Source organism: Iamia sp. (assembly GCF_035575815.1).
Classification (GTDB): Bacteria; Actinomycetota; Acidimicrobiia; order Acidimicrobiales; family Iamiaceae; genus Iamia.
In genome coordinates this window covers 57,672-114,432 of the sequence record NZ_DATLXO010000063.1, presented here as the reverse complement: position 1 = coordinate 114,432, position 56,761 = coordinate 57,672, and the positions used below count along the sequence as shown (strand labels likewise).

Annotated in this window: 54 protein-coding genes and 1 pseudogene (2 of these 55 only partly in view); 22 read left to right on the top strand and 33 right to left on the bottom strand. The window is 72.5% G+C overall.

Going from position 1 to position 56,761, the window contains the following annotated elements:
* Both VNL12_RS06810 and VNL12_RS06805 read right to left on the bottom strand, forming a co-directional pair.
* Positions 1-846 carry the 5' portion of a TerC family protein gene (locus tag VNL12_RS06810; RefSeq protein WP_325592844.1) on the bottom strand. 315 nt of this gene lie to the left of the window's left edge, so only the first 846 of its 1,161 coding nucleotides appear in the window; its start codon is at positions 844-846; the stop codon falls past the left edge of the window.
* Between the two features lie 194 nt (positions 847-1,040).
* Entirely contained in the window at positions 1,041-2,375 is a 1,335-nt protein-coding gene (locus VNL12_RS06805) for a glycine--tRNA ligase (protein ID WP_325592842.1), read from the bottom strand.
* 101 nt (positions 2,376-2,476) lie between these two features.
* Here VNL12_RS06805 and VNL12_RS06800 point away from each other — a divergent pair, with 101 nt between their 5' ends.
* The 3 genes from VNL12_RS06800 to VNL12_RS06790 are packed head-to-tail and all read left to right on the top strand — an operon-like array spanning position 2,477 to position 5,262.
* Positions 2,477-3,244, top strand: coding sequence for an SDR family oxidoreductase (locus tag VNL12_RS06800; protein ID WP_325592840.1), 768 nt, complete (start codon positions 2,477-2,479; stop codon positions 3,242-3,244).
* 9 nt (positions 3,245-3,253) lie between these two features.
* Positions 3,254-4,048, top strand: coding sequence for a hypothetical protein (locus VNL12_RS06795; protein WP_325592838.1), 795 nt, complete (start codon positions 3,254-3,256; stop codon positions 4,046-4,048).
* A 23-nt stretch (positions 4,049-4,071) separates the two neighbouring features.
* Positions 4,072-5,262 (top strand): cytochrome P450, encoded by a 1,191-nt coding sequence (locus VNL12_RS06790; RefSeq protein WP_325592836.1) that lies wholly within the window; start codon positions 4,072-4,074, stop codon positions 5,260-5,262.
* A gap of 33 nt (positions 5,263-5,295) precedes the next feature.
* Here VNL12_RS06790 and VNL12_RS06785 read toward each other — a convergent pair whose 3' ends face one another.
* From VNL12_RS06785 to VNL12_RS06770, 5 genes are all read right to left on the bottom strand, one after another.
* Complete coding sequence (locus VNL12_RS06785) at positions 5,296-5,748, bottom strand: hypothetical protein (protein WP_325592834.1); 453 nt, start codon at positions 5,746-5,748, stop codon at positions 5,296-5,298.
* Positions 5,749-5,778: 30 nt separating this feature from the next.
* Positions 5,779-6,051 carry a hypothetical protein gene (locus VNL12_RS21195; RefSeq protein ID WP_414654855.1) on the bottom strand — a complete coding sequence of 91 codons (273 nt, stop codon included), beginning with the start codon at positions 6,049-6,051 and terminating at the stop codon, positions 5,779-5,781.
* An 82-nt stretch (positions 6,052-6,133) separates the two neighbouring features.
* Positions 6,134-6,580 carry a hypothetical protein gene (locus VNL12_RS06780; RefSeq protein ID WP_325592832.1) on the bottom strand — a complete coding sequence of 149 codons (447 nt, stop codon included), beginning with the start codon at positions 6,578-6,580 and terminating at the stop codon, positions 6,134-6,136.
* A gap of 92 nt (positions 6,581-6,672) precedes the next feature.
* Entirely contained in the window at positions 6,673-7,314 is a 642-nt protein-coding gene (locus VNL12_RS06775; protein WP_325592830.1) for an MBL fold metallo-hydrolase, read from the bottom strand.
* On the bottom strand, positions 7,314-8,408 hold the full coding sequence (locus VNL12_RS06770) for an S-(hydroxymethyl)mycothiol dehydrogenase (RefSeq protein ID WP_325592828.1): 1,095 nt from the start codon (positions 8,406-8,408) through the stop codon (positions 7,314-7,316). The genes VNL12_RS06775 and VNL12_RS06770 overlap by 1 nt, the downstream gene beginning before the upstream one ends.
* Before the next feature lie 219 nt (positions 8,409-8,627).
* On the opposite strand from VNL12_RS06770, the gene VNL12_RS06765 reads away from it, so the two are divergent.
* The 5 genes from VNL12_RS06765 to VNL12_RS06745 all read left to right on the top strand — a co-directional run bounded on the left by VNL12_RS06765 (position 8,628) and on the right by VNL12_RS06745 (position 12,540).
* The gene (locus VNL12_RS06765; RefSeq protein WP_325592826.1) at positions 8,628-9,290 is read left to right on the top strand and encodes a methyltransferase domain-containing protein; all 663 of its coding nucleotides are present in this window, start codon (positions 8,628-8,630) and stop codon (positions 9,288-9,290) included.
* Positions 9,291-9,358: 68 nt separating this feature from the next.
* Entirely contained in the window at positions 9,359-9,556 is a 198-nt protein-coding gene (locus VNL12_RS06760; protein ID WP_325592824.1) for a (2Fe-2S)-binding protein, read from the top strand.
* Between the two features lie 147 nt (positions 9,557-9,703).
* Positions 9,704-10,180, top strand: a complete 477-nt coding sequence (gene bfr, locus VNL12_RS06755) for a bacterioferritin (RefSeq protein WP_325592822.1) — start codon at positions 9,704-9,706, stop codon at positions 10,178-10,180.
* A 96-nt stretch (positions 10,181-10,276) separates the two neighbouring features.
* Positions 10,277-10,840: a DoxX family membrane protein gene (locus VNL12_RS06750; protein ID WP_325592820.1), complete on the top strand. Its 564-nt coding sequence runs from the start codon at positions 10,277-10,279 to the stop codon at positions 10,838-10,840.
* A 158-nt stretch (positions 10,841-10,998) separates the two neighbouring features.
* A complete protein-coding gene (locus VNL12_RS06745; protein ID WP_325592818.1) occupies positions 10,999-12,540 on the top strand; it encodes a serine/threonine-protein kinase in 1,542 nt (513 codons plus the stop codon).
* A gap of 117 nt (positions 12,541-12,657) precedes the next feature.
* Here VNL12_RS06745 and VNL12_RS06740 read toward each other — a convergent pair whose 3' ends face one another.
* Both VNL12_RS06740 and VNL12_RS06735 read right to left on the bottom strand, forming a co-directional pair.
* Entirely contained in the window at positions 12,658-13,470 is an 813-nt protein-coding gene (locus VNL12_RS06740; RefSeq protein WP_325592816.1) for an HAD hydrolase family protein, read from the bottom strand.
* 110 nt (positions 13,471-13,580) lie between these two features.
* Positions 13,581-14,393: a DUF1295 domain-containing protein gene (locus tag VNL12_RS06735; RefSeq protein ID WP_325592814.1), complete on the bottom strand. Its 813-nt coding sequence runs from the start codon at positions 14,391-14,393 to the stop codon at positions 13,581-13,583.
* Between the two features lie 194 nt (positions 14,394-14,587).
* On the opposite strand from VNL12_RS06735, the gene VNL12_RS06730 reads away from it, so the two are divergent.
* A complete protein-coding gene (locus VNL12_RS06730; RefSeq protein WP_325592812.1) occupies positions 14,588-16,300 on the top strand; it encodes an alkaline phosphatase D family protein in 1,713 nt (570 codons plus the stop codon).
* Between the two features lie 188 nt (positions 16,301-16,488).
* On the opposite strand, the gene VNL12_RS06725 is transcribed toward VNL12_RS06730, so the two are convergent.
* A complete protein-coding gene (locus tag VNL12_RS06725; RefSeq protein WP_325592810.1) occupies positions 16,489-17,586 on the bottom strand; it encodes a hypothetical protein in 1,098 nt (365 codons plus the stop codon).
* Positions 17,587-17,793: 207 nt separating this feature from the next.
* Here VNL12_RS06725 and VNL12_RS06720 point away from each other — a divergent pair, with 207 nt between their 5' ends.
* From VNL12_RS06720 to VNL12_RS06710, 3 genes are all read left to right on the top strand, one after another.
* Entirely contained in the window at positions 17,794-19,131 is a 1,338-nt protein-coding gene (locus tag VNL12_RS06720) for an acyl-CoA dehydrogenase family protein (protein ID WP_325592808.1), read from the top strand.
* Positions 19,132-19,259: 128 nt separating this feature from the next.
* Positions 19,260-19,517, top strand: coding sequence for a type II toxin-antitoxin system Phd/YefM family antitoxin (locus VNL12_RS06715; protein ID WP_325592806.1), 258 nt, complete (start codon positions 19,260-19,262; stop codon positions 19,515-19,517).
* Positions 19,514-19,897 carry a type II toxin-antitoxin system VapC family toxin gene (locus tag VNL12_RS06710; protein ID WP_325592804.1) on the top strand — a complete coding sequence of 128 codons (384 nt, stop codon included), beginning with the start codon at positions 19,514-19,516 and terminating at the stop codon, positions 19,895-19,897. The genes VNL12_RS06715 and VNL12_RS06710 overlap by 4 nt, the downstream gene beginning before the upstream one ends.
* Position 19,898: 1 nt before the next feature.
* Here VNL12_RS06710 and VNL12_RS06705 read toward each other — a convergent pair whose 3' ends face one another.
* The 3 genes from VNL12_RS06705 to VNL12_RS06695 form a co-directional block, all read right to left on the bottom strand.
* Positions 19,899-20,093 carry a hypothetical protein gene (locus VNL12_RS06705; RefSeq protein ID WP_325592802.1) on the bottom strand — a complete coding sequence of 65 codons (195 nt, stop codon included), beginning with the start codon at positions 20,091-20,093 and terminating at the stop codon, positions 19,899-19,901.
* A 252-nt stretch (positions 20,094-20,345) separates the two neighbouring features.
* Entirely contained in the window at positions 20,346-20,585 is a 240-nt protein-coding gene (locus VNL12_RS06700) for a DUF3072 domain-containing protein (RefSeq protein ID WP_325592800.1), read from the bottom strand.
* 135 nt (positions 20,586-20,720) lie between these two features.
* A complete protein-coding gene (locus VNL12_RS06695) occupies positions 20,721-21,569 on the bottom strand; it encodes an alpha/beta hydrolase (protein WP_325592798.1) in 849 nt (282 codons plus the stop codon).
* Between the two features lie 102 nt (positions 21,570-21,671).
* On the opposite strand from VNL12_RS06695, the gene VNL12_RS06690 reads away from it, so the two are divergent.
* Both VNL12_RS06690 and VNL12_RS06685 read left to right on the top strand, forming a co-directional pair.
* Positions 21,672-22,259, top strand: coding sequence for a TetR/AcrR family transcriptional regulator (locus VNL12_RS06690; protein ID WP_325592796.1), 588 nt, complete (start codon positions 21,672-21,674; stop codon positions 22,257-22,259).
* A gap of 131 nt (positions 22,260-22,390) precedes the next feature.
* On the top strand, positions 22,391-23,506 hold the full coding sequence (locus VNL12_RS06685; RefSeq protein WP_325592794.1) for a hypothetical protein: 1,116 nt from the start codon (positions 22,391-22,393) through the stop codon (positions 23,504-23,506).
* 98 nt (positions 23,507-23,604) lie between these two features.
* Here VNL12_RS06685 and VNL12_RS06680 read toward each other — a convergent pair whose 3' ends face one another.
* From VNL12_RS06680 to VNL12_RS06665, 4 genes are all read right to left on the bottom strand, one after another.
* Entirely contained in the window at positions 23,605-24,942 is a 1,338-nt protein-coding gene (locus VNL12_RS06680) for an alpha/beta hydrolase (RefSeq protein ID WP_325592792.1), read from the bottom strand.
* A gap of 187 nt (positions 24,943-25,129) precedes the next feature.
* Positions 25,130-25,426: a hypothetical protein gene (locus VNL12_RS06675; protein WP_325592790.1), complete on the bottom strand. Its 297-nt coding sequence runs from the start codon at positions 25,424-25,426 to the stop codon at positions 25,130-25,132.
* Positions 25,427-25,553: 127 nt separating this feature from the next.
* Positions 25,554-28,676: a DEAD/DEAH box helicase gene (locus VNL12_RS06670; protein WP_325592788.1), complete on the bottom strand. Its 3,123-nt coding sequence runs from the start codon at positions 28,674-28,676 to the stop codon at positions 25,554-25,556.
* Positions 28,677-28,897: 221 nt separating this feature from the next.
* Entirely contained in the window at positions 28,898-29,890 is a 993-nt protein-coding gene (locus VNL12_RS06665; protein WP_325592786.1) for a hypothetical protein, read from the bottom strand.
* 214 nt (positions 29,891-30,104) lie between these two features.
* Here VNL12_RS06665 and VNL12_RS06660 point away from each other — a divergent pair, with 214 nt between their 5' ends.
* Positions 30,105-30,329, top strand: coding sequence for a type II toxin-antitoxin system prevent-host-death family antitoxin (locus VNL12_RS06660; RefSeq protein WP_325592784.1), 225 nt, complete (start codon positions 30,105-30,107; stop codon positions 30,327-30,329).
* 395 nt (positions 30,330-30,724) lie between these two features.
* Here the strand turns inward: VNL12_RS06660 and VNL12_RS06655 are convergent, their stop codons facing one another.
* Both VNL12_RS06655 and VNL12_RS06650 read right to left on the bottom strand, forming a co-directional pair.
* On the bottom strand, positions 30,725-31,177 hold the full coding sequence (locus VNL12_RS06655) for an HIT family protein (RefSeq protein ID WP_325592782.1): 453 nt from the start codon (positions 31,175-31,177) through the stop codon (positions 30,725-30,727).
* 123 nt (positions 31,178-31,300) lie between these two features.
* Entirely contained in the window at positions 31,301-31,954 is a 654-nt protein-coding gene (locus VNL12_RS06650; RefSeq protein WP_325592780.1) for a phosphotransferase, read from the bottom strand.
* Positions 31,955-32,271: 317 nt separating this feature from the next.
* Between VNL12_RS06650 and VNL12_RS06645 the strand changes: the two genes are divergently transcribed.
* Both VNL12_RS06645 and VNL12_RS06640 read left to right on the top strand, forming a co-directional pair.
* On the top strand, positions 32,272-32,712 hold the full coding sequence (locus tag VNL12_RS06645; protein WP_325592778.1) for a hypothetical protein: 441 nt from the start codon (positions 32,272-32,274) through the stop codon (positions 32,710-32,712).
* Positions 32,712-33,140: a hypothetical protein gene (locus tag VNL12_RS06640; protein WP_325592775.1), complete on the top strand. Its 429-nt coding sequence runs from the start codon at positions 32,712-32,714 to the stop codon at positions 33,138-33,140. The genes VNL12_RS06645 and VNL12_RS06640 overlap by 1 nt, the downstream gene beginning before the upstream one ends.
* A gap of 57 nt (positions 33,141-33,197) precedes the next feature.
* Here the strand turns inward: VNL12_RS06640 and VNL12_RS06635 are convergent, their stop codons facing one another.
* Positions 33,198-38,576 carry an LAGLIDADG family homing endonuclease gene (locus tag VNL12_RS06635; RefSeq protein WP_325592773.1) on the bottom strand — a complete coding sequence of 1,793 codons (5,379 nt, stop codon included), beginning with the start codon at positions 38,574-38,576 and terminating at the stop codon, positions 33,198-33,200.
* A gap of 555 nt (positions 38,577-39,131) precedes the next feature.
* Entirely contained in the window at positions 39,132-39,713 is a 582-nt protein-coding gene (locus tag VNL12_RS06630) for a YceI family protein (RefSeq protein ID WP_325592771.1), read from the bottom strand.
* Between the two features lie 105 nt (positions 39,714-39,818).
* Here VNL12_RS06630 and VNL12_RS06625 point away from each other — a divergent pair, with 105 nt between their 5' ends.
* Positions 39,819-40,397 carry a MarR family winged helix-turn-helix transcriptional regulator gene (locus VNL12_RS06625; RefSeq protein WP_325592769.1) on the top strand — a complete coding sequence of 193 codons (579 nt, stop codon included), beginning with the start codon at positions 39,819-39,821 and terminating at the stop codon, positions 40,395-40,397.
* A gap of 34 nt (positions 40,398-40,431) precedes the next feature.
* Here the strand turns inward: VNL12_RS06625 and VNL12_RS20835 are convergent.
* Positions 40,432-42,739 (bottom strand): annotated as a pseudogene (locus tag VNL12_RS20835) (molybdopterin-dependent oxidoreductase).
* A 102-nt stretch (positions 42,740-42,841) separates the two neighbouring features.
* Here VNL12_RS20835 and VNL12_RS06610 point away from each other — a divergent pair.
* Positions 42,842-43,603, top strand: coding sequence for a dihydrofolate reductase family protein (locus VNL12_RS06610; RefSeq protein ID WP_325592763.1), 762 nt, complete (start codon positions 42,842-42,844; stop codon positions 43,601-43,603).
* 31 nt (positions 43,604-43,634) lie between these two features.
* Here the strand turns inward: VNL12_RS06610 and nrdR are convergent, their stop codons facing one another.
* Positions 43,635-44,114 (bottom strand): transcriptional regulator NrdR, encoded by a 480-nt coding sequence (gene nrdR, locus VNL12_RS06605; protein ID WP_325592761.1) that lies wholly within the window; start codon positions 44,112-44,114, stop codon positions 43,635-43,637.
* 99 nt (positions 44,115-44,213) lie between these two features.
* Positions 44,214-44,630, bottom strand: a complete 417-nt coding sequence (locus VNL12_RS06600) for a hypothetical protein (RefSeq protein ID WP_325592759.1) — start codon at positions 44,628-44,630, stop codon at positions 44,214-44,216.
* Between the two features lie 210 nt (positions 44,631-44,840).
* On the opposite strand from VNL12_RS06600, the gene lexA reads away from it, so the two are divergent.
* Both lexA and VNL12_RS06590 read left to right on the top strand, forming a co-directional pair.
* Positions 44,841-45,473, top strand: a complete 633-nt coding sequence (gene lexA / locus VNL12_RS06595) for a transcriptional repressor LexA (RefSeq protein WP_325592756.1) — start codon at positions 44,841-44,843, stop codon at positions 45,471-45,473.
* 37 nt (positions 45,474-45,510) lie between these two features.
* Positions 45,511-46,560 carry a S8 family serine peptidase gene (locus tag VNL12_RS06590; protein WP_325592755.1) on the top strand — a complete coding sequence of 350 codons (1,050 nt, stop codon included), beginning with the start codon at positions 45,511-45,513 and terminating at the stop codon, positions 46,558-46,560.
* A 194-nt stretch (positions 46,561-46,754) separates the two neighbouring features.
* On the opposite strand, the gene dapE is transcribed toward VNL12_RS06590, so the two are convergent.
* Complete coding sequence (dapE, locus tag VNL12_RS06585) at positions 46,755-47,813, bottom strand: succinyl-diaminopimelate desuccinylase (RefSeq protein ID WP_325592753.1); 1,059 nt, start codon at positions 47,811-47,813, stop codon at positions 46,755-46,757.
* Positions 47,814-47,990: 177 nt separating this feature from the next.
* Between dapE and VNL12_RS06580 the strand changes: the two genes are divergently transcribed.
* The gene (locus tag VNL12_RS06580; protein ID WP_325592751.1) at positions 47,991-49,061 is read left to right on the top strand and encodes a DapH/DapD/GlmU-related protein; all 1,071 of its coding nucleotides are present in this window, start codon (positions 47,991-47,993) and stop codon (positions 49,059-49,061) included.
* A 105-nt stretch (positions 49,062-49,166) separates the two neighbouring features.
* Here the strand turns inward: VNL12_RS06580 and VNL12_RS06575 are convergent, their stop codons facing one another.
* The 8 genes from VNL12_RS06575 to dapF all read right to left on the bottom strand — a co-directional run.
* Positions 49,167-49,973, bottom strand: a complete 807-nt coding sequence (locus VNL12_RS06575) for a hypothetical protein (RefSeq protein ID WP_325592749.1) — start codon at positions 49,971-49,973, stop codon at positions 49,167-49,169.
* Positions 49,974-50,061: 88 nt separating this feature from the next.
* Positions 50,062-50,934: a hypothetical protein gene (locus VNL12_RS06570; RefSeq protein ID WP_325592747.1), complete on the bottom strand. Its 873-nt coding sequence runs from the start codon at positions 50,932-50,934 to the stop codon at positions 50,062-50,064.
* A gap of 117 nt (positions 50,935-51,051) precedes the next feature.
* On the bottom strand, positions 51,052-52,167 hold the full coding sequence (locus VNL12_RS06565) for an aminotransferase class I/II-fold pyridoxal phosphate-dependent enzyme (protein WP_325592745.1): 1,116 nt from the start codon (positions 52,165-52,167) through the stop codon (positions 51,052-51,054).
* 94 nt (positions 52,168-52,261) lie between these two features.
* Positions 52,262-53,290: a prephenate dehydrogenase gene (locus VNL12_RS06560; RefSeq protein WP_325592743.1), complete on the bottom strand. Its 1,029-nt coding sequence runs from the start codon at positions 53,288-53,290 to the stop codon at positions 52,262-52,264.
* Positions 53,287-54,120 carry a prephenate dehydratase gene (pheA, locus tag VNL12_RS06555; protein WP_325592741.1) on the bottom strand — a complete coding sequence of 278 codons (834 nt, stop codon included), beginning with the start codon at positions 54,118-54,120 and terminating at the stop codon, positions 53,287-53,289. Before pheA ends, VNL12_RS06560 begins: the two co-directional genes overlap by 4 nt.
* Before the next feature lie 11 nt (positions 54,121-54,131).
* Complete coding sequence (locus tag VNL12_RS06550) at positions 54,132-55,064, bottom strand: prephenate dehydratase (protein ID WP_325592739.1); 933 nt, start codon at positions 55,062-55,064, stop codon at positions 54,132-54,134.
* Between the two features lie 17 nt (positions 55,065-55,081).
* Complete coding sequence (hflX, locus tag VNL12_RS06545; RefSeq protein ID WP_325592737.1) at positions 55,082-56,575, bottom strand: GTPase HflX; 1,494 nt, start codon at positions 56,573-56,575, stop codon at positions 55,082-55,084.
* Positions 56,572-56,761 carry the final stretch of a diaminopimelate epimerase gene (gene dapF, locus VNL12_RS06540; protein ID WP_325592735.1) on the bottom strand. The gene runs 650 nt beyond the window's last position, so only the last 190 of its 840 coding nucleotides appear in the window; the start codon falls outside the window, past its right edge; the stop codon is at positions 56,572-56,574. The genes hflX and dapF overlap by 4 nt, the downstream gene beginning before the upstream one ends.

Below are 56,761 nucleotides of genomic sequence, written 5' to 3'. Positions count from 1 at the left end.
CCGGTCCTGCATGCCGTTGAGGCAGAAGAACAGGGCCCGCAGGCCGAGGATGGCGAAGGCGTTCGAGGCGAACACGATGAAGGTCTCGTTGGCGACGCCGAAGATGGCCGGGACCGAGTCGATGGCGAAGACGACGTCGGTGCTCTCGATCATCACCAACACCGCGAACAGCGGGGTGGCCAGGCGTTTGCCGGTGCGCTTGGTGAACATCTTCTGGCCGTCGTACTCGTCGGTGGAGGGCACGACCTTGCGCACGGCCCGCAGCACCATGCTCTTCTCCGGGTCGACCTCTGTCTCACCGTGGAACGCGATCTTCTGGGCGGTGTAGAGCAGGATCAAGCCGAAGACCACCAGGGTGATGGCGAACGCGTCGATGAGCGCCGAGCCGGCGAAGATGAAGACCGCCCGCAGGACCAAGGCGCCGAAGATGCCCCAGAACAGGGTGCGGAACTGGTACTTCGGTGGCACCGCGAAGTAGTTGAAGATCACGGCCCAGACGAAGACGTTGTCGATCGACAGGCTCTTCTCGAGCAGGAAGCCCGAGATGTACTCCCCCGCCGCCTGGGTGCCGACGTCGATGGTCTGGCCGTCGGCCCCGATGCCCGACGTGCGCCCGAGGTAGTAGACGACGCCGGTGAAGGCCACGCCGATCGAGATCCAGATGGCGCTCTCGATCGCCGCTTCCTTGAACTGGATCACGTGCGGCTTGCGGTGCACCACCAGCAGGTCGAAGAAGAGGAGGAAGGTGACGAACGCGATGAGCGCGCCCCACTCCCACGGGTGGATGTCGAGGTTGACGAACCTGTCGGGGCTGGCCTCGCTGGCGGCGAGGAGGAGGGTGGTCATGGGCGGTGGGGTCTCCGGCTGATCAACGGGGGGACGGGTTGTTCAGCCGGGAGTCTCTCCACTCGACGGATCGAGTCAACCGCCCCGGGTGGTCGAGACCACCGTGCTGACGTTGCGGCTGTCGCGGATACTCCCTCCCGGGCCTCGTCAACCTACCGGGCGGGGCATCGGGTCCCGGCACCGCCCCGCGGCGGTCAGAGACCCAGGCGGTCGGTGACGTGGGTGACGAGCTCGTCGATGGGCACCCGGACCTGCTCCATGGTGTCGCGATCGCGCACGGTCACCGCACCGTCGTCGACCGACTCGAAGTCGTAGGTGACGCACAGCGGCGTGCCCAGCTCGTCCTGGCGCCGGTAGCGACGGCCGATGGCCTGGGTCTCGTCGTAGTCGACCATGAAGCGGTCCGACAGCGAGGCGAAAACCTGGCGGGCCGGGTCGGTGAGCTCGACCTTCTTCGACAGCGGCAGCACCGCGACCTTGTAGGGCGCCAGGCGGGGGTGGAGGCGCAGCACGACGCGGGTCTCGCCCCGCACCTCCTCGGTGTCGTAGGCAGCGAGCAGGAAGGCGAAGGCGGCCCTGGTGACCCCCGCCGCGGGCTCGACGACGTGCGGCGTGTAGCGCTCGCCGGTGGTCTGATCGAAGTAGTCGAGCTTCTCCCCCGACGCCTTCGAGTGGGCCGAGAGGTCGAAGTCGCCGCGGTTGGCGATGCCCTCGAGCTCGTCCCAGCCCCACGGGAACAGGAACTCCACGTCGCTGGTGGCCGACGAGTAGTGGCTGAGCTCGTCGGGCTCGTGGGGACGGAGGCGCAGCTTGTCGACCGGCATGCCGAGGTCGACGTACCACCGAAGCCGCTCGGCGCACCAGTACTCGTGCCACCGCTGGGCCTCGGCGGGCGGGACGAAGAACTCCATCTCCATCTGCTCGAACTCGCGGGTGCGGAACACGAAGTTGCCGGGCGTGATCTCGTTGCGGAACGTCTTGCCCACCTGGGCGATGCCGAACGGCGGCTTCTTGCGCGCCGTGGTCATGACCTGGGTGAAGTCGACGAACATGCCCTGCGCCGTCTCGGGCCGCAGGTAGGCGGTGGCGCCGGCGTCGGCCACGGGTCCGGCCTGGGTGGAGAACATCAGGTTGAACTGTCGGGCCTCGGTGAAGGTGTCCCGCGCCCCACACGCCGGGCACCGGTCCGGGTCCTCGAGCTTGTCCGCGCGATGACGGGTACCACAGGCCCGGCAGTCGACCAGCGGATCGGTGAAGCTCTCGAGGTGGCCGGAGGCCTCCCACACCGCCGGGGGCGAAAGGACCGCCGCGTCGAGGCCGACCACGTCGTGGCGGCGCTGCACCATGGCGCGCCACCAGGCCTCCTTCACGTTGCGCAGGAGGAGCACGCCGACCGGCCCGTAGTCGTAGGTGGACCGGAACCCGCCGTAGATCTCGGCCGAGGGGAAGGCGAAGCCCCGCCGCTTGGAGAGGTTGACGATGGTGTCGAACAGGGACGCATCCGCGTCCGGCGAGCGGTCGGTGGCCATGGGGCGAGCGTACCGCCGGGCCCCGATGCGCCCGGCCCGCGTTCGGTTGGCCGCCCCGGCCCGCATTCGGTTGACCGCGCGGTCGGGTACGGTCGACCGCTGTGTCCGACCTGTTCAGCATCGAAGGCAAGACCGCCCTCGTCACCGGGGGCAGCCGGGGCATCGGCCTCATGATCGCCACCGGCTTCGTCGAGGCCGGGGCCAGGGTGTTCATCTCCTCGCGCAAGGCCGACGTCTGCCAGGAGGTGGCGGCCGAGCTCTCGAAGGTGGGCGAGTGCACCGCCGTGCCCGCCGACCTCTCGACCGAGGACGAGTGCCGCCGTCTCGTCGAGGAGGTGGGCGCGGCCACCGACCGGCTCCACATCCTGGTCAACAACGCCGGCGCCACGTGGGGCGCCCCGCTCGCCGACTTCGACGACGCCGCGTGGGACCGCACCCTCGACCTCAACGTCAAGGGCGTGTTCCACACGACCAAGTTCGCGCTGCCGCTCCTCCAGGCGGCCTCGGCCGACGACGACCCGGCCCGGGTGATCAACATCGGCTCCATCGACGGCATCCAGGTGCCGATGCTCGAGACCTACTCGTACTCGGCCAGCAAGGCCGCCGTGCACCAGCTGACCCGCCACCTGGCCCGCCAGCTGGCCCCGAGGGTCACGGTGAACGCCCTCGCGCCCGGTCCGTTCGAGTCGAAGATGATGGCCGCCACGCTGCGGGCCGCCGGCGACGAGATCGCCGAGTCGGCTCCGATGAAGCGCATCGGCCGCCCCGACGACATGGCCGGGACGGCCATCTTCCTGGCCTCGCGGGCGGCGTCGTACCTGACCGGAACGGTGATCCCCGTCGACGGCGGCATCGCCACCTGCAAGTAAGAGGATCCCATGCCTGACGACGACGACGACGCCACCGCCGCCTGGCGACCCGACGACGCAGCCGCCGCCGGCCCCGACCCGACCGCCGAGGACGCCACCCGGGCGTGGGCCGTGGGCGAAGACGGCCCCGCCGGCGATGCCGGCGATGCCGAAGGCGTGGGCGCTGCGGATGCCACCCAGGCCTGGCGCCCCGACGACGCCGCTGCGAGCGCCGGCGATCCGGTGGGCGCTGCGGATGCCACCCAGGCGTGGCGCCCCGACGACGTCGCCGCTGCGGGGCCCTCCACGCCACCCATGGGCAACCCGCCGGCGGGCCCCGCGAACGACGCCACCCAGGTGCTGCCCGCCGGCAGCTACGAGGTGCCGGCGCCCACCGGCCAGCAGCTCCCCGCTCACGGCCCGGCCGTCGCCACCACCACCACCACCTACGACGAGCCGCCCCGGAAGGGCCGCGGGGCGCTGATCGCCGCCATCATCGTCCTGCTCATCGCCATCGTCGCCGTCGCCGCCGTCGTCCTGGTCTCCTCCGCCGATGACGACGACGATCCTGCCCCGTCCACCACCGAGGCTCCCACCACCGCGCCCGCCTCGGAGGCCCCGACGACAACTGCGGCCCCCACCACCACCGAGGCCCCCACGACCACCGAGGCACCGACCACCACCGCGGCCCCCACCACGACCGAGGCCCCCACCACCACCGAAGCCCCCACCACCACCGAGGCGCCGACGACGACTGCGCCGACGACCGAGCCGCCGATCAGCGAGGCCGTCCCGGTCGACCCTGAGGTCCCCGCCGGCGGGTAGCGCCACACCGAGGCCCCTCCCCCATGACCGCCACCGCCACGCCGACCATCGACCTGCTCGACCCCGCCTTCTACGGCGACCTCGACGCCCTGCACGCCGCGCTGCGGTGGATGCGGACCCACCAGCCCGTCTACCGCGACGAGGCCAACGGGCTCTGGGCCGTCACCCGCCACGCGGACGTGCTCGACGTCGAACGCCGCAGCGATGTGTTCTGCTCGGGCCGCGGCTACCGGTCGCACTGGGAGCCCGACGAGGACAACATGATCGCCCAGGACGATCCCGGGCACCTCGAGCAGCGCCGCCTCGTCAACCGGCGCTTCACCCCCCGCGCCGTGAGCGCCATGACGCCGTACCTCGTCGACCTCGTCGACGACCTCCTCGCCCCGGCGGTCGCGGGCGGCCGCATGGAGGTCGTCGGTGAGCTGGCCGCGCCCCTCCCGGCCCGCCTCACCGCCCGCCTCCTGGGCTTCTCCGAGGACCACTGGCCCGCCATAAAGACCTGGTCCGAGCGGCTCATGCGCTACGACCAGGTCGACACCGACCCGGGCGCGGCGGCGGGCTTCATGGCGGCCATCGTCGAGTACGCCCCGGTGCTGCAGGAGACCGTCGGCGCCCGCCGCCACGCGCCGGGCGACGACCTCGTGTCCGATTGGGTGCAGGGCCGGGTCGGGGGCTGCCCCATGAGCGAGCCCATGCTAATCAACGAGACCGGCCTGTTCATCTCGGGCGGGGCGGAGACCACCCGCACCGTCATCAGCCGGGGCCTCGCCGTCTTCGCTGAGCACCCGGAGCAGTGGGAGGCCATGGCGGCGGACCCCTCGCTGGTGCCTGGCGCGGTCGAGGAGCTCATCCGCTGGGTCACGCCGCTCAACAACTTCTTCCGCACCGCCACCCGCGACGACCACATCGGCGACCAGCCCGTGGCCGAGGGCGACCGGGTGATCATCCTCTACCCGTCGGCCAACCGCGACGAGGCGGTGTTCACCGACCCCGACACCTTCGACATCCGCCGCGACCCGAACCCCCACGTGGCCTTCGGCCGGGGCACCCACTTCTGCCTCGGGGCCAACCTGGCCCGCCTCGAGCTGCAGGTGCTCTTCGAGCGGCTGAGCGCGCGCATCACCGACCTGCGCGTCACCTCACCGCCCGACATCGAGCCCAACATCTTCGTGAGCGCCGTCCGCCACCTCGAGCTGGCCTTCACCCCCCGCTGAGCGAGCTTTGGGCGCTCCTGACGCTCTTGTGGGTCACATGGCCCCCGGGGCGTGTGGGTGTTCGTGGTCCAGCCTGAGGTCGATGGGACCGGCGCCGAGCATGACGCGGGTGAGGGTGGCGTCTGCGGAGTGGGACCCGTAGGCCCGGCGGACGATGAGACACGCTTCGAGCGTTGCCGCCGCGACGTCAACGCCTCGATGACGACGCGCGGGTCGGCCGGTCAGATCGTCGAGCGCCACGACGGGCAGGTCCGGATCGCTGCGGGTCACGACGTAGCCGTACCGGTCGAGGGCGGTGGCCACCGCCGGCTCGTCGAGGCCGCGGGTCTCGCCCCGCCATGCCGGATCGCCGTAAGGGAGGTGTTGGCCCTCGCGGTCGAAGAGGGTGACGGCCCGTGCGGCTCCGGTCGGGTCGTGCTGGACGCCGTGGTAGATCGCCCGCCACCCGGCACGGCGCAGCGCCACCGCCCAGCTCTGCGTGAGCACCCCGGTCCTGAGTCGCCCACAGTGCTGCGGTCACCCCGGTGGCGCGGGCCTTCGCCGCCGTGAGCGTCGCCGCCGCCGGGCGTCCGGCGGACAGGACGTCACGGCGAGCTGGCGGGTGGCGAGCTCGCTGGCCGGCAGGACGCCTCGGCTGTGGTCCAAGAACGCCTCGAGGACCGCAGCGCTGACGCTGGTGCCCAGGTAGCAGGAACCCTCAGGAGCGGGAAGATCGAAGCGGCCGCCACCGGCTTCATCCACCGGAACGCTCGCGAACCACCAGGGCAGGGCACGGCCTCTGTGGAACACCCGCCACAACCGACTGCCCGCCAGTCGATGCCGGGGCAGCCGGGCCAGCTGAACCGGTGCCGGGGGCAGATCGAGCGGCACCTCAGGCGACAGCGCGGTCGGCGAAGCGCTGAGCGGCAGCGACGACGGCGTCTATGTCCCCGGCTCGCAGCCCGTCCACTGGTCGCTGGTCGACGAGACCGGGGTGCGAACCGGTCAGCCACGCGGCGATCCCTACGGCCGTGGTGACCGGTCCGAGCAGATCGAGCACCCGGTCGAGGCCAGGCAGGATGCGCTTCCCGTCGAACTGCACATAGGGGTACACGGGCCGTCGATCGCGGTCGCGCAGGCGCAGCAGCTGTCGGCTCTGGGACACCGCCTGCTCGCTCACGCCGAGCAGGCGGGCCACGTCACCCTGAGACAGTGCCGGGCCGACCTGGTCAGCCCAGAGGCGATCAGTGACATCCTGTTCCAGAACGGCGCGAGCCAGCTCCACCGCTTCCGGCGACGCCTTGGTCGCCAGCTGCCCGACCGCATCCGCAGCATCCATGTGCGGCTCCCTCAACCTTGTCCAGCCCGCACACTACCAACATGTTGAGGCAGTTGAGCCCGGAAAGCTGGTCACTGACGGGGACGCGATGCTCAGTGGCCGCGGGCGACCCACTCGTCGAGGTGCGGGGCCTCGTCGCCGATGGTGGTGTCGTCGCCGTGGCCGGTGTGCACCACCGTCTCGTCGGACAACGGCAGGATCCGGTCGCGGATCGACTCGATGATCGTGGCGAAGCTCGAGAACGACCGCCCCGTCGCCCCGGGGCCGCCGTTGAACAGGGTGTCACCGCCGAAGACCATGGCGGCGTCGGCGTCGTGGAGGGTGATCCCGCCGGGGCTGTGGCCCGGGGTGTGGATCACCTTCAACCGGCGTCCGCCGACGGCGATAACCTGGCCGTCGGTCAGCGGGGCGTCGACGGGACGGTCGGGGTGGATCTCGTCCCACAGCATGGCGTCGGAGGGGTGGAGCCAGATCGGCGCGCTGACGGCGTCGGCGAGGTCGGGGGCGGCGTTGATGTGATCGTTGTGGCCGTGGGTGCACACCACGGCCACGACCTTCCGGCCGGCGACACCCTCGACGATGGGCTCGTGGTCGTGGGCGGCATCGACGACGATGCACTCCTCGTCGTTGCCCACGATCCAGATGTTGTTGTCGACGTCGAAGTCCTCGCCGTCGATCGAGAACGTGCCGGAGGTGACGACCTTGTCGACCCGGGGAGCGGGGCGGGCAGCCATCAGGAACGCTCCCCGATCAGGACGACCGAGCGCAGGACCTCGCCCTCCTCCATCTTGGCGAACGCCTCCTCGACCTCGTCGAGGGCGATCGTCTCGCTGACGAAGGAGTCGAGGTCGAGCCGGCCCTGCAGGTACAGGTCCGTGTAGAGCGGGAGGTCCCGGCTGGGCAGGCAGTCGCCGTACCACGACGGCTTGAGCTGCCCGCCCCGCCCGAAGAAGTCGATCATCGGGAGATCGAGGCGCATCTCGGGGTTGGGCACGCCCACCTGGACGAGGGTGCCGGCCAGATCACGGGCGTGGAACGCCTGGTAGAAGACCGCCGGGTGGCCCACCGCCTCGATGACCACATCCGCGCCGAAGCCGCCGGTGAGGTCGCGGATGGCCTCGACGGGGTCGACCTGCGACGCGTCCACCGTGTGGGTGGCGCCGAAGCCCTCGGCGAACTCGAGCTTGCGGGCGTCGAGGTCGACGGCGATCACCGTGGCCGCGCCCGCCAGGCGCGCCCCGGCGATGGCCGCATCGCCGACGCCACCGCAGCCGAAGACGGCGACCGAGTCGCCCAGGCCGACCTGACCGGTGTTGATCGACGCTCCCAGCCCCGCCATCACCCCGCAGCCGAGGAGGCCGACGGCCTCGGGACGGGCTCGGGCGTCGACCTTGGTGGCCTGGCCGGCGGCGACCAGGGTCTTCTCGGCGAAGGCCCCGATGCCCAGCGCCGGGCTGAGGGCCACGCCGTCGAGGGTCATCTTCTGGGTGGCGTTGTGGGTGGCGAAGCAGTACTGCGGCCGACCCCTCCGACACGCCCGGCAATCGCCGCACACCGCTCGCCAGTTGAGGACGACGAAGTCACCGGCGGCGAGATCGGTGACATCGTCACCGACCGCCTCGACGGTGCCCGCCGCCTCGTGGCCGAGCAGGAAGGGGAAGTCGTCGTTGATGCCCCCTTCGCGGTAGTGCAGGTCGGTGTGACAGACGCCGCAGGCGGCCACGGCGACGAGAGCCTCGCCGGGACCGGGGTCGGGCACCTCGATCGTCTCGACCCGCACCGGGTCGCCCGGGGCCGTGGCCACCACCGCTCGCACCTCGTGCGCCATCCGTCTGTGTCCCTTCGCTGTCCTCGTCTCCGGGTCGCCACCGTACCGAGGCCCGGGGTGGCCCGTTGGCACCGTCTTAGGGCCCGTTGGCACCGTCTTAGGGTGGGGCACCTCGGTCGGTCGGTCGGTCGAGGTGTGGCGCGAACCGGCGGTTGAGTCACCAGATCGCGCCCGGGGCCGGGACTGGTCGGCGACGGGCGCCGCAGGAGGTTCGCCGCGATGGCTACGGTCCTGGTCGTGAGCCGGCCCGAGGACGCGCGCCCTGATCCGCCCCGGGCCCGGTGGACCGAGCTCGAGGGAGCAGCCAAGGCGTCGACCTACGACGACCGGTGGCGGGCGCTGGAGGCCGAGGGGCGATCGGTGCACGGCGAGGTCGACCTGGTGTCGTACCTGCTCACCCCGGACCTGGGCGACGGGGCGTCGGCCAGCGTGCTCGACGCCGGCTGCGGCACCGGGCGGGTGGCCATCGAGCTGGCGCGCCGGGGGCACGTGACCATCGGCGTCGACCGCGACGCCGACCTGCTGGCCTCGGCCCGGGCCAAGGCGCCCGACCTGCGGTGGGTGGAGGCGGACCTCGTGGCGCTCGGCGACCACGTGGCACCGGGGTCGATCGACCTCGCCGTGCTCGCCGGCAACGTGTTGATCTTCCTCGACCCGGGCACCGAGGCGGCCACCGTCGCCGCTCTGGCGGCCACGCTGAGACCCGAGGGCCTGCTCGTGGCCGGGTTCCAGGTGCGCCGCGGCGGATACGACACCGGTCAGCTCGACGCCGACGCGGCGGTTGCCGGCCTCAGCCTGCGCCACCGGTGGTCGACCTGGGACCGCGAGCCCTGGTCGGCCGGGGGCGGGTACCAGGTCAGCGTGCACTCCCCGGAGGGGTGACCCGATCCCGCCGGCGCACCGTAAGGGGTGCTTGACACCGGGCCGGAGGACGGGCGATCATCGGAGTTGTGATCGTGTGCCACTGTCGAGCGGTGAACCGTCGCCAGATCGAGGCCGCCGCCCTCTGCGGCGCGGCGACGGTTCGCGACATCGTCGGGGCGTGCGGGGCCGGTGGTGTCTGCGGCGGCTGCCGACCCGTCATCGAGGAGATCCTCGACGAGACGCCCGCCGCGCTTCCCCTGCGCCGCGCCGTCGCCGTCGCCTGACGATCGCCGCGGCGTGGCGATCCGATGGCCGGTCGACCGTTCGGGTCCGGGACGCCTCGACCAGGCGGCCCGGCCCCGCGGCGCAGGCCATGATGGAGCTCGACCGACCCGTCGGGCGCGTCGCCCCGGACCATCGAGAGGAACGCCATGCAGGGTGACCCCGCCGTCATCGAGATCCTGAACGAGGTGCTCACCGCCGAGCTCACCGCCGTGAACCAGTACTGGGTCCACTACCGCATGCTCGACAACTGGGGCCTGGAGCGCCTCGCCGGCCACGCCCGCGAGGAGTCCATCGACGAGATGAAGGACGCCGATCGCGTCATCGAGCGGATCTTGTTCCTCGACGGCGTCCCCAACATGCAGCGGCTCAACCCGGTGCGCGTCGGTGAGACGGTGCCCGAACAGCTCGCCGCCGACCTCGCCGTCGAGCAGGCCGCGGTCGAGCGCTACAACCGGGGCATCGCCCTGTGCGTCGAAAGGGGCGACAACGCCACCCGCGCCCTGTTCGAGACCCACCTCGTGGGCGAGGAGGAGCACGTCGACTGGATCGAGGCCCAGCTGAGCCTCATCGAGACCACGGGCCTCCAGCGCTACCTGGCCCAGCAGATCCACGCTGACGACTGACCGGACCCCGCTCGCGCCCGATGGCGGTGCCCACGCCGAGGTGGGGGGCGCCCATCGAGGTGGGTGCGGCGGCGCGACATGGGTAGGGAGGCGGCCATGACCCCCGTGCGCCTCCTCGCCCGCCCTCTGCTCGCCTCGATGTTCGTCTCCGGCGGCATCGACTCCCTCCGGAACTCGGGACCCCGGGCCGAGGTGGCCCAACCCGTGACCGATGCCGTGAGCGGTGCCGTGAAGGACCGCGTGGGCGACAACATCGACGTTCCGCAGGACCCCGAGCTGCTCACCCAGGTCAACGGCGGCGTCATGCTCGGCGCCGGCCTGCTGCTCGCCCTGGGCAAGCTGCCCCGTCTGTCCTCGGTCGCCCTGGCGGCCACCCTCGTCCCGACGACCTTCGCGGCCCACCGCTTCTGGGAGATCGACGACGAGGCCGAGCGAGCCGCCCAGCAGATCCACTTCATGAAGAACATGGGCCTCCTCGGGGGCCTCGCCCTGGCCGCGGTCGACACCGAGGGCCGCCCCGGACTCGCTCGGAGAGCCGGGCAGGCCACTGACACGGCGCGGCGCGAGACCCGCGCCGCCCGGCGCATCGCCAAGGCCGAGGGCCGCCGGGCCGGAGCCAAGGTGGCGGCCTCGGTGGCCGCTGCCCGACCCGGCTCCTGAGGTCTGGCGCGAACCGGCGGCAGGGCGACCAGGTCGCGCCACGCCACCGCCGTGGATCAACCCGACGAGGCCTGAGCCCCAGGCCACGCGATCGGGGGGGCCACCCCTTAGTGGGCCTGGTCCTGGGTCACGTGGGGCCGGGCCGGTAGGTTCGCCCCGTGGCCGCGTCCGGCTCAGATCCTCGCGTCCTGCTGGAACGGTACGAGCTGCGCGAGCAGGTCGGCCTCGGAGGCATGGGCGAGGTGTGGCTGGGCTGGGATCGCCGCCTCCAGCGCGATGTCGCGGTCAAGCTCCTCCTCGCCCAGCTCTCCGAAGAGTCCTCCTTCCGGCAACGCTTCGAGGTCGAGGCGCGCATCGCCGCCGCCCTCGACCATCCCAACGTGGTCAACGTGTACGACATCGACGACGACGGCGGGTCGCTGTTCATCGTGATGGAGCGGCTCCCGGGGCCGTCACTCGACCGGCGCCTGGCCGAGGGGCCGATGGGCACCGACGAGGTCGTGCGGGTCGCGACCGACATGCTCTCGGGTCTCGCCGCCGCCCACGAGCAGGACCTGATCCACCGTGACATCAAGCCCGGGAACCTGATCCGCTCCGCCGGCGGACGCTGGAAGGTCGGTGACTTCGGCGTGGCCAAGGACCTGGCGTCGTCGGCCAACCTGACCCTCGTGGGCGTGGCCGTGGGCACGCCCGCCTACCTCGCTCCCGAGCAGCTCGACGGGCGCCCGGCGACCCCGGCGACGGACCTGTGGGCGGCGGCGGTGGTGCTGCGCGAGGCCCTCACCGGCCGGCGTCCGTTCGAGGGAAACGACCCCATCGAGGTGGCCCACGCGGTGCAACACGTCGCTGTGCCACCGCTCGCGCGGGTGCGTCCCGACATCAGCCCCGGCCTCGCCGGCGCCATCGATCGAGGCCTCTCGCTGGACCCGGCGCACCGGTTCTCCCGGGCGATCGACATGCTCGCCGCCATCGAGGGCCGCGACCGGCTCGCCGGTGGGTCACCCGTCGGGACGGTCCCGGTCGGCGCCGACCCTCGGGCGACGGCGCCCGCCCCTGCGAACCCCCTGCCCGGGGGGCCGGCTCCGGCCGCCGATCCCGTCCCGCCCGCGGCTGCGGTGGTCCTCCCCGCCGCGATGAGCGCCGTTGCTCGGGGGCCGGGTCCCGGCCCGGTCGAAGACCCCCCGATAGCGGTGCCGGTCGTGCCCGGAGTCCACGCGGATCCGACCCTCGGCCCCTCCCCGCCCGTCGCGCCCCCTCCGACCGACGCCCGCTCGTCGTTCATCCCGCTGCTGTGGGCGGTGACCGCCGTTGGTGGGGTGATCCTGCTCTTCCTCCTGGTCGGCCTGGTCTTCGGTGCCGTCATGGTCGGCGACGACGACAGCGACGAAGATCCGCCGGCCACCACCGTGATGACCCAGCCACTTCCCAGCTCCGCACCCCCCGCCACCGCGCCCGACCGTCCGCCACCCCCATCCACCGCGCCCGAAGGTCCCGGTGGCCCCGCCGCCGGCGACGGGCCGGATCCCTCGGACCCCGACGAGAGGCCGAGGCCCTCGGACCCCGACGACGGAACCGAAGCTCCCAGAGGGCCGGACGAGAGCGTCCCCGACGGGGATCCGGCGCCCGTCCCCACCACCCCGACCCAGGACGAGGAGCAGGCCCCCGCCGGCTTCCCTGCGAGCGCAACGAGCAACCCGTAGGCACGGGCTCCCTGACGGCGTAGCCCGCAGAGCCCGCAGCGCTCACCGGCGCCCCGCACCCGCCATCCCGCGTCGGCGCCGGCGGCGCTGCAGGTGCACCAGTGGGCTGGCGGCGGGTCAGGCCCCCTCCACCGGCCCGAGGGTCGCGGACAGGGCGAGCGCCTCGGCCAGGCCGTCGTCGGCCACGTCACCGACGCGGTGGCGTGCCGCCGCCCGGGCCTCGGGCTCGGCGTTGGCCATGGCGATGCCGTGGCCCACCGCGGCGAGGGCCAGGGCGTCGTTGTTGCCGTCACCGACCATGGCCACCTCGGCCAGATCGACGCCGGCGAGGGCGGCGAGGCGAGCGACCCCCGAGGCCTTGGTGGTGCCGGCGGCGGTGATCGACACGAAAGCGGCACCGGCCATGGCCGGGGAGGTGGCGGAGTGCCCGACGGTCCCCGGGGGCGCAGCACCGCGGGCGGCAGCAGCCGCAACGACCGGCACGACCAGCTGGGCTCGCACGACCTCTCCCGCCAGGCCATCGAGTCGACGTCGACGGTGCTCGATGCCGAGCAGCGCGGCGTGGGCCACGGCGAGGGGCGCGTCGCTGTCGACGACGAGATCACGATCCGCGTAGAGCTCGAGCACCCAGTCGCGCTCGAGCGCGGTGGCGATCAGGGCGACGATCGCCCCGGCCGGGAGCGGCGTGTGGTGCACCGCATCGGTGCCGGTGTGGACCAGGCTCGTGCCCGACTGGAACAGGTGCCACCCGTCGGGATCGAGGCGCCGCGCCCAGTCCCACGTGAGGCCGAAGGCGGGCCGGGCCGTGGCGAGGGCCAGGTGCTGACCCCGGCCCACGGCGCGCTGGGCCGACGCCCACACCACCTCGGTCGGGGCGCCGGAGGAGCCGACGAGGGTGCCGTCGACATCGATGAAGACCAAGGGGAGCACCCGGCGATGGTGTCGGCCCGCACCGCCTCCATGCCAATGCGAGCCCCGCCCGAGCCCGGGACACCCGGCCCGGACGCCTCGACCCCGGCGGGGCCCGGCCCGGCGCGCCTTCAGCGGTCGGAGGGCTGCTTGCCGCCGTCGGCCGGCGCCTTGGGCGGCAGGGGGAAGAAGGCGCTGGTGCGTTCGATGTAGTCCGCATACTTGGGCCGGCGGCGACCGATGTCGCGCTCGAGCATGGCGACCCCCGACACCTTGAGCAGGAACACCGACATCACGACGGGCCCGATCACACCCCACCGCCCGAGCGTCGTCTCGGCCGCTACGAGGTAGATGCCCCACCAGACGAGGAAGTCGCCGAAGTAGTTCGGATGGCGGGTGTAGCGCCAGAACCCCTCGTCCATCACCTGGCCCTCGTTGTCAGGGTCAGCCTTGAAGCGGGCCAGCTGCAGATCGCCGCCGGCCTCGAAGGTGACGCCGACGAGCCACACCAGCGCCCCGAGCACGGCCAGGGGCCCGAGCGAGTCGTCCCCCTCCGCGGCGGCGGAGAGCTGCACCGGCACCGACACGACCAGCATCAGCGCCCCCTGCAGTGCGAACACCGTCGCCAGGCTGATCAGCCAGAACCAGGGCCCGTAGCGGCTGCGCATCTTCTGGTACCGCCGGTCTTCGCCGTGGCCGAGGTTCCGCCAGGCCAGGTAGCCCGCCAGGCGCAGGCCCCAGACCCCGACCAACACCATGAGCAGCACCCGACGGCCGAGCAGCCCGTCGCCCATCGCGAGCGACGCCGCCGCCACCACCACGAAGCCGAGGCCCCACACCACGTCGACGACGCTGGCGTCGCGGCGGATGACGCTGATGAGCCAGGTGGCGAGCATCAGCACCGTCACCCCGGCGGCGGCGGTGATCACCACGGTGCTGGGCATGGGCAGGCTCCGTGTCGCATGGGGCAGAGGACGACGGTGTCGCGTTCGGTGCGGGTCGCGTCGCCAGCGCTGGGGGCAGTGCAACGCTCCCCCGAACGAGTCGCCCTACACACCCGGGCGCGGTCGGACGCACGAGACCGTGTCGAGGTCGCCCGGCGGTCGTGGCGCACCATCGTCGGTGGCACACTGCGACAGTGGCCCCCGACACCTCCTCCGACACATCCGACGCCTCGTCCCCCGGCGACGTCGAGGCCTTCCCCCACGCTGTCGCCAGCTTCGACCCCACCGCCGGCTCCGTGCTGCTGTGGGCGCGCACCGAGCGCAGCGACCGGGTGCACTGGATCGTGGCTCTCGACGGCGCCCTCGATGACGTCGTCGCGTCCGGCGACGCCGACGTGCGAGCCGACCGCGACCACACCGTCGTGGTCGACGTCGACGGTCTCGAACCGGCCACGAGCTACCACTTCGCCTTCGAGGCCGACGGGGCCCGGTCGCTCGTGGCCCGCACCCGCACCCTGCCCACGGGCCCCACGGCCCGCGCCCGCCTCGGGGTCGTCGCCTGCGCCAACCTGGCCCGCGCCCCCCTGGCCGTCTACCGGGCCCTCGCCGGCATCGAGGACCTCGACCTGGTGCTGCACATGGGCGACTACATCTACGAGGACGCCGGTGATGCCGGCGACATCCCCGTCGACCCCCCGCACGACCTGGTCACAACGGACGACTACCGCCGCCGCTACCGCCAGGCCCGGGCCGACACGGACCTCCAGCAGCTCCACCTCCGCTACCCGTTCGTGACGATCTGGGACGACCACGACGTGGCCGACAACACCTGGGACGGGGGGGCCAAGGCCCATGACCCCGAGGAGCACGGTCCCTGGCGGGCCCGCCTGGAGGCCGCCACCACCGCCCGCCAGGAGTGGCTCCCGGCGCGCCTGCGCGACCCCGCCGACGAGGGGCTGCTGTGGCGGTCCCTCGAGCTCGGCGACCTGGCCGAGGTCGTCGTGCTCGACGCCCGCCTCGGTGGCCGCGACGAGGCCCTCGACAGCGCCGACGGCGACGGCGACATCGAATCCCCCGACCGTAGGATCCTCAGCCCCGAGCAGTGGGCGTGGGCGACCGAGCGCGTGGCTGACCGGACCCGGCCCTGGACCCTCGTCACCAGCCAGATCCCCGTGTCGGAGATGCGGCTGCCCATGCCCGACGGGGTGAACCTCGATCCCGTGCTCCCCGAGGGCTACACGGTCATGGACGGCGTCGGCATCTGCACCGACCAGTGGGACGGCTACGCCGCCGAGCAGCGGCGTCTGGCCGAGGTGCTGGGGGCTCGCGGAGGTGGCGCGGTCCTGCTGTCGGCCGACGTCCACTCGTCGTGGGTCTTCGACGGCCCCTTCGGTGCGAACGGCGAGCCCGTCGCCGGCGAGCTGACCGGCAGCAGCGTCTCCTCCACCACCATGGGCGGCAACCTCGGGCCCGCGGCCACCGGTCTGGCCGAGCGGATCGCGGCGGACATGGACCACGTGTGCTGGGTCGACCTCGACGAGCACGGCTTCATCGTGGTCGACGTCACGCCGGAGCGGGTGCGCGGCGAGATGTGGAAGGTCGACCCCTATGACACCGATGCCCGCGCCGAGCGGATGACGGCCTGGCGGATCGGGCCCGAGGCCGGTGCCCGCTGGCAGGAGGCCGACGATGCCGCGGCCGAGGAGGACGCCGACGAGGAGCCGGTCGCGGTCGAGGGCCCCGCCCCCCTCGGGCCCCCGGCAGGCGGGCGGCTGCCGAGCTCGAAGCGTACGGCGGCCGGGAAGCTCGTGCGCGCCGCAGCGGCCGCCGGGGTCCTGGTCGCCCTGCGACCGATCCTGCGGGCCGCCCGGGTCGGCATCCGCGCCGGGCGCTCGAACCACAGGTAGGGGCCCACGTCCAGACCGGTGCCGTCGCCCACCCGGACTGGTAGCGAGAACGGGTGCCCCAACACCCAGAATCCCTACCACTTCGGCCCCTCGTCCGAACTGGTAGCCAGGACGGGCGCCCCGCCACCCGAGGCGCCTACCGGTTCGGTGTCGCACCCAGAGGTGAGGCGGGCCCTGGTCGCGGCGGGTCAGCGGTGGAGCAGGTCGGCGGGGTCGACCTCGGCCAGGCGCGCCTCGGTGAGCAGGGCGTTGAGACCGGCGGCGGCGAGATCGGCCAGCACCCGGCCCAGCACCGAGGACCGATCGAGGGCGGACATCCCGGCCAGGGCGCCGAGGTCGGCCGCCGCTGCGGCCCCGGTGCGCGTCGCGTGCACGGCGGCGAGGCGCACGCCGGCCCGCACCGGAGCAGGGGCATCCTCGCCCGCAACGGCCGCCTCCCAGATCGCCATCGTGGCGGCGTCGAGCCCGGCGGCGGCGGCGTCGACCGCAGCCGCCGTGGCCGCCAACGTCCGACGGGTGAGCGGGTCATCGGCGAGGCGACCGGACCCGTGGGTCGGCTCCTTGTCGAGGGCCAGTGCGACCGCCAGGGCCACGGCGTGGCGGGCCAGGCCGACGGGCACCGCGGCCATGGTGGCCTGGGCGAAGGCCTCGAAGCCCAGGTGGAAGACCGGCTCGTCGCGCTCGGGCGGACCCTCGGCGACCCGGAACGCGCGGTGAGCGGGCACGAGGGCGCCGTCGACCGATGCGTCGCAGCTCGCGGTGGCCCGCAGCCCACGGACGTCCCACGTCTCGGGGTGGATCGTCACCCGCGCCGCCGGTACGGCCACGGTGACGACCTCACCGTCGGGATCGATGGCGTTGAACGTGAACCACTCGGCCCACGGTGCACCGCTGCACCACCGCCACCGGCCCTCGATCCGCCAGCCACCGTCATCGGCGGGCACGGCGCGACCGGGCTGGCCCGACCCTGCCACCGCGCCACCCCCGCCGAAGACCTCGGCCGCACCGTCGGGATCCATGTGCCCAGAGAACCAGGCCGGACCGGCGCCGATCATCGCCGCCCACCCGGCGGCCCCGTCGGCCTCGGCCAGCGTTGCGATGGTGCGACACGCGGCGGGCAGCGAGAGCCCCAGGCCGCCCAGGTCCGGCGGCTGGTGCAGCGCGAAGAGCCCCGCGCCGCGCAGCGCGTCGACCGCCGTCGGGGTCAGCCGTCCGGCCTCCTCCCCCGCCGCCGCCTCGGCGGCCAGGACCTCGCTCACCCGTCTCAGGTCGGTGCTCGGCGCCATGGACCCCGACCGTAGCGACGCCGCCGCCGGCCGCGACCCCGGGTCGGCACATCACCTGGGCCGGCCCGCAGCTTCTCCCCGGTGCCCGCCGTCGATGCCGCCCACCTCTCGATCACCCGTCGGTGACCTCGGATATGCTCGCCTTGACCCATCGGTCAAGATCGGGCACGCTTCGCCGATCTACTCGCGCGCCCCCGGGACGTACCGATGACCGACACCGCTGATCGCACCGCCAGCTCCACCAGCTCCACCAGCTCCACCGACGGCTACCTGGACGAGCTCGGGGCCTTCCTCACCTCGGAGTGGGACCCGGATCTCACCGTCGCCGCCTGGTGGGAGAAGCTGGGCACCGCCGGGTGGTCCGCTCCTGCCTGGCCCGAGGAGCACTACGGGCGGGGCCTCTCCCCCGCCGATGCCGGTCGCGTGGCCCGCGCCATCGCGGAGCACGGCGCTCTCGGCGCCCCCGGCGGCCTGGGCCTCCTGTTGGCCGGCCCGACGATCGTGGCCCACGGATCGGACGAGCAGAAGAAGGTGTGGCTGCGCGACATCGTGACCGGCCAGCAGGGGTGGTGCCAGCTCTTCAGCGAGCCCGGCGCGGGCTCCGACCTGGCCGGGCTCAACTCCCGGGCCGTGCGCGACGGCGAGGAGTGGATCGTCAACGGCCAGAAGGTGTGGACCTCCGCCGGTCACATCTCCGACATGGGCATGCTCATCGCCCGCACCGACCCCGACGCCCCCAAGCACCGCGGCATCACCTACTTCGGCATCGACATGCACCAGCCCGGCATCGAGGTGCGGCCCCTCAAGGAGATGACCGGTCGCGCCCTGTTCAACGAGGTGTTCCTCACCGACGCCCGCACCCCGGCTGACTCGGTGATCGGGGACTACGGCCAGGGCTGGATCGTGGCCAACACCACCCTCGCCTTCGAGCGCGCCGGGCTCGGGGCCGGCAGCGGCCACGCCGCCGCCTCGGCCGCCACGCCCGGGACCATCTCCGGTGACCTCGATCGCCGTGCGGCTGACTTCGTCGGCACCCGCCGCGCCGGGGGCGGGGGCCCGAGCGCCCTTGCCGGCGCCTACGCCCTCATCCTCGAGACGGCCCGCGCCACCGGTCAGCTCGACGACCCGATCCTGCGCCAGGACCTCATGCGCCTCTACACCGCCAACGAGCTGGCCCGGGTCGGGGGCCAGCGGCTGAAGGCCGAGAAGGCCGCCGGACGCGACATCGCCGGCTTCGGCAACCTGGCCAAGCTCTCGATGAGTACCATCCTGCGGCTCTCGCGCGAGCTCGGCCTGGCCACCCTCGGCGCGGCGGGCATGCTCCACGCCTACGCCAACGACGACCGCAAGGTGATCGAGGCGCTCCCCACGCCGGACCTGGGCCCCACGATCACGGAGCTGGCGTTGTTCTCGCCCGGTCCTCCGATCTACGGCGGCACCGACCAGATCCAGCGCAACATCATCGGCGAGCGCGTGCTCGGCCTCCCGAAGGAGCCGGGTCCGGCCAAGGACACCCCCTACGCCGAGCTCCCGAAGAACGGCTGAGCTCCGTCCTCGGGTCGACCGTGAGCGCGTGGCCGCGTCGATCCGGCTGACGACGGTCACCCGCTCTGCCTCTTCACCGGCTGACGCCCACCATGGTCTAGTCCGACTTAGTCAACTATTCTCATGACATGACGACGGTCAACATCCACGAGGCCAAGACCCACCTCTCCCGCCTCGTCGCCCGGGTCGAGGCCGGCGAGGAGATCACCATCGCCCGCGCCGGCAGGCCCGTCGCCCGCCTCGTCGCCCCCGAGACGCCCAAGGAACCACGGAAGCTGGGGCTCTGGAAGGGCAAGGTCTGGGTCGCCGATGACTTCGACGAGACACCGGAGTGGCTCATCGGAGAGTTCGAGGATGGTCCGATCGAACCGCCCGGCCTCGGGTGAGCCACCTCCTCGACACCCACACCTTCCTCTGGGGCCAGGCCGAGGACCCGCGCCTTGGATCGGTCGCGGCGGCGTTGATGGTGGACCCGTCGGCCCCGGTGTACCTCTCCGTCGCCTCGGCATGGGAGATGTCGATCAAGGCGGCCCGGGGCCGTCTCGACGTCCCCGACGGGCTCGCGTCGGTGGTCGAGGAGGCCGGCTTCGACGTGCTCGGGATCGATCTGCGGCACACGGCCGAGGCCCAGCGCCTGCCCATGCACCACCGGGACCCCTTCGACCGGATGCTGGTGGCGCAGGCCCGGATCGAGCGACTCACCCTGATCACCGCGGACCCGGCGATGGCGGCCTACGAGGTCGACCTCCTCGACGCTCGCCGCTGAGCTACTCGTACCGGAGGCCCGTCTCGCGGAGCATGGGAAGGAGGTTCTGGGGGACGTCGGGCGGGCGGGGCCCGGGCTCGTAGGCCACCGAGGTGATCACGCCGGTGTAGGGGTACGGGCCGTGGGCCTCGTACAGACGCCACACCACCGGTGAGCGGCGGTCGAGGCCAACGTCGATGCCTTCGAACGGGGCCATGGCGTAGAGGCAGGGCCAGCCCGCCTCGGCGGCGACCGGGGCCCCGTCGACGTGCGGCGAGAGGCGGCGAAGGTGCGCCCGACCCGCCCCCCGAACCCTGGGTAGGTCCGACCGCTGTCAACCGCGGCGGAGTCGTTCGTCATCGGTCCCCCGTTGGTGTGGCGAGCCTCGCGATGCTGCCACGCCGATCACGCCCGTCACGCCGGTCACGGGCAACCGTCGCCGGGCACCACGCCACCCGGCGGAGCTGGATCAGGGCGTGCCGCGGCCCGTGCGGTCCTGCAGCTCGTCGATGCGCTGCGACGCCTCGGCCTTGGTGAGCGAGGGGTCGAGGGGTTCACCGGCCTGGTCGGAGAGCGTCTTCAGGTAGCTCTCCTGGGCGCCGGTCATGGGCTCTTCACCGGTCTTCCAATCGTCGGGATCCTTCTCGAGGTTGGAGCCCTCGAGGCTGGGATCGATCTCGGGGAGGGGCTGCTGTTGGGCATCGGACATGACCCCAACCTTCCCGTACGTCTGTTCGTCAAACCTGAGCCACGCTTGGCGATAGGCGAGGTGCTCGGCCGACTCGACCAAGGTGCGCGTCAGGCGAGGGGGGAAGGGCGCACGAGATGTCCGTGGGTGTCCGATCTAGAGGGTCGACGCGCTGACGTTGACGAAGGATCGGATCTCCGCGGTCAGCTGCTCGGGCTGATCGGCCGGGAGGAGGGTGTAGCTGTCGTCGATTTCAACCATGCGGGCCTGGGGGAACAGCCCGGCGAGATGTCGGCCGGTCCCGACGGGCATCACACGATCCTCGCTCGCCCACACCACCAGTACGGGCCGGTCGAAGGACCGCAGGCGGCTCGTCGCTTCGCGCAGGGCCTGCCTGCTCGCCTTGACTGACCGGAGGTACTTCGTGAGGTCGCGGCGGATCGCCCGCTGGGTCTGAAGCGGCCGGAGCCACTCGTCCATCACCGCGTCGGGGATCGGACGCTTGGCCATCCAGCCGAACGTGAAGGGTGCTCTCCGCAGTGCACGCACCCGCAGCTGTTGCATGGCGAGGTTGACGCCGCCGGGCAGCTTCGCAGCGAGCGCGACCGTGCGCCCCGGAAGCCCTGGCGGGTAGTTGTCCGCGGTCTCACAGGAGCACAGGACCATGCTCGTGATGCGCTCACAGGCGCTGGCGGCGAGCAGTTGTCCCATGCCGGTGTCGCACTCGACGAAGGTCACGCCGTGCAGGTCGAGGAGCTCGAGGAAGTCGTCGAGGATCTCCACGAGGCCCGGGAGCGAGAGGTCCGCCCCGCCGGCCATCGGTTCGACGTGGGCTCCCAGCGGCAGCGTCGGGACGACACACCGGAAGTCGTGGCGCAGGACCTCGACGACGGGGTCCCAGAGCGTGCCGCCGACCGCCAAGCCACCCGTCAAGACGATGGTCGGCTTCGTGCCGCCCGTGTCGGTGTAGCTGATGAGTCCGGCGCGTAGTGCGGCTGTCGGCATCGGAGCCTCCTGCGGTGATGACCCCGCGGCTGCTAGATAGATCGCTCTAGCGATAGAGTAGCGACGGGACCGAAGAGAGAGCAACCGCGACGAGGAGGCCACGTGCCGAGCGACACCAGGGATCGACTGATCGATGTCGGCGCTGCGCTCCTGTGCCGGCAGGGCTACGTGGGGACGGGGGTGAAGCAGATCGTGACCGAGGCGTCGGCACCCTTCGGCTCGCTGTACCACTTCTTTCCCGGGGGCAAGGAGCAGCTCGGCGCAGAGGCCGTCCGACGCTCGGGTGCGATCTATGGCGAGCTCGTGCCGCTCATCTTCGACTCGGCGCCCGACATCATCAGGGCCACCCGGTCCTTCTTCGAAGGAGCGGCCGAGGCCCTGAGCGAGAACGACTGGGCCGACGCATGCCCGATCGCCACCGTTGCCCTCGAGGTCTCGGGCACAAACGAACCGCTGCGCCAGGCATGCGCCGACGTGTTCGAGGCCTGGCTCGAGCTCGTCGGGGCGCGCTTCAGGGCGGCGGGCATTGCTCCAAGCCGTGCCCGAGAGCTCGCCATCTCGGTCGTAGCCTTGCTGGAGGGCGCGTTCGTCCTCGCCCGGGCGCTGCGCAGCACCGAGCCCGTGCTGGCTGCAGGTCGCTCGGCTGTGGCTGAGGTTGAACGGGCCCTGACGCAAGAGGTCACGCGATGAGCCAGTGCGCCCGTCGGGACTCCTGGTCACCGTCTGCGGTCGCGATCGCCGGCGGAGGCGACGTCGATCACGACGTCGCCTGGAACAACCGGGGATCGCGATGAGACCGACCCGGCGAGATGGGGAGCCTGATGGCTGAGAGCAACCGTGAGTTCGTGTCGTTGGAGTCGGCGACCGCCTCCCGAGCCGGGGCGGGGGGACGGCCGTGCCAGGGCCTCTACCACCGACCCGCCGGCGGGGAGCCCACGGCAGCGGTCATCGCCACCCACTACAACGTCGACTTCAGCGAGCACTACCTGGCGCCCTACCTGGCCGAGCGTGGGTACGGGTTCCTGGGGTGGAACACCCGGTACCGGGGCAACGAGGCCTACTTCCTCTTGGAGCACGCCCTCATCGACATCGGCGCCGGAGTGACGTGGCTGCGCCGGCGCGGCGTCGAGACGGTGGTGCTGCTCGGCAACTCGGGCGGCGGCTCGCTCATGGCCGCGTACCAGTCCCAGGCCGTCGAGCCGAACATCCGGCCGGGCTACGGCCTCACGGTGCCCGACGCGGCCCTCACCCTGCCCCCGGCCGACCTGTACGTGTCGCTCAACGCCCACCCCGGCCGCCCCGAGGTTCTCACTGCGTGGCTCGACCCGGCCGTGGCCACCGAGACCGACCCGCTCTCGGTCGTCCCCGAGCTCGACATGTTCGCCCCGGAGCACGGACCTCCGTACCCGCCGGAGTTCGTGGACCGGTACCGAGCGGCCCAGCGGGCTCGCAACGAGCGCATCAGCGCCTGGTGCCTCGACGAGCTGGGCCGCCTGGAGGCGGCCGGCGTGCGGGACCGGACCTTCGAGCTCTACCGGGTGTGGGCCGATCTCCGTTTCGCCGATCTCACCCTCGACCCCTCGGACCGGGAGCCGGGCTGTTACCTCGGTGACCCGAAGCGCGCCAACTTCGGACCGTCGGGCATCGGCCGCAGCAACACGCTGCGGACCTGGCTGTCGATGTGGAGCCTCGACCACTCGGACTGCCAGGCCGGTCCCCACCTGGCCCGGATCACTGTGCCGTCGCTGGTCGTGCAGTCGCGGGCCGACCAGGGCGTCTTCCCATCCGATGGTCAGGCGCTGTACGACGCTCTGGCCGCGGAGGACAAGACCCTGGAGGCGGACGTCCCCGGCGACCACTACCTGCTGGCCCCCGAGGGCGCTCGCGACGAGGTCGCTGACCTACTCGCCGGATGGCTCGGGGAGCGGGCAGGGTGAGCGGTGGCCGCATCGAACACGGGGCGGCCCAGCGGTTCTTCACCGCACTGTTCGCCCCGGCCTCGGGGGACACGGCCTGCTCGCCGTTGGTCCGACGGTCAGGCGCGGACCTCGTCCTGGGTGTCGGCATCGACCTCGGCGCCGGTCTCGGCGTCGTGGCCCGAACGAGCCCGGACCGCGGCGAGGAAGTGGTGCACCGCGCCCACCGCCGCGAGGGTGCGGTGTGAGTCGAAGATCTCGAAGGCGTGCTGGGCGCCGGGCAGCTCGGCGTAGACCACCGGCGCCTTGGACTCGGCGCGCATCATGGCCGCGAAGGACCGGGCCTGCTCGACGGGAACGAGCGTGTCGTTGCTGCCGTGCACGATCATGAACGGCGGAGCATCGGGCCCGACCCAGCTCATGGTGGACGCCTGCTCCCAGACGTTGCGCGCGTCGTCGATGCGGGACTTCAGCACCCGCTTGCCCAAGAACTCCTCCAGGCCCTCGAACCCGGTGCCGTCGCGGTTGGTCCAGTCGTAGACGCCGTAGAACGGCACGGCGGCCACGATTCGCGTGTCGGCCTCCTCGAAGCCGGGCTGGAACGTCGGCTCGTTGGCGGTGAGCGCCGCCAACGAGCTGAGGTGCCCCCCGGCCGAGCCCCCGGTGATGGCCACGAACTCGGGATCGCCGCCGTGGTCCGCGATGTTCTCCTTCACCCAGGCGATGGCCCGCTTCACGTCGACGATGTGATCGGGCCAGGTGCTCCGCGGGCTGAGGCGGTAGTTGATGGCCACGCAGACCCAGCCCCGCTCGGCCATGTGGGCCATGAGCGGCCCGGCCTGCTGCTCCTTGTTGCCCATGACCCACGCGCCGCCGTGCACCTGGAGCAGGACCGGTGCCCGCCCGTCGGCCGGTAGGTCGTCGCGGGCCCAGATGTCGAGCTGGTTACGGCGGCCGAACTCGCCGTAGGGCACGTCGCGCACCCGTCGCCAGCTGCGGATGTGCTGGTTGAACGGGCCCGACACCAGGCGCCGGCGCACCGCCGAGGGGCCAGCCGCCGGCAGCGGGTCGCGACCCTCGTCGAGCTCGTCGCCCAGCCCGTCGCGCAGGGCCCGCTCGAAGACCTCAGGTGCTCGGGAGGACTCGGACCACATCCGGGCCAGGGCGGACCAGGAGCCCATCGACAGGCCGAGGCCGACCAGGCCGCTCGGGGTGCGCAGGGCGCCCTTGCGGGTCGCGTTCAGCGTGGCCAGCGCCTGCCACCCAATGGCGTGGATCGGCAGCTCGGAGGTGAGCCAGCCAGGGAAGAAGCACGCCACCGCGCCCCTTCCCTTGCGGGTCAGCGGCTGGCGGGCGTTGGCCGTGTTGAGGGCACCGAGGGCAGACGCGACCAGGAAGCCACGACCGGCCCGGCGGGCACGGTGGCGGCTCTCAGGGGTTCGAGAAGGGTGAGCCATGGGCCCATCGTCGCGCGCTGGACACCTGTCAGGCTCACCGAGACCCGTCGGTCCTGTCGCCCTCAGGCGCCCGGACCGGGCGGCGCACCGCGACAGGACCGACCGCTTCGTCCCGCCCTTCCGGTCCATCGCGCGCGGGCGCCGGGGCGCACCGCGTCGCGCCCGACCCCCACCGCGCTCGGGATCCTCAGTCGTCCTCGGCGTCGGCGGGGTCGTCGGCGGGCAGGAGCCCGGCGGTGAGGGCCAGGGCCATGGCCATGTCGGCCGCCCGCTCGACGGCGAGGGCGAGGTGCTGCTCGGCGAGCGAGCCCTGGCCCTTGAGCGGCGGGGCCCCGAGCGACCGGATGACCGCGGTGGCGTCGTTGGCCCGCTGGATCGCCTCGGGCGGCTCCAGCGAGGCCACCGGACGCCAGAGGTCGACGGCCTTGGGCTTCTTGCCCCGTCGCCGCCGACCCTGGCTGGCCTTGGGCTCCTTCGCGCTCATCGTTGCACCATCCCGGTGAGGACCGCATGCGGTCGGGTCGCGACGACCGGGCACCGACGAGCGCTGCCGGCTCCGCAAGCTCCGCCGCCAGAGAGCCCGTGCTGCTTGGTTCGCTCGCTGCGCTCACTCACGTCGCGTCCTCGGTGAGCAGCGTGTCGGGGCGCAGGCCGAGGGCCACCCGCAGCTGACCTGCGTCGAGGTCCGACAGCGAGCTCGACTTGGGCAGCACCAGATCCGCGATGTGGCGCTTGCCGGCCACGACCTCCTCGACCCGTTCATCGACGGTGCCGGGGCAGACCAAGCGGTGCGACACGACGGTGCGCGTCTGGCCGATGCGCCACGCCCGGTCGCGGGCCTGGTCCTCCACCGCCGGGTTCCACCACCGGTCGTAGAGCACGACGTGGCTCGCGGCGGTGAGGTTCAGGCCGGTGCCGCCGGCCTTGAGCGACAGCACCAGGGCACCGGGTCCCTCCTGCTGCTGGAACTCCTCGATCATCCGGTCGCGGGCGCCCCGGGCGAGTCCGCCGTGGTAGCACGAAACCGGGACGCCGGAGACCTCGGTCAGGTGCCCGGCCAGGCGCACCCCCCACGAGGCGAAGTGGGTGAAGATCAGCACCTTCTCGCCCGAGGCGAACACCGACTCGACGATCTCCTCCAGGCGGGCCAGCTTGCCCGACCGACCGGCCAAGGGCTTGTCGTCGGCCTGGTAGTTCACCGGGTGGTTGCAGATCTGCTTGAGGGCCGTGATGGCGGCGAGGATCGCCCCCTGCTTGGGCTCGGCCCCGGCCGGAACCGCGGTGGAGTCGGCCACCAGCCCGTCGAGCACGGCCTGGTAAAGGCCGATCTGCTCGGGGGTCATGGCGCAGTGGTCGAGCTCGTCGATGCGGTCAGGCAGCTCGGCGGCGACCTCGGGCTCGGTCTTGGTGCGGCGGAACACCAGGATGCCGTTGAGGGCCCGGAGAGCGGCCTCGCCCTCGCCCGAGAGCTGAGCGACGAACTGGGCGCGGGGCCCGACGAGGCCGGGGTTGGTGAAGTCGAGGATCGACCAGAGGTCGCCGAGACCGTTCTCGACCGGCGTGCCGGTGAGGGCGATGCGGGTTCGGGCCGGGATGCGCCGCAGCTGCTGGGCGGTCTCGTTGGCCGAGTTCTTGATGGCCTGGGCCTCGTCGAGAACCACCCGACGCCACTCGAGGTCGGCCAGGGCGTCCACGTCGCGCACGGCGGTGCCGTAGGTGGTGATCACCAGATCGGCCCCGGCGAAGGCGCCGTCGAGCTCGTGGTGGGAGGCGCGCGAGGCGCCGTGGTGCACCACGACCCGCAGGCCCGGGGTGAATCGGGCGGCCTCGGCGGCCCAGTTGCCGACCACCGCGGGTGGGGCGACGACGAGGGCGGGCCCGTCGCCCCGGGTGCGCCCGAGGTGGGCGAGGACGGTGGGGGTCTTGCCCAGGCCCATGTCGAGGGCCAGGCAGCCGCCGAGCTCGACGGCGTCGAGGTAGCCGAGCCAGCTCAGGGCCTCGGCCTGGTAGCTGCGCAGCTCGCCCTCGAAGCCCGGCGGCCGGACGTCGACGTCGGTCGAGACGGCCTGGGCCTTCTCGAGCAGCTCGGTGGCCCAGCCGCGGCCGTCGACGGTGAGGCCCCCGGCGAGCGGGGTGCCTTCGAGCCCGACGGAGTGGCGGAGGATCTCGGCCCCGGTGAGCTGGGTCGTGTCGGACCGTTCGGCGAGGGCGGCGGCGGCCTCCTTGAGGTCGGCGCGGTCGAGCTCGACCCAGCGGCCGCGGGAGCGCACCAGGGGCCGGGCCTCGGCGGCCAGGCGGGCGACCTCGGCGGCGGTGAGCTCGACGTCGTCGAAGAGGGCGGTCCAGCGCACGTTGCTCAGCTGGTGGGCGCCGACGACGGAGTCACCGGTCGGCTCGGTGAACAGGCGCAGCCCCGCCGACGGCTTGCGTCGCGACAGGGGCGGGACCCGCACCTCGAACCCCGCGGTCGTGAGCGTGGCCCCCGTGACGGTCATGAGCTCCCACGCCTCGTCCTGGCTCAGGTACACCTGGCCCCGACGGAGGGCACCGGCCCGGAGCAGGGCGGGGAAGACGCGCTCGAGGCGGGCCAGTTCGTCGGCCAGGGCCTTGGTGTCCTTGCCGTCGACCAGGGCGACCTCGACCGGCAGCAGGGTGCCCTCGGCCCCGGTGCCCAGCACGGAGAGGAACCAGGCGTCGCCCTTGTCGGGCGGGTCGAGCGCCACGACGAGGGTGGGTCGGTTCGGGTTCACGACCGGTTTGATCCAGCGCTGCAGGCGCTTGGAGACCTCGGCGCCGGCGGCAACCGGTGCCTCGAAGGTCGATCCGTCGAGGCGGGTGATCACGGCCTCGGACACGGCCAGGGCGTTGCGGGTGACCGGCGGCGGCGCCGGCAGCTCCAGACGGCCGGCGGCGTCGGACGCGATGGCGTCGACCACCGCGGTCAGCACGTTGCGGGCCACGGTCTTGGGATCGGCGTTGCCCAGCGCGACGACCGGGCCCGGCATCGAGGTGGCCAGCGCCGCGACCTCGTCCTCGTCGATCAGCGCGGGCAGCCAGCGCACGTTGAGCTCGAGGACTGAACCGTCGGAGCGGCCGTCGCTGCGCAGGTTGGGCACGATGCAGCCCTGGGCGGCGAGGCGCACGGCGGCGACGGCGACCCGGCCGATCCAGGTGACGCTCGAGCCGAGGCCCTCACCGCCGAGCCCGCCACCGACGGCGACCAGCCAGCCGAGCGAGTCGGCCACGGGGATCGAGAGCGCCTCGGCGTGGATGCCCCCGGGCAGGCGCACGCCGGGGTGCACGCTCCAGCCGAGGGCCGGTGCCCCGGTGGCCTCGATGCGGTCCGCGAGCTCGTCGTTGCCGGCGGGCGAGACGCCCGGCCCGCCGGCCCACAGCACGATCTCGCCCGCCGACCACGACGCCTGGAGGCGGATCTCCCCGGCCGGGTCGGCCACCAGACCCGCCGCCACCGAGACCGTGGCACGGGTCATGAGGTCGAATGTGGCCTCCAGCAGGGCGAGGTCGGACTCGAAGTCGGTCACCACGACGACGCGCTCGGAGCCCTTCAGCTGACGGGCCGCCTCGAGGCGCTCGTCGGTGTCGTCGATGAGTCGCTCGACCAGCCGGAGGTGCGCGTCGGGCGCGGCTTGGAGCATCGCCCGTTGTTCGTCACTTGCTCGTCCCTCGACGGCGGCCCAGACGGCCGCCTCGAAGGCTCGTGTGGCCTCATCCATTGATGTGCGGCACTCCCTGCGCCGACCCCCCACACCATCGGGTGCGGAGGGCAACGTTCGCTGGCGGCGTCTCGGAGGGTCGTCCGACCCGGACCTGCTCCACCGCCGACGAGGCGGGACGCCTAGAAGTCCAACGCTATCGCACCGACGGGCGCCGATGCGTGCCGCGACCCCTGTGACTCCCGTCATGTCTCACCGGCGGCCGTGAGCGGGGTGGGCGGTCAGTACGGGGCGACGTCGGAGAAGTAGTGGCGCGGGGTGTCGACGAGCATGGCGTCGATCTGGTCGTCGGTGACCCCGTTCTCGCGCAGGTACGGCAGCACCTCCTGGGAGATGTGGAGGTAGTGCCACTGGGGCAGGAACGCGAGGACGCCGGGATCGATCCAGTCGATGTAGCAGGCCGCGTCCTGGGAGAGGACCATCTGCTCGGCGAACCCCCGGCGACACATCTCGACGACGATGTCGGCCCGGGCCTCGAAGGTCGTCTCGAGGTTGATGCCGAAGCGGTCCATCCCGAGGAGGAACCCGGCCTCGGCCAGCTCGGTGAGGTGGTCCGCGTCGGTGCTGTCGCCGCTGTGGCCCAGGACCACCCGCCGGGGCGCAACGCCCTCCTCGTCGCAGAGCACCTGCTTCACCAGCAGCCCGGTGTGGTCACCGGGGTGGGTGTGAACGGTGATGGGAACGCCGGTGCGCCGGTGGGCCCGCGCCACGGCACGCATCACCCGCTCGACACCGCCGGTGAGCCCGTGGTGGTCGATGGCGCACTTGAGCAGTCCGGCTCGCACCCCGGTGCCGGCGATGCCGTCGGTGATGTCGCCCACGAACATGTCGACCATCGGGTCCGGCACCTCCGTCCCGAGCGCCGCGTTCAGGGCCGGGCCCCGGTGGTGGAAGAAGAAGGGCACGTCGCCGTAGGTGTAGCAACCCGTCGCCACGACGATGTTGAGCTCGGGCACCTGCTCGGCGATGCGCTGCACCCGGGGGATGTAGCGGCCCAGGCCGATCACGGTGGGGTCGACGATGGTGCGGACCCCCTGGGCGGCCAGGGCGGCCAGCTTTTCGACTGCGTCGGTGACCCGCGCCTCCTCGTCGCCCCACTCGTCGGGGTAGTTCTGCTGCACGTCGGGGGTGAGCACGAAGACGTGCTCGTGCATGTAGGTGCGGCCGAGCTCGGCGCTGTCGATGGGACCGTTGACAGTGGGGACCAGTGGCATGAGGGCCTCGTCGGGTGGCGGGTGCCCGCCGGCGCCGCCGCGACGCAAGCTGGCCGCGGGCGAGGTGCCCGGCCCGGACACTCCTACCACGACAGAACGCGCTGGGGGTCCGTGCCCGCTGGGTCACCATCGGACCTTCTTGGCCACCCGCCGGCGATGGAGACCTACGGCGTCAAGAGATCGATCAAGTCCGGACTATCTAGACTTGGTCATCATGGTCATACAGATGAACGTCTCGGAGGCCAAGGCCAAGCTGTCGGAGCTCCTCGATGCCGCCGAGTCGGGTGACGAGGTGGTGATCGCCCGGTCGGGCCGTGCTGTCGCCCGCCTCGTCGCCATCTCCGAGCCTTCTCCCCGCACTCTCGGCTTCCTGCCCGTGTCGGTGGCCGACGAGCTGTTCGCACCGCTGGCCGACGGCGAGCGGGCGGACTGGGAGTGACGACGCTGCTACTCGGCACCCACACCTTCGTCTGGGCGGTCGGCGCGCCGGACCGACTCAGCGGACGCGCCCGTGGGCTCATCGCGTCCGGCTGACCTGGGGCCAGCGCTGCCAGGCTCGCACCAACGCCTCCTGAGCAAGCTCCTCCCCACCCGCTCGGCTCCCCGTCGCAAGGGTTATGGCGCCGACGAGCCGGTCACGGATGCTGTCGCACATGTCCTCAGGGCCCTCCACCGTCATCGGAGACAAGACGCCCGGGTCACGGAATCGGTTTAGCGGCCATCACGCCGACACGGCCGGGCCTCGCTCGGGCTCGGCGTCGTGTGGGAGCCGACGACGTCGCATGAGACCGTCACGGCGCACCCAGGACGACGGGGTTCGGTAAGAGGCCGGCGTCAGTCCTGGGGCCAAGCGGCACGGAGCATCTCGGCCCGTCGTCGGAGCTCGCCGGGATCAGCGGGCGCTCTGGTCGACCCGTAGAGACCGTCGCCATCCCACCGGGGGAACACGTGCACGTGGTAGTGCCAGACGTCCTGGTTGCCGGCGGGCTCGTTGTGCTGACGGGTCGAGACGCCGTCGCAACCGAAGGCCGCCTTCATGGCGATCGCCGAGGCCCGGACGGCGCACTGGATCGGTGTGCCGAGCTCGGGCGGCAGGTCGAAGACGTTCTCGTGGTGCTCGAGCGGGATGACCAGCACGCTCCCGGGGTTGCGTGGCCACCACGCCGGGTTCACCTTGACGAAGACGTCCTCGTCGCGGTGGACGATCGCCAGCGGGTGGTCGGACTCGCCCGTCGCCACGTTGCGGCAGAACGGACACTGGTAACCCGGTGGAGCGTGGTCGTACATCTCAACGACATGTTGCCCGACCGGCTCGTCACTCGGCCCGCCGAGACACGTCCGTGGTCGATCGCCACCCGGCGTCGATGTCATCGACGCGAGCGTCGACGGGACGCGGGGGACGACTGGGGGTCAGCGCAGCAGCTCGTTGCGGTGATCTGCGAGCCATTGTTGCGCTCCCGTGATGAAGTCGAGAGCGCCGAGGCCGACGAGCCGTTCGATTCGCGGGTCGCCGTCTGCGTGCCCGGCCTCGAACGCCGCACGCTGCGCGCTCTGTGCGTGGGCGGCGTGACCGAGGAGGTCGACCGGAGACCGCGTCCCGTACGCCTCCGCAGCGACACGGAGCAGACGTCGCTGCACCTGCAGTGGTGGCGCAGCCGGGGAGCCCAGCATGAGGTACCGCCAGGTCGCATAGCCGACGTCCTCGTCGCGAGCGCCGGGCCGTGCGTTGTCCCAGTCGATGAACGCGAAGGCGCCGTCGTCGTCATAGACGGTGTTCCAGGGGGACAGATCACCGTGGCGGACGACCTCCTCGACGCCCGCCAGCTCAGATCCGGTGGTGATGTCGTGGTAGCGGCGGATCAGCAGGAAGGCCGAGCGCACACCCACATCCGCGACGACCACCTCCGAGATCGTCTCGGGTGCGACCTCGATCGGTACGTGGCCGTCCACGTAGGTCAGGATCTCCTCATCGCCCTCGGTTCCGAGCACCCGCGGCGACCCGTCGAAGCCTTGGTCCTCGAGGTAGCGCAGCAGCTCGTGCACGAACGGCGTGTGCGATCCCATCTGGCGTCGAACCGCTCCATCGACGAGCCGAGCGCCCGTCATCCACCCGCCCGGGAGCCGCCCGACCTCCTCCATGGGGTCGATCCTGGCCGCCGTCGCGGGCTCGGGCAACCGCCGACGCGGGGTCGAGCCCTCAGGGCCCGAGCCGGTGGACATGGCGACCGTCAGGTCGTCTCTCGACAGGTGGCCGGCGAGCTCGTCTGACAACAGGCGGGCCGCACTGCTGCGTTGACCATGCCATCTGGGGCCGGCGGCGCGCTCAGGTAGGTACCATGCGTACACGTGGGACCATCAGGACCACTGATACCATGTTTGCCATGGCTCCCCCGATCTCCTCGTCGTTCTCTCTCGGACACGAGTTCCGGTCTCGAGAGGCGCGCGACCACCTCAAGGATGTCTTGGACCGGGCCGAGTCCGGCGGTGTCGCTGTGATCCGCCGCACCGTCCCCGTCGTGGTGCTGCACCGAGACGCCGTGGGGGCGGCCCTTCAGGCGGCCGCGCCGGTGCCGGTGCTCAGCTCTGTGAGCGGTGGTCAGTTCTTCTTCTGGGTGGAGGGGGCGCCCATCCACGCCGTCGGCGACGGCCTCACGGCGGCCGAGGAGGCCTTCCTGGACGCCCTCGTCGACTACGCCCAGGCGTGGTTTGACGGCCTCAACACCGCGCCCAACCACAAGCGGTTCCGAAACCTCGCCCTCCTGGTTGGCATCTACGCCGGCGATCGTGCCGAACTCCACCGGGTGATCTTCGGCGACGACTGATGCGCCCACTCCCTCACCGAGCGCACCGCAAGTTCGTCGAGACCGAAGGGTGGACCAAGAAGACCGGGACGGGCTCCAAGAAGGCCGGCGACCACCACCGCTACACCCTCGAGCTGGCGACCGGCGACGTCCTCTACACCCGGGTCTCTCACGGCGCGAGTTCCCTCGACGACCCCAACCTCGTCGCCGCCGTGCTGCGGGACCAGCTCCAAGTCTCCGAGGAGGACTTCTGGGCCTGCGTCGATGAGGGCATCCTACCGCCCCGCCCCCGAGCAGAGTCGGGGGAGCCCGAGGGCCCAGCCGTCGACGCCAAGCTCATGCGCAACCTCGTCCGCAAGGTTGGGCTGAGCCCCGCCGAGCTCGAGGGCATCACCCAGGACCGCGCCATCCAGATCTGGAACGACTGGCTGATCAGCGGCGGCACGTGAAGGCGTGGTGAGGGGTTGCGTTCGTACAACCCCGATGACATCGGACGCGGCGTCACATCAGCTGCAGCCGCTGGTGCTGCCGCAGCTGGGACAGGCGTGGCACGAGCCCGCACGCATCATCTGCACACCGCACTGCATGCAGTACGGGGCGTCGGAGTGGCGCACCTCGAGCTGGGCCTGGGGCACCTCGGGCGCCGGGGTCGAGTCGAGCACCCCGGCCCGCTCGAGCAGGCTCGGGGGCGGCATCGGCCCGGCGTCGTCGATCTCCTGGGCCAGCGCCGAGGCAGAGGGCACCGACTTGGGATCGGCGTACATGTCGGAGCCCTGCACCGTCTCGGTCACCGTCTCCTCGACCCCCGGCAGCGTGGGCTGGGTGCGCTCGGAGACGGTGAGGATGCCGAGCTCGGCCCGCTCCTCGTAGGTCAGGTACTCGACGGCCAGACGGCGGAACATGTAGTCGACGAGCGACGAGGCGATGCGGATGTCAGGGTCGTCGGTCATGCCCGCGGGCTCGAAGCGGGTGTTGGTGAAGGTCTCCACGTAGGCCCGCAGCGGCACGCCGTACTGCAGGCCGTAGCTCACCGAGACGGCGAAGGCATCCATGATGCCGGCGAGGGTCGATCCCTGCTTCGAGATCCGGACGAAGATCTCCCCCGGACGGCCGTCCTCGTACTCGCCGACGTTGACGAAACCCTTGCAGTCGGCGACGCGGAACTCGAAGGTGCGGCTGGCCCGCGACCGGGGCAGCTTGCGCCGCACCGGCTCCTTCACCGTGACGACCTTCTCGATCACCTTCTCGACGACGCGCTCGACCACCTCGGTGGCGGTGGCACCCTCAGCGGCGACGGCCTCGACCACGTCCTTCTTGGTCATGGAGAGCGGCTGGGCCACCTTGCACCCGTCGCGGTAGATCGCCACCGCCTTCACGCCCATCCGCCAGGCGTCGATGTGGATCTGCTCGACGTCTTCGACGGTGGCCTCGGTGGGCATGTTCACAGTTTTGGAGATGGCCCCGGAGATGAACGGCTGGACCGCCGCCATCATCTTCACGTGTCCCGTGTAGTGGATGGTGTTGTCGCCCATCGAGCAGGCGAAGACGGCCAGGTGCTCGGGAGCGAGGTGCGGGGCGCCGACGATGGTCTTGTTCACGTCGATGTAGACGACGATCTCCGCGATGGCCGCGTCGTCGTACCCGAGGTTGCGTAGGGCCCGGGGCACCGTCTGGTTGACGATCGACATGGTGCCGCCACCGACCAGCTTCTTCGTCTTGACCAGGCCCAGGTCGGGCTCGATGCCGGTGGTGTCGCAATCCATCATCAGCCCGATCGTGTTGTGGCTGACGAAGCCGTTGGCCACGTAGGTCACGTTGGCCGGGACCGAGATGTCGTAGGTGAGCTCCTCGTCGCCGAGGACGGCCTCACTGACCCGGTCGAAGAAGAAGCCCAGGAGGTGGGCCAGCTCGGCATCACCGGACTCCTCCACCAGCTGGGTGGCCAGCGAGCGGCTGATGGCGCCCGACCGGCGTAGCTCCTGCAACGCCGCCCTGCGGTTTCGACCCGGGTTCGGTGCGACCCGCTCGACGAGCTGGCGGCTCACCGGGATGTGGTCGTGGCGGGCCGCCTGGGGGTGAACGCCGCTGGCCACCGTGACCGCCTTGCGACCGGAGAGGAAGCCGATCTCGTCGAGCCAGGCGGCGGCCGACGCCTGGTTCAACAGCCGTAGGATCGCCAGCCGTGAACCCCGGCCGCTCGTGCCGAACGAGCGGGTGGTGACGTAACCCAGGCTGAGCATCAGGGTCTGGACGTCGCGCGAGAAGTCGAGCGAGGTGGTCGTCCACGACGGGTAGCCCGCCGTCACCGTGCCATCCGCCTCGAAGAGCCCCCGAAGGAAGGCGCTGTACACCTCAGCGTCGTTGGCGTGGAGGACGGCGTCGGGGATGTGCGCCAGCCACCCCTTTCCTGAATGGCCCTCGTTCGGCAGCTGCTTGGCGAAGCCCGAGGCCTTCCACCAGTCGACCAGCTGCACCGAGCTGATCTCGACCGAGGCGTAGCCCTGCTCGGCCCGCACCCGGGCCTCGATGCCGAAGAGCGACTTGGAGAGGCGCTCGAGGTGGTCGATCACGTCGAGATCGGCTTCGGCGACGCACAGGCGCAGCCCACGGGCGTGGAGGGATCCATCGCCCATGAAGTACCCCACCAGCTCGGCCAGCTCGGCCGTCATGGCCTCCGGGGCCCGGACGTGGTGCTCGGCGGCCCACCGGTAGCCCTCGCCGAGCGGCGGCAGGGCGACGGGCCGGGGCGCACCCACCAGGCCACCGCGAGCAAGGGGGACGAGGTCGCCGGAGCGGACATCCGCGAAGCGCCGCCACACCCACGCGCCGGCCTCGTCGACCACCTTGATGCGGTGCTTGGTGGTGCCGGCGATGTGGTAGCCGCGGTGGGTGGTGACATCGACGATCCGCTCGAGGCCGTTGACGTAGAACCTGGTGGCGTCCTGCTCGCCGTCGTCGGTGAGCACGCGAACGTCGAGGTCCTGCCACTGGGCCCCGTCGGGGTCACCCAGCGAGCGGAGCCGCACGACGCCGCGGTCGGTCGTCACCATGGACCCGCCGACGAGGCAGCCGGTCGGCGCCAGGACACTGGCCTGGGAGTTGCGGACGCCGAACTGCTCGGCCAGCTCGCAGGCCTCGTCCCACGACTGCTGCGCGGCGGAGAGCAACTCGGAGGGGACGAGCTCCTCGTCGATGTCGGCCGCTGCGGTGCGGTGCATGTCGAGCACCCGGAGCATGTGCTCGGAGTTCTCCTCGTAGCCCGAGAAGGCACCCATGCGAGCTGCGATTCGGGCCGAGACCTCATAGGCGTGGCCGGTCATGAGGGCGGTGATGGCCGCCGCCCACGCCCGGCCCACCTCCGAGTCGTACGGGGCGCCGGTGGCCATGAGCAGGGCGCCGAGGTTGGCGTAGCCGAGGCCCAGCTGGCGGAACGCGCGGCTGTTGTCGCCGATGGGCTCGGTCGGGTAGTCAGCCCGACCGACGAGGATCTCCTGGCCGGTGAACATGACGGCGCAGGCCTGCTTGAAGCCCTCGACGTCGAAGCGGCCGTCGGCGCCCTGGAAGGCCAGCAGGTTGATCGACGCCAGGTTGCAGGCCGAGTTGTCGATGTGCATGTACTCACTGCAGTTGCGCACGACCGTGCCGTCGACCACATAGGAGTGGTTGCGCGGCTCGCTTAGGTTGTACGTGAGCTCGACGCCGTCGTCGGTGCGCTCCACCAGCCGGGTCGTGGTGTCGGTGCGGTAGAAGCGGTGGTTCGCCAAGAGGGTGGCCAGCGTCTCGGCCTTCGCCGGGTGGTCGAAGCCGACGGCGACGGCGAAGTGCCCGATCGACGGCCCCGACACCCGGAGGTCGTGCTGCGGCGATGACGCGTAGATGGCCTCGCGACCGTCGCCGCGGGTGTGGCGGAAGGCGTCGTCCAACGCACCGCGGATGCGGTAGGTCCGGCTGGAGATGCCGGCGGTCGTGAGCAGCCGCTGGACGTCACCCAGCAGCGCCGGCGACGCCGAGCCGAGGCCCACGTAGCGGCTCTTGGCCCCGTCGTGGACGCAGCCATCGGCGTCGAAGAGGCCGCGGAGGAACGCGGCGACGATCTCGGGCGGCGCCTCGTTGACCGACCACGGAACCCGCTTGGCGGTGGCTTTGGCGTCGCTCAGGCCGAGAGCCTCGAAGAAGCGCACCAGCACCGAGCGGCTGACCCGTAGCTGGGCGGTACCGTTGGCCTGGATTGACGGCGTCGGGATCCGGCCGCCGTTGAGCTCGGCCAGGAAGGCCTGGTGACGAGGCAGGATCTCGGCCTGCTCGCGAGGTGAGCCGTAGACGGTCGTGGCCACGTCGCCGCTGATGCAGCCGTCACCGACCAGCCAACCGAGGTAGTGGGCGAGGTCGTCGCTCCACTTCTCGGGAAGAACCACGCTCGCCAGGGCCCGTCGGTCGCAGCCCTCCGCGTACACGGCGGCATCGGTCGACACCGGAAGCCGCCAGTCGGCGGCGGTGGCCGGCGTGGGCAGATCGAGCGTCTTCACCCGGTCATCGCCGGTCAGCTGGCGTGCCTCGACGTAGCCCCGGTTGGTGGTGAAGATCCGATGGCCGGGAGTGCAGCGCAGCTGGCGGCCGTCGGCGAAGCGCAGCCGGACGATCTCGTTGGAGCCGGTGATCATGATCGCATCGGGCGTCGTGAGCTCGATGCGCTCGGCCGGGGCGTCGACGTTGGTGGCGTCGTGGGTGTAGACGGCGAAGGTCTCACCGAGGCGGGCCCGATCGACGAGGTCGACGAAGGCGATGAGCCCCTTGTCGGTGTGGACCATGGCGTCGCCGGGGAAGCACGGGTTGGACCCGTTGATGCGGTCGGTGTTGGCCGCCGTGTGCCACCGGTTGATGGTGGTGTCGTACTGCATGCCGGGATCGGCGCACTCCCAGGTGGCCTGGGCGAACTGGTGCATGAGGTCGCGCGCCTTGACGGTGCGCACCACCTCGTCGGTGGTGACCGCCCGCAGCTGCCAGTCGGCGTCGTCGACGACCGCCTGCATGAACTCGTCGCTGACCCGCACCGAGTTGTTGGCGTTCTGGTACTGCACCGACGCCATGTCCTTGCCGTCGAGGCTCATGTCGAACCCGGCCTCCTCGAGGGCCCGGATCTTCTTCTCCTCGCGGGCCTTGACCCAGATGAACTCCTCGATGTCGGGGTGCGACACGTCGAGGATGACCATCTTGGCGGCGCGGCGGGTCTTGCCGCCCGACTTGATGGTGCCGGCCGACGCGTCGGCCCCCCGCATGAAGCTGACTGGACCCGAGGCGGTGCCGCCTCCCTTCAGGTACTCGACCGAGGAGCGGATCTTCGAGAGGTTGACCCCGGCACCCGAACCGCCCTTGAAGATCACGCCCTCCTCCCGGTACCAGTTGAGGATCGAGTCCATGGCGTCGTCGACGGCGAGGATGAAGCAAGCGCTGGCCTGCTGGGGCACGCCGGCCACGCCGATGTTGAACCAGACCGGCGAGTTGAACGCCGCCTTCTGGGTGACGAGCAGGTGCTTGAGCTCGGCCCGGTAGGCCTCGGCCTCGGCGTCGTCGGTGAAGTAGCCGCCCTCGGTGCCCCAGGTGGAGATGGTGTCGGCGACGCGGTCGATGACCGCCTTGAGCGAGGTCTCGCGCTCGGGCGTGCCGACGGTGCCCCGGAAGTACTTCTGGGTGACGATGTTGGTCGCGTTGATCGACCAGGAGGTGGGGAACTCGACCCCGAGCTGCTCGAAGGCGATGGCCCCATCGGACCAGTTGGTGATGCGCGAGTCGCGGCGCTCCCAGGTGAGCTCGTCGTACGGGTGGACGTCGGGCCGGGTGAAGTGCCGGCGGATGCCGACTCCGGTCTGCTCGGGAGCGAGGGCCATGGGGGTCTCCTGGGATCGAGGTGGACGGCGAACGAGGAGGCCGGCCGGGTGGGGTGAGCGCCGAGGGCGCCGCGGAGGACACGAGGCCACGCTGCCCTCCGTCCGTGTGCGGACCACAACGTGTTGTGCCCTGAGCGCCGTCTGACCCCCAGGGACCACAAGATGTGGACGTGACTGCTAATTACACCAGGGTAGTTACACCGCTGTCAACGGAAGCCGCGGCGCGATCTCCCAGGTCAGGGGGCGCTCGCGAAATCTCGCGCTGGCGAGGACCCGTCGAGACACCCCCATGGACGCTGCCCCGATGGCCGGGAGCACCGCACCCCTCTCTGTTCCGGGAGGCGCACCGCGGCCCCGTCGATGACTGCACCCTAGAGAGGGCCGCTTGTGGAACGGAAGGGGACCAGCCTGTGGATCTCTGTGGATGGCCCGGTGGATTTCCCCCGCCTCATCCACAACCCTGGGGACAGTCGTTGTGACCGGGTGCGGGCCGGTGGGGCGGGCGTGTAGGGCCCGCCCCACCCGGGGTTTCGGCGAAGGCTCTCCCGGCGGCGGTCAGGTCGCCGGACCCGCCTCGATGGCGATGTCGATGGTGACCACCTTGCCCACGAGCACGCCACCGGTCTCGAGCGGCTGGTTCCAGGTGAGGCCGAAGTCCTCGCGGTCGAGCTCGATGCGTCCTTCGAAGCCCACGACGACCTGGCCCCACGGGTTCTTCCCGGCGCCGTTGTAGGTGGCGGTGAAGCTCACCGGGCGGGTGACGTCGCGGACGGTCAGATCGCCTTCGAGGGTGAAGGTGCCACCCCTGAGCTCGGACACGCCGGTGGAGCGGAACGTGATCGTCGGGAAGGTCTCGGCGTCGAAGAAGTCGGCGCTGGTGAGATGCGCGTCACGGTCGGGCGCGTGGGTGTCGATCGACGCGACGTCGATGTCGATGGAGACCGAGGAGGCCAGCGGGTCCTCGGCGAAGACGATGGTGCCCTGCACGGTGCCGAAGCGACCGCGGACCTTCGAGACCATCATGTGGCGGACCGAGAAGGTGAGCTCGGAGTGGCTGGTGTCGACGGTGTAGGCGCCCGGGGCGGGGATCGCCAGACCCTCGAACTCGCGGGTGGGGAGGGTGGGAGCATCAGTCATTGGACATCCTCGTGATAGGTGCAAAGGTAGTTGCACACGCAACTACATTAGGTATCAACCATCCCGCTGTCGAACTATTCCGATCGTGACCGAGAGGCCCCGACGATGCCTGAGCTGGCTGACATCACCAACCCCGACGTCGACGCCACCGCTGACGCCGCCGCCCCGGCCGACGGGACGGGCCTCGGGGCCTTCGAGGCCCTCCTCCACGACGAGCGCCTCACCGCTGCCGGTCTGCTGTTCGAGGTCGCCGCCGGGTTGGAGGCCGCCCTGGGCAGCCAGATCGACGGCCACGGCCTCGCCCTCTCGGAGTTCGAGGTGCTGCTGCGACTGGTGCGCAGCCCCGGCGGCCAGCTCCGCATGAGCGACCTGGCCCGCCAGGTGAACCTCTCCTCCAGTGGCCTCACGCGCCTGGCCGACCGCCTCGAGGCCCGGGGTCTGCTCGAGCGCCGGGCGTGCCCCACCGACGGCCGGGGCTCAAACGCGCTCGTCACCGCGGAGGGCCGCACCGTCATGGCGGCGGTGCTGCCCGGACACGTCGCCCTGGTCGAGCGCTGGCTGACCAGCGCGCTCGAGCCCGCCCAGCTCCAGGCGCTGACGGGTGCCCTGCGAGCCGTGCGCGCCGGCGTGCGCCCCGACGCCGAGGCCGGCGCCCGAACCGGTGTCGCTCCCGGCCCAGCCTGAGCGGGCCCTCCTCAGACCGACCGCCCGCTGCGGCTCAGCCCGGCGCCACCTCGACGGGGATGCCGTTGAGCACGGCGTTGCCCGACACGGCGTCGACCGCACCCTCGTCGGTGAGCACGTTGCTGTTGACCCCGGCATAGCGCTCGGCCACGCTGAGGCGGACCCCCTCGAGGTCGTGGCCCCACCCGTGGGGCAGGCTCACCACCCCTGTGCGCACGGCGTCGGTGACCTGCACCGGCGCCTCGACCCGTCCGACCCGGCTGGTGACGGTGGCCTGGCCGCCGTCCGCGAGGCCGAGACGGGCGGCATCGTCGGGGTGCACGTGCAGGGCGCAGCGGGGCCGGCCCTTCACCAGGACCTCGACGTTGTGCATCCACGAGTTGTTCGACCGCACGTCACGCCGGCCCACCAACAGCAGCGCCGTGGAACCCACGGGCCGGTCGAGGGTGGCCCGGAGGCGGGGCAGGTCGGCGACGATCTCGGCCGGGGCCAGCTCGACGCGGCCCGACGGGGTGCGCAGCACCTCGGGCAGCCGGGGCTCGAGCGCACCCAGGTCGACCCCGTGGGGAGCGGCGCGCAGCACCTCGAGGGTGAGCCCCTCGGGATGGGTGCCGAACGCATCGCCGTAGGGGCCGCTGCGGAGCATGAGGTCGAGCAGGCGGGCCGGGCCCGGCGTGGTGCCCAACGCCTCCTTGATCTCCGCCGGGTCGCGACCGTGGAGCGGACCGTGCTCGTCGCCCACCGCGGCGGCCACCAGGCCGTCGACCACCAGCTCGTCGACCACCTCGGGCGAGGCGTCGGTTCCGAGACCCTGGGCGATGAGCGCCAGGCGCGCCAGCACCTCCCACTCGTCGGGCTGGTCGTCGCCCCGTTCGAGCACCGCGTCGCTCCAGTTGGCGACGTTGCGTATGGCCAGCTGCAACAGGGCCAGGTCGTAGTGCGGCTTCTCCAGGGCGCTCGGCGCCGGGAGGATCACATCGGCGTGACGTGTGGTCTCGTTCACGTAGATGTCGACGGCGATCATGGCCTCGAGCGTCTCGAGGGCCGCATCGAGGCGTCCGCTGTTGGGCGTGGAGACCACCGGGTTGCCCGCCACGGTGACCATGGCCCGTATCCGGCCCTCACCGGGGGTGTCGATCTCCTCGGCCATGCAAGCCGCCGGCAGCTCCCCGAGGGTCTCGGCCAGACCCCGGACCCGGCTGTGGCGCCGCCCGAGGCGCACGCCCGGCCCCGGAGCCCGAGGCCCCGCGCGTGGTGGCCGACCCGGCCGCGGGGCGGGTGAACATCGAGCCGCCGGGGCGGTCGAGGTTGCCGGTGAGCGCGGTGCACACGTCGACGAGCCACGAGGCCAGGGTGCCGAACGCCACCGTCGTGGTGCCGATGCGGCCGTAGACGCAGGCGGTCGGCGCCGCCGCCAGGTCGCGGGCCAGTCGTCGAATCGTCTCCGCGTCGATGCCGGTGGTCTCGGCGACGGCATCGGGCGTGAGGTCCGCCAGCAGGTCGCGAACCTCCTCCACCCCGGCGAGGTGCTCGCCGGCGGCACCCAGCTGAACGAGGCCCTCGGCGAAGAGGGTCGTGGTCATCGCGGCCAGCAACAGGGCGTCGGTGCCGGGCCGGATGGCGACCCACTCGTCGGCCAGCTCGGCGGTGCGGGTGCGGCGGGGATCGACCACCACGAGCCGCCCGCCTCGCGCCCGGAGCGCCTTCAGCCGCCCGGGCCAGTCCGGCGCGGTGGCCAGGCTGCCGTTGGTCTCCACCGGGTTGGCCCCCAGCAGCAGGAGGTGGTCGGTGCGGTCGATGTCGGGCACCGGCACCGACAACGGGGTGCCGAACATGAGCGCCGAGGAGATCTCCTTCGGACGCTGGTCGACAGTGCTGGCCGAGAACACGTTCGGCGTGCCGAGGTCCCGCAGGAACGGCTTGAGGTAGAGAAGGGAGGAGATGTTGTGGGCGTTCGGGTTGCCGACGTAGACGCCGATCGCCTCGCGCCCGTAGGAGGCGATGACCCCACCGAGCAGGCGGTCGACCTCGGCGAAGGCCTCGTCCCAGGTGACCGGAACGAGCTCGCCGTCGCGCTTCACCAGCGGTCGGCGCACGCGGTCGGGGTCGTCGTGCAGCTGGCGCAGCGTCGAGCCCTTGGGGCAGATGAACCCGTGGCTGAACACGTCGTCCTGGTCGCCCCGGATGCGCGTCACCCGCTCAGCGCCCTCGTCGTCCCGGGCGACGGTGATCTCCAACCCGCAGCCTGCCTCGCAGAGAGGGCAGGTGCGGTAGGCGGTGCGGGTGGCCGGCCCGGTGCGCGCCGGCGCGTCGGCTCGGACATCGGGGTCCACGACGGTCATGGCGCCATGGTGCCAGCCTCACGATGGTCCTGCTGCTGCTTGGACCCGGATCCCGGTCCCGGTCCCGGTCCCGGTCCGGGGCCGCGGTCGTAGGGTCGGCCGATGCGCCAGCTGCTCCCCCACCCCGGTGAGATCGACCCGGCCGAGGCCTACGCCGCGATCCGGCCCCGACCCGCCGGGCGACCGTGGGTGGCGGCCCTCATGGCCGCATCGGCCGATGGCGCGGCGACGGTAGGCGGGCGCTCGGGGCCGCTCGGCGGCGAGGGCGACCGGGCGGTGTTCCGGGCCGTGCGAGCCGTGGCCGACGCCGTCGTCGTGGGTGCGGGCACCGTGCGCGACGAGGACTACGGACCGGTCCGCTCCCCGGAGCAAACCGCGGCACGCCGGGTCGCCGCCGGCCAGGAGCCGCACCCGCGCCTGGTCGTGGTGAGCGGCCGTCTCCACCTGAACCCCGGCCAGCGCCTCTTCGCCGAGACCGACGGCACCACCCCTCCCCCGCTGGTGGTCCACCCACCGTCGACTCCGGCTGAGGCCCGGCGGCGCATCGAGGCGGTGGCCGAGCTGGTCGAGCTCCCTGCTGCGGTGGGGCGCGGCGTCGATCCCCACGCCCTGGTGGCCGAGCTGGGGCGGCGCCACCTCGGCGTGGTCGTGGTCGAGGGCGGCCCCTCGCTCAACGGCGTGCTGGTGGCCGCCGACGTGGTCGACGAGCTGTGCCTCACCCTCGACCCGATGGTGGTCGGGGGCTCCGCCCCGCGCATCGCTCACGCGCCGGGCGAACCCGAGGCCCGACGGTGGACCACGGCGCACCTGATGGAGCAGGACGGCGTGCTCTTCTGGCGCCTGGTGCGGGACCGGCGCGCCTGACCACGGTCCGGGCCCGGCCCGGACCCGGTGATCAGCCCGGTTCGACCGGGGTGGAGCCGTCGGGCTCCTTCAGCAGCAGGCGGAGCTCGTCGGCGAAGTCGTCGACACCGGTGAAGTCCTTGTAGACGCTGGCAAAGCGAAGGTACGCCACCTCGTCGAGGCCACGGAGGCGCTCGAGGACGGCGAGGCCGATGCGCGTGGACTCGACATCGCCGCCGCGCCGCCGCAGCGCATCCTCGACCCCGGTGGCCAGGGCGTCGATCTGCGGGAGGGTGACGGGGCGGTTCTTGGCCGCCGCCAGCACGCCGGCCACGACCTTGTCGCGGTCGAACGCCTGGCGCTCCCCGGTGGTCTTCACCACCACCAGGGGGGCCTCGTCCACCCGCTCGAAGGTGGTGAACCGGTGTCCGCAGGAGAGGCACTCCCGCCGACGGCGGATGGCCGATGCGTCGTCGGAGGCGCGCGAGTCGACCACCTTGTCATCGAGAGCCGAGCAGCCGGGGCAACGCACGACCGGGACGCTACCGGCCCACCGACGCCGATCCCCGCCCGCGACCGGGCGGATCGGCCGGCTGTGGGCGCGGCGGGCGACGACTGTTGGCGCGGCCTCTCAGCCGGCGGGGACGCGGACCGCGTCGCCCACCTGCAGCTCGGCGCTGCCGCGCTCGGAGAGCATGGCCTCGACGACCGGGCGCACGTCGCCGGTGGGCCGCACCCGACGGGCCACGGTCCAGAGCGTGTCACCCGGGGCCGCCTCGACGACCACGGTGCGCCCTTCGATGGTGGCGGGGACGGGTGCCGCCCACCCCGCCGCGAGATCCCGGCCCGCCTCGGCCGCCATCACGGCCAGGACGATCACGGTGGCCAGCGCCAGGGCGGCGACGATCCGGCGCCGGCGGTACACCGGGGCCATGGCGGTCGACGACCGACCTCCATCGATGACCCGGAGGACGGGGCGGGGCGCCGGGGGACGATGGGGGGCGAGGCCCGGGCGGGACGACGGTGCGGGGCTGAGGACTGCGGCCATGGGGACATCCTCCCTGAGGGGTGTGACAGTGAGCCGGGGGCAGCGGAACGGAACGCCTGTTCGGTACTGTGCCCGAACAGGCGTTCCGCCGTCAACCCCCATCACGAACACACGTATGAGGAACAGGTGTTTGGCAGAGGGCTCCGCACGTGGTACCGTCCCTCGTACGCCCGGTCGCCCGAGCCGGTGCTCAGCAAGGGAGACACGACGATGGCCACCCCCCAGCTCACCGCCCGCCAGCGCCAGATCCTCGACTGCATCGAGGCCAGCATGCGCGAGCGGGGCTACCCGCCCTCGGTCCGCGAGATCGGCACCTCGGTGGGCCTCACCTCTCCCTCCACCGTGCACAACCACCTCGCCACCCTCCAGAAGCGGGGCTACCTGCGGCGCGACCCCAGCAAGCCGCGGGCCATCGAGGTCCGCTACGACTCCATGTCCGGCGGCGTGGTCGAGCGGGGCCAGGTGCGCCACGTGCCCATCGTGGGCGATGTCGCCGCCGGCACCGACGTGCTGGCGGCCGAGAACATCACCGAGTCGATGCCGGTGTCCGCCGACCTCACCGGCGAGGGCGACCTCTTCATGCTGCGGGTCCGGGGTGATTCCATGATCGATGCCGGCATCCTCGACGGCGACTTCGTCGTCGCCCGCTCCCAACCCGGCGCCGAGCGGGGCGAGATGGTCGTCGCCGGCACCCCGGGCGACGAGGCCACGGTGAAGACCTACCACCCCAAGGGCGACAAGGTCATCCTGCGCCCGGCCAACGAGCGCCTCACCGACATGGTGTTCGATCCCGAGGACGTCTCCATCTTCGGCCGGGTGGTCAGCGTCCTGCGCCGGGTCTGACGCCGGGGGTCATCGCCCGACGCGCCACACTGGTGCGGTGCCCACCGTCCGTCGCCTTCTGGTGGTGGGCACCGCCGCCGCCTTCTTGGGCCTCGTCGTGCTCGAGACCGCTGGCGCTCTCGGCCGTGGCGACCGGGGTCCGGACCCGGCACGCGCCGGGGACGCCCAGTGGAACCTCGACCTCATCGGTGTCCGCGAGGCGTGGGCCGTGACCCGGGGCGACGACGTGGTCGTCGCCGTGATCGACAGCGGCGTCGACACCCGTCACCCTGACCTCCGCGACCGGGTGGTGGGGTCGATCGACTGCGTCGGCGCAGAGGGTGACCCCGACCGGTGCCGGGCCGGCGGCGACACCGATCCCGACGGTCACGGCACCCACGTGGCCGGCATCGCCACCGCCACCGCAGAGAACGGCACCGGCGTTGCCGGCGTGGCGCCCGAGGCGGACCTGGTGTCGGTGCGGGCCCTGGTCACCGAGCCCTGCAGGCGCCGCCCGTGCGGGGCGACGGGGCAGGGTGCCGACGTGGCCGCCGGCGTGCGGTGGGCGGTCGGGGCCGGAGCGCAGGTGGTCAACCTCTCGGTGGGGGTCGGCGCCGACATCGGCGGCTCGGAGCTGACCGAGGCCATCGACGAGGCGTGGACCGCCGGGGTCGTGGTGGTCGTGGCCGCCGGGAACGGGGACGATCGCACCGACCTGGGCGACATGCCGGTGCTGGTCGTCTCGGCGGTCACTGCGACCGAGACGGTGGCGCCGTACTCCGAGGGTGCGGGTGGCGCCCGGTGGGCCCTGAGCGCCCCCGGGGGCGAGGCACGCGCTGCGGGGGGCGACGGATGTCGCGAGCGCGACGGCATCTTCTCCACCCTGCCGGTGCCGGCCGGTGAGTCCGAGGCCTACGGCTGTCTCACAGGCACGTCGATGGCCGCGCCGCACGTCGCCGGCGCCGCCGCCCTGCTCGTGGCCACCGGCCTGAGCGCCGCCGAGACGGTCGAGCGGCTGCTCACCACGGCCCGAGACCTGGGCACCGACGGGCCCGACGACCTCTACAGCCGGCGCCTTCTCGACGTGGCGCGCGCGATCGGCCCCTGACAGCACCGCACCGGCACCCGGTGTCCGACCGGCGCGACAGGGGTCAGGTCAGGCGGGCGAAGGCCATCTCGCCCGAGGTCCCGGAGAGTGCTCCGGCGGTGGCGTCCTGATCCCCCAGCTCGACGTGGGGCCCGGCGGCACCGATCGAGGTGCTCACCGTCGCCGGGTTCCCCAGCGTGGGGTCACGGACCGGGTCACCCGATGAGGTCGGAGAGCACGGCGTGGCAGGTCTCGATGGGGGCCCGCGCCACTCGTTCGTCCGCGCTGTGGGCCAGGGTCGCGTCGCCCGGACCGAGGTTGGCGGCGGGCACACCGAGCGCGGCGAAGCGGGCCACATCGGTCCACCCGAGCTTGGCGCGGACCGCCAGGCCGTGGCGCTCGATGACCCGGGCCAGCAGCGGGTGGTCGACCGCCGGCGCGGCGGCGGGCGCGGCATCGACGACCTCGAAGGCGTCACCGTCGCCCATGAACGGGGCGACGGTGGCCCTGACGTGCGCGACGGCCTCCTCCAGGGTGCGGTCGGGGGCGAAGCGGTGGTTCAGCGTCACCATGGCCCGGTCGGGCACGACGTTACCCGCCACTCCCCCCTCGACCCCGACCGCTTGCAACGCCTCGCGGTACTCGCACCCGGCCAGCACCGGTCGCCGCTCGGGCACCGCCGCCACCGCGGCGAGCACGTCGGCGAGGCGGTGGATCGCGTTGCGGCCCATCCACGGCCTGGCGATGTGGGCCCGCGCCCCGACGAGTGTGAGCTCGGCGCGCAGCGTCCCCTGGCAGCCGGCCTCGACCGTCGCGTCGGTGGGCTCACCCAGGATCGCCAGGTCACCGGCCAGCAGGTCCGGCCGCTTCTCGACCAGCTCGCCGAGGCCGCTGTGGGCGGCGGCGACCTCCTCGCGGGCGTAGAAGACCCAGGTGACGTCGACCGCCGGCGCGGTCACGGTGCGGGCCAGGTCGAGCATCACGGCCACGCCACTCTTCATGTCGGTCGAGCCCACGCCCCAGAGGGTGTCGCCCTCGATGCGGGCCCGCCCGTTGCCGTCGACGGCGGGCACGGTGTCGGTGTGACCGGCGAGGATCACCCGCTCGGCCCGACCGAGGGCGGTGCGGGCCACCACGTTGTCACCCACGCGCGTCACGTCGAGGCCGGGCACGGCCCGCAGGTCGGCCTCGATCCGCCCGACGAGCGCCGCCTCCGCGAAGCTCTCGGAGGCCACGTCGACCAGCTCGGCGGTCAGGGCCAGGAGGTCGGTCACGACCGCCACGATACGGCCCGTCACCGGCCCACCCGCGGCGTGAGGGCCGCAGGACGACGACCCGAGGTGCGCGCCGGGCGCGCGGGTCGGCATCCTCGGCCCTTCCTGCCCTGCTCGCAGGCCTGACGTCGCGCCGGGCTCCCCTATCCTCGGCCCGTCCCCCGACCAGGAGCACCCGTGACCGCAGAGCCCCGTCCCCCCACCACCCGGATCGCGTCGGGGGTCGGTCTGACCACGATCTCGACCCGGGGCGACGCCACCAAGGTGCTCGACACCTGGTACCCGGTGCTCGCCGTCGGCGACGAGGACAGCCCCGCCGCGGCGGTGCGGTCCGCCGCCGGGATCCCCGACGGGCCGGGCATCGCCGAGGTCGACGCCGACGCTCTGCGTCGGGCCGCAGCCGACGGGGTGCCTCACGCCGAGCTGCTGGACGGCTTGGCCGGCGCCCTCGACCAGCCCGACGGCGGCTCCGGGCTCCCCGTGCGGCGAGTGGCAGTCGTCGCCGTGATCGACCTCGACGCCGCGCCGGCTGACGCCCGCGACGTCTACCTGCGGCTGCACCTGCTCTCGTCGCGCCGGGTCGCACCGCACGGCGCGAACCTCGACGGGCAGTTCGGCCTGCTCGCCAACGTGGTGTGGACCGATCGGGGCCCGGCCGACCCCGACGACTTCGAGGCGGTGCGGACTGCGCTGCGGGCGGGGGGCGAGCGCATCGAGGTCGTGGGCATCGACAAGTTCCCCCGCATGACGGACTACGTGGTGCCCGACGGGGTGCGGATCGCCAACGCCGATCGGGTGCGCCTCGGTGCCCACCTGGCCGAGGGGACCACGGTGATGCACGAGGGCTTCGTGAACTTCAACGCCGGCACCCTCGGGCCCTCGATGGTCGAGGGACGCATCAGCGCCGGGGTGGTGGTCGGCGCCGATTCCGACATCGGCGGCGGCGCGTCGATCATGGGCACGCTCTCGGGCGGCGGGACGCAGGTGATCAGCATCGGCCAGGGCTCCCTGCTCGGGGCCAACGGCGGCATCGGCATCTCCCTCGGCGACGGCTGCGTGGTCGAGGCCGGTCTCTACGTCACCGCCGGTACCCGCGTCACCCTGCCCACCGGCGCGGTCGTCAAGGCCAAGGAGCTCTCTGGGGAGCCGGGGCTGCTCTTCTTCCGCAACTCCGTCACCGGCGCCGTCGAGGTGCGGCCCCGCGAGGGCTCCTGGGGTGGGCTGAACGCCACCCTCCACGCCAACTGACACCCGGCAAAGCGGCCAGGGCGCCCGACGTCGGATCTGACGTCGAAGGGTCGGGCCGGGTGGGCCGGGACGGCGCCGCACCGCCGTCGCCCGTGCCCAGATCTGCTACCCGGGCGGCGGTCCCCATCCCCGGGACGGCACGGGGCCAGGAGCGGCGGCGCCGGGCGGCGCGCCGTAGCCCGGGGGTGGGCCGTAGCCCGGTGTCGGGCCGTACCCCGGTGCCGCGCCGTACCCCGGTGCCGCGCCGTAGCCCGGTACGGGGCCGTCGCCGGGCCGGCCCGGGCCCGAGGGCGGCCAGCGACCGCGGGGCGGTGCTGCGGCCCGCTTGGCCCGGCCGCGGGTGACGGCCAGGATCACGATGAGCAGGATCGACAAGAAGATGGCCACGACCAGGATGAGCACGGCTCGCTCGGCGCCGTCACGCAGCTTGCGCCACGGGCTCTCCGACACGATCAGTCGGCTCTGCTCGGGGTCGAGGTTCGTCATGGGCGACGAGCGGAACGTGTAGTCGCCGGCCTCGTCGAAGCGCACCGTCAGCAACGGGACGTACTGGGCCCCGTCCTGCTCGAAGTCGTTGAGACCCTCGTAGGGCGCCACCGCCACTGGAGCCCCGGTGGCGACGGCGGTGATGGAGACGTCGAGCGCCTCGGTCAGCTCCTCCTGGTCGACGGTGGAGAGGACCACGATGGGCCCGGTGTAGGCCACGGTGTAGGCGCCGGCCTCGTCGATGGTGAGCAGCTGCTCCTCGCCCGGGCCGGCCAGGTTGGCATCGAACCCGGCATCGCGAGCCTCGTCGAGGGCCCGCGAGAGCGTGAGCCCCGCGACCACGAAGCCGAGGAGCACCCCGGCCACGGCCACCAGGTACCACCAGCCCGCAGGCCGGATGACGGGACGGGGCAGGGCAGCGGTCACTCAGCGAGGGAACAGGGGCAGAGATCGGCCTGCCCACCGGGGGTCCGGTCGGTGCGACCGCGCCAGGTCGGGGTCATCGCAGACGCGCTCAGCTCGGCGGGGGCGGCGGCGACCAGCCCGGCGGGGGTGGGGGCGGCGTGCCGGCCGGCGGGGCCGAGCCTTCGGGGCCCCGGGCCGGCGGGTAGTCCTGCGGAGCCCCGTACCCGGGCTGCGGCCCGCCGTACCCGGGCTGCGGAGCGCCATAGCCCTGCGGAGCTCCGTACCCGGGCTGGGGCGCGCCGTAGCCAGGCTGCGGAGCGCCATGACCCTGCGGAGCTCCGTACCCGGGCTGGGGGGCGCCGTAGCCAGGACCGCCGTAGCCGCCGCTGGCCAGCGTGGCCTGGCGGATCTGCTTCTTCGACCGGCCCCGCTTCACGGCGATGACGATGGCGATGATGAGGGCGATGAGGAAGCCCACGGTGCCGATGCCGAAGAGGTAGAGGGCCCCCTTGGCCCCCTCGGTGATGGGGTTGGCCTGGCCGATGGCAAAGCGGGTGCCCTCCACGCCGTCGCCGGCCGATGCGGCGATCTCGTGCTCTCCGGGCTCCGAGACGTTGAAGGTCTGCACCGCCACACCGGCGCGGCTGCCCGACGAGTAGCTCAGGTCGGTGGTGATGTCGTAGGGCTCGACGGTGACGGGCTGCCCGTCGGGGTCGGTGACCGTGACCGTCGAGGACGGGCGCAAGGACTCATCGTCGACGCCGGGGCGCTCGAGGAAAACCCGGTAGCCGCCCGATGAGGAGAGGTCGACCGTGGCGGTCGTTCCCGAGTCGACGCGGGCGAAGTCGTCGATGGTGTCCTGGTACTGAGCGAAGCCCCGGACGCCGAGGACCACGGCCACGATCGAGAAGATGATCCACACGGCAAGGGGCATCAGGTAGGCGAGGCCGCTGGGCTTGGGCTTCTGGGGGACCGTGCTCACCGGCCCATCATGCACCGTCGGCGAGGCCCTCGTCGCCACGGGCGCCCCGGGGTCCGGACCCCCCTTTGGCGACCCGAACCCTTGGTCGGGTCCCGCCGTGTCGTGGTCGGCCGAGGCTCAGAGGGCGCCGAGGCGCTCGACCAGCTCGGTGATGCGGGCGTCGGGCACCACCAGGGCGAGGCGCACGTGGTCGACCCCGTGAGGCCCGTAGGCCGAGCCGGGAGTGACGAGCACCCCGGCCCGCTCGGCCAGGTCACGGGCGAGGTCGATCCCGTCGCCCGACGGTGCCGTGACCCAGAGGTAGAAGGCGCCTCCGGGGCCGGCGACGTCGAGCCCGGCGGCGTCGAGGGCCCCGACCACGGCGTCGATGCGGCGCCGGTAGATGGCGCGCTGGGCCTCGGCGTGATCGTCGTCGGCGAGGGCGGCCACCGCAACCTCCTGCACCGGCCCGGGCACCATGAACCCGGCGTGCTTGCGCAGCTGGCCGAGGTAGGCCACCAGGTCGCGATCACCGGCGTAGAAGCCCACCCGCAGGCCGGCCAGGTTCGAGCGCTTCGAGAGCGAGTGCACCGCCAGCACCCCCTCGGTCCCGGTGCCGAGCACCGTGCGGGGCGGGCCGCCCCAGGTGAGCTCGGCGTAGCACTCGTCGGAGGCGACGGGCACACCGTGGGACCGGCCCCAGGCCGCCACCGCGTCGAGGTCGTCGAGGGCCCCGGTGGGGTTGGACGGGCTGTTCGCCCAGAGGCACAAGGCCCGAGCGGCATCGGCGGGATCGATGGCATCGAGGTCGAGGCCACCGGTGGCGGTGGGCGGCACCGAGACGGCCCGACATCCCGCCAACCGGGCGCCCATGGCGTAGGTCGGGTACGCGACGCCGGGGTGCAGGACGGTGTCGCGGTCAGGGGTGCGCAGGCGCAGCCACTGGGGCAGACCGGCGACGAGCTCCTTCGAGCCAATGGTCGCGGCGACCTGTTCGGGGCCCACCTCGACGCCGAAGCGCCGCTCGACCCAGCTCGCCGCCGCCTCGCGGAAGGCCGGGGTGCCGATCGACGGCGGGTAGCCCCGGCTGGCCTCGGAGCGTCCGAGGATGTCGGCCACGAAGGCCGGCGGGTCATCGACCGGGGTGCCGACGGTGAGGTCGATGACCCCGCCGGGGAACCGCTCGGCCGCGACCCGCACGGCGCCGAGCGTCTCCCACACCAGCGGCGGCGGCTCGAACCCCGCGAGCGTCACCGGCGCCCCTCGGACGACGAATCGACAGCGAATCGCTCCCGGACCACCGACGAATCGACAGCGAATCGCTCCCGGACCACCGGAGAAGAGCGGGTCACGGCGCCGCCCCGGGATCGACGACGTCGACCACCAGGACCGCCGCCCCGGCCGCGGGCGGGACGACACCGGTGACGTGACCGCCTCGGCGACCGAGCGCCAACAGGCCACCGCGATCGAGGGTGACACGGGCTACCGCGCCGCTCGACGCCGACTCCACCAGGGCGGCGCGCCCGCCCTGGCCGGCGCGGAACACGGCGGCGACCCGCTCGTCGTCGCCGCCGGCGAGGTGCTCGCGCAGCGTCGCCAGTCGGCCGGCCATGTCGCCCACTCGACCGGCGACCGCAGGAGCGTTGGCCGTCGCCATGTCGGCGCCGAGCGTCGGGTGCCCCCCGGCCACTCGGGTCAGATCGCCGAACGACCCCGCGGCCAGGGACCTGGCCAGGCCGGCCTCGGCGTCGTCATCGAGCATCCCGGCGGCCACGGCGGCCAGCACGTAGGGCAGGTGGCTCACGAGAGCCACGGCCTCGTCGTGCTCGCGGGCGGCCACCGGGACGACCTCCGCCCCGACCGAGACGGCCACGCTAGCCACCGCCGCCCACCGGTCGAGGGCGACCGGCGGGTCGAGGGCCAGGGCCCAGCGCCGGCCCACGAACAGGCCTGGGTCTGCTGCGTCCCAGCCGGCGTGCTCGGTGCCGGCCATCGGGTGGCCGGGCACGAACCGGGAGGCGTCGGCCAGGATCTGCCCAGCCCGGGCTGTGACCGGGCCCTTGACCGAACCCACGTCGGTGATGGTGGGACCGACGGCACCCTGGTGCCCCGCGGCGGCGACGGCGTCGAGCGCCGAGTCGAGGGCCGAGAGCGGTACGGCCAGCACCACCACGTCGGCTGCCGCGACCACGGCGGCGACGTCGTCGACCACGGTGACACCCGCGGCCGCGGCTCCGGCCCGGGCCGCCCCGGCGCGGGTGGTGGCCACGACCGAACCGCCCCGGGCGACCAGCGCCCGGGCGAGGGATCCACCGATCAGGCCCAGGCCGACGACGCCGACGGTGAGTCCGGTCGATGCCGGCACCGGGGCGGTCACCCGTCCCGCCACGCCGGGTAGGAGCCCAGGCGCTTGACCTCACAGCCCAGCGCGGCGAGGTCGGCCAGGGCGGCCTCCACCGCCGGGTCCGAGGCGTGGCGGTCGACAGTGAGCACGAAGCAGTACACCCCGAGGCCCTGGCGCAGCGGCCGGCTGAGGATGTTCGAGAGGTTGAGGCCCCGGTGGGAGATGGGCTCGAGCACCCGCAGCAGGATCCCGGGGACCTCCGACGGCGGCGTGACCACGACGGTGGTCTTGTCGTCACCCGTCGGGCCGACCTCCTCTCGGGCCACGAGGGCGAAGCGGGTCTGAGCGCCGTGGTGGTCCTCGACGCCGACCTCGACTGCGACGAGCCCGGCGATGGCTCCAGCCTTGGCCGAGGCGATGGCGACCAGTCCGGGTTCGGCCGAGGCGGCCACCAGCCGGCAAGCCTCGCTGGTCGAGGAGGTGGGGCGGCACTCGAGGCCTCGGCTCCCCCACCAGCGCGTGCACTGGGCCAGGCCGACCGGGTGGCTGAGCACGGCGGTCGGGTCCGTGGCGTCACCCGGGCGCCGCAACGCCGAGAAGGTGACGGGCACCACCACCTCCTCGCGGAGGACCACGCCGGCGGTCTCGAACACGATCACGTCGACGGTCCCGGTGACACCGCCCTCGACCGAGTTCTCGACCGGCACCAGGCCCATGTCGCAGCGCCCGGCCTCGACGTCGTGGACGATCTCCTGCACCGTCGGCCGGGGTTCCAGGTGGGCGCCGGGAGGGATGGTGCGCAGCCGGTCGGTACCGGCGTGGGCGAAGGTCCCCTCGGGTCCGAGGTACCGAACGGTGGCCACGGGCCCGGCGCTCAGGAGGTGGCGGGCGAGCCGAGCAGGCGGCCCCGCTCGGCGGCGCTGGACTGGCGGCCGACCGACGCCGGGGGCTCGACGAACGGCGCGACCACCTGCGAGCCCTCCCAGTGCGGGTAGGAGCCGACGACCTTGATCTGGGCCCCGGCCGCCCACAGGGCCTGAATGGCGGCGGCCATGCGGGGCTCGGCCAGGTGGGCCTCGCCGGTGACGAGGAAGCAGTAGTTGGCCGACGAGCGCAGCGGCCGGCTGTGCAGGCTGACCAGGTTGACCTCGTGCTCGGCGAAGGCCTCGAGGAAGCGCTCGAGGTTGCCGGACCGGTCGCCCGGCTGGGTCAGCACGAGGGTGGTCTTGTCGTTGCCGGTGGGGGCCGCCACCGCCTGGCCGACCAAGAAGAAGCGGGTCCGGGCCTCGGGCATGTCGTCGACCGCCGCGGCCACGGGCACCAGCCCGTGGGCCTCGGCCACCTCGCGCGGCGCGAGCACGACCAACGACACGTCGCCGCTCTCGGCCGCGGTGCGACACGCCTCGACCGTCGAGCCCACGAAGCGGGTGGCGAGGCCGTTCTCCCGGATGAAGCGGTGGCAGTGCTCGATGGCACGAGGGTCCGAGATGGCGGTACGGCCCTCGGCGGGGGCGTCGGTGCGCACGCGAAAGGCGTCGAGGGTCTCGCCGACGACGACCTCCTCGCTGACGAACACGCGCGAGGTCCCGAACACGAGGCGGTCGAGCACGGCGGTGTTCTCGCCCTCGAAGGAGTCCTCGACCGGCAGCAGACCGACGCAACCGGGCGTGTTCTCGACCGTCTCGAGCACCTCGGCGACGGTGGCCATGGCCAGCACCTCACCGGGAGAGACGGTCGTGAGCTCGCCGATCGCCCGCCGCGAGAGCGGACGGTGCGAGGTGAGGTGGAGGAGAACGGAGGCGTCCATGTCGGTCGGCGGTGAGGCTAGTGGCGGGTCGGCGCCGGACCCTCGACGACGAACTCCGCCAGCCGGGCCCGGCCCACGTCGTCGAGGCGGGCGGTGACGTGCATGCCGTCGTCGCCGGCCTCCTCGGAGACCACCGCGCCCTCCCGGTGGATCTCGGCCAGCACATCGCCGCGGGCGAAGGGGACGAGCAGCGCAACGGTGTCGGTCATGGCCCGGAGGCGGTCGCCGATGGCCTCGAGGAGCTCGTCGATGCCCTCACCGGTGACGCCCGAGACGGCGACCGAGCCCGAGTGGCGGTCGACGAGGCGCTTGGCCTCCTCGGTGAGGTCGCGCTTGTTGAAGCAGAGCAGCTCGGGCACCTCGCCGGCGTCGATCTCGTCGAGCACCTCGCGGACCGAGGCCATCTGCAGGGCGGGGTCGGGGGCCGAGGCGTCGACCACGTGGACGAGGAGGTCGGCCTCGGCGGCCACGTCGAGGGTGGAGCGGAAGGCCTGCACGAGGTGGTGGGGCAGCTTGCGGACGAAGCCGACGGTGTCGGTGGCGAAGACGGCCTCGCCGCCGGGCAGCTCGAGGCGGCGCGTGGTGGCGTCGAGGGTGGCGAAGAGGCGGTCCTCGACCAGCACGTCGGCGTCGGTGAGCCGGTTGAGCAGCGTGGACTTGCCGGCGTTGGTGTAGCCGACGAGGGCCACGTGGGCGGTCCGGCTGCGCTGCCGGGCCTTGCGCTGGGTCTGGCGGTGGCGGGTTATGTCGCGCAGGGCGTCCTCGAGGGTGTGGACCCGTCGCAGCACCCGCCGCCGGTCGACCTCGAGCTGGGTCTCACCCGGGCCGCGTCGGGCCCCGAGCCCGCCGCCGGCGCCACCGGCCTGCTGGGAGAGCGACCCGCCCTTGCCCCGCAACCGGGGCAGTCGGTAGCGGTGCATGGCCAGCTCGACCTGGGCCTTGCCCTCCTGGCTGGTGGCGTTCTGGGCGAAGATGTCGAGGATCACCGCGGTGCGGTCGATGGCCGTGCGCCCGAGCTGCTTCTCGAGGTTGTTCTGCTGCGACGGGCTGAGCTCGTCGTCGAAGACGACGGTGTCGCAGTCGACGGCGACGGCCAGCTCCTTCAGCTCCGCGACCTTGCCCTTGCCGATGTAGGTGGCGGGCTCGGGCCGGTTGCGACGCTGCACCACCCGGCCCATGACATCTGCGCCGGCGGTGTCGACGAGCAGCTCCAGCTCGTCGAGGCTGGCCTCGGTGTCGTCGTCGAGGGCGGGCGGCAGGGTGACGCCGACGAGCAGGATCTTCTCCCGGAACGTGCGCTCGATGAAGCCGCTGGAGCTGCCTCCGTAGTCTCCGAAGGCGCCGCGGTGGCTCTCGTCGGCCGGCGGACGCAGGTCGAGCGGCCCGTCCTCGCCGTCGGCGGCGTCGTCCTCATCGAGGCTGGCCAGGAGGTCGGCGGGGTGGATGCGATCGGCATGGTCGCCGTCGTCGATGGGCTCGAGGTCGATGTCGTCGCCGTCGTCGGGGGTCACGAGGCCAGCTCCACCGCGGCGATGCGCACGGAGGGGCCTCGCAGGGTCATGTGCTCGCCGACGATGACCTCGACGTCGCCGCCGGGCATGTGGACCAGAACGTCGGTGCCGACGAGGCCCCAGTCGTGGGCGGCGTGCGCCGCGGCGGTGGCGCCGGTGCCGCAGGCCTCCGTGGCGCCCGCCCCC

Coding starts and splice junctions, on each gene's coding strand:
- VNL12_RS06610 (WP_325592763.1), top strand. CDS start 42,842: ATGCGCCAGCTGCTCCCCCACCCCGGTGAGATCGACCCGGCCGAGGCC.
- VNL12_RS06735 (WP_325592814.1), bottom strand. CDS start 14,393: ATGCCCAGCACCGTGGTGATCACCGCCGCCGCCGGGGTGACGGTGCTG.
- VNL12_RS06660 (WP_325592784.1), top strand. CDS start 30,105: ATGGTCATACAGATGAACGTCTCGGAGGCCAAGGCCAAGCTGTCGGAG.
- VNL12_RS06675 (WP_325592790.1), bottom strand. CDS start 25,426: ATGAGCGCGAAGGAGCCCAAGGCCAGCCAGGGTCGGCGGCGACGGGGC.
- lexA (WP_325592756.1), top strand. CDS start 44,841: ATGGCCACCCCCCAGCTCACCGCCCGCCAGCGCCAGATCCTCGACTGC.
- VNL12_RS06665 (WP_325592786.1), bottom strand. CDS start 29,890: ATGCCACTGGTCCCCACTGTCAACGGTCCCATCGACAGCGCCGAGCTC.
- VNL12_RS06770 (WP_325592828.1), bottom strand. CDS start 8,408: ATGGCGCACGAGGTGCGAGCGGTGGTGGCCACGGCCCCGGGCGACCCG.
- VNL12_RS06655 (WP_325592782.1), bottom strand. CDS start 31,177: ATGTACGACCACGCTCCACCGGGTTACCAGTGTCCGTTCTGCCGCAAC.
- VNL12_RS06670 (WP_325592788.1), bottom strand. CDS start 28,676: ATGGATGAGGCCACACGAGCCTTCGAGGCGGCCGTCTGGGCCGCCGTC.
- VNL12_RS06790 (WP_325592836.1), top strand. CDS start 4,072: ATGACCGCCACCGCCACGCCGACCATCGACCTGCTCGACCCCGCCTTC.
- VNL12_RS06780 (WP_325592832.1), bottom strand. CDS start 6,580: ATGGATGCTGCGGATGCGGTCGGGCAGCTGGCGACCAAGGCGTCGCCG.
- VNL12_RS06700 (WP_325592800.1), bottom strand. CDS start 20,585: ATGTCCGATGCCCAACAGCAGCCCCTCCCCGAGATCGATCCCAGCCTC.
- VNL12_RS06775 (WP_325592830.1), bottom strand. CDS start 7,314: ATGGCTGCCCGCCCCGCTCCCCGGGTCGACAAGGTCGTCACCTCCGGC.
- VNL12_RS06685 (WP_325592794.1), top strand. CDS start 22,391: ATGGCTGAGAGCAACCGTGAGTTCGTGTCGTTGGAGTCGGCGACCGCC.
- bfr (WP_325592822.1), top strand. CDS start 9,704: ATGCAGGGTGACCCCGCCGTCATCGAGATCCTGAACGAGGTGCTCACC.
- VNL12_RS06680 (WP_325592792.1), bottom strand. CDS start 24,942: ATGGCTCACCCTTCTCGAACCCCTGAGAGCCGCCACCGTGCCCGCCGG.
- VNL12_RS06640 (WP_325592775.1), top strand. CDS start 32,712: ATGCGCCCACTCCCTCACCGAGCGCACCGCAAGTTCGTCGAGACCGAA.
- VNL12_RS06720 (WP_325592808.1), top strand. CDS start 17,794: ATGACCGACACCGCTGATCGCACCGCCAGCTCCACCAGCTCCACCAGC.
- VNL12_RS06645 (WP_325592778.1), top strand. CDS start 32,272: ATGGCTCCCCCGATCTCCTCGTCGTTCTCTCTCGGACACGAGTTCCGG.
- VNL12_RS06705 (WP_325592802.1), bottom strand. CDS start 20,093: ATGGCCCCGTTCGAAGGCATCGACGTTGGCCTCGACCGCCGCTCACCG.
- VNL12_RS06805 (WP_325592842.1), bottom strand. CDS start 2,375: ATGGCCACCGACCGCTCGCCGGACGCGGATGCGTCCCTGTTCGACACC.
- VNL12_RS06635 (WP_325592773.1), bottom strand. CDS start 38,576: ATGGCCCTCGCTCCCGAGCAGACCGGAGTCGGCATCCGCCGGCACTTC.
- VNL12_RS06765 (WP_325592826.1), top strand. CDS start 8,628: ATGGCTACGGTCCTGGTCGTGAGCCGGCCCGAGGACGCGCGCCCTGAT.
- VNL12_RS06550 (WP_325592739.1), bottom strand. CDS start 55,064: ATGGACGCCTCCGTTCTCCTCCACCTCACCTCGCACCGTCCGCTCTCG.
- VNL12_RS06630 (WP_325592771.1), bottom strand. CDS start 39,713: ATGACTGATGCTCCCACCCTCCCCACCCGCGAGTTCGAGGGTCTGGCG.
- VNL12_RS06750 (WP_325592820.1), top strand. CDS start 10,277: ATGACCCCCGTGCGCCTCCTCGCCCGCCCTCTGCTCGCCTCGATGTTC.
- VNL12_RS06715 (WP_325592806.1), top strand. CDS start 19,260: ATGACGACGGTCAACATCCACGAGGCCAAGACCCACCTCTCCCGCCTC.
- VNL12_RS06695 (WP_325592798.1), bottom strand. CDS start 21,569: ATGCCGACAGCCGCACTACGCGCCGGACTCATCAGCTACACCGACACG.
- VNL12_RS06725 (WP_325592810.1), bottom strand. CDS start 17,586: ATGGCGCCGAGCACCGACCTGAGACGGGTGAGCGAGGTCCTGGCCGCC.
- VNL12_RS06795 (WP_325592838.1), top strand. CDS start 3,254: ATGCCTGACGACGACGACGACGCCACCGCCGCCTGGCGACCCGACGAC.
- VNL12_RS06600 (WP_325592759.1), bottom strand. CDS start 44,630: ATGGCCGCAGTCCTCAGCCCCGCACCGTCGTCCCGCCCGGGCCTCGCC.
- VNL12_RS06650 (WP_325592780.1), bottom strand. CDS start 31,954: ATGGGATCGCACACGCCGTTCGTGCACGAGCTGCTGCGCTACCTCGAG.
- VNL12_RS06625 (WP_325592769.1), top strand. CDS start 39,819: ATGCCTGAGCTGGCTGACATCACCAACCCCGACGTCGACGCCACCGCT.